Below are 57,253 nucleotides of genomic sequence, written 5' to 3' on the forward strand. Positions count from 1 at the left end.
TCCATCAATCCCCCAAAAGGCAATGCGCGCCGGCATGCCCCGTCAGTATTTTTTCAAAGCGTTGATTGCGATCGGCGTGGCTGAAATCCCACGCGTCTGTATTCCCGCAAAACCGTAAAGTTCCAGTGCGATTCAGGTTTTCCCCTGCGGGGCCGAAATCCTATCAGACAAGCCCGATAAACGCTGCGGCGTTATTCGACACAGGTCGCATAGGTCCATGGGGCAAGGTGTGATTGGATGCTGGCGCGGGTTTACTACAAGAACAAGAAAATGGAGTGAATGGGGTATGAACAGCTTGCGCAATATGTCGATCAGCCGCCGCTTGTGGCTCATCCTGATCGTGGCCGTAATGATGCTGTTGACCTTGGGCCTGTTGATGCTCAAGCAGATCCACAATGACCTGTATCACGCCAAGGCAGAGAAAACCCAACACGTGGTGCAGACCGCCAGCGGTGTCCTCAGCTATTACCACAGCCTCGAAACCGCCGGCACGCTCAGTCGTGACGCGGCGCAGAAACAAGCCCTGACGGCGGTCCGCGGCCTGCGTTACGACCAAAACGATTATTTCTGGATCAACGACCTGACGCCCGTGATGATCATGCATCCGGCCAACCCGAAACTCGATGGGCAGAATCTCTCGGCGATCCGCGACCCGGATGGGTTTGCCGTGTTCAACGAAATGGTCGCGGTGGCCAAATCCAGTGGCGCCGGTATCGTCAACTATCGTTGGCCGAAACCGGGCGCCGATGCCCCGGTGGAAAAAACCTCCTACGTGAAACTGTTCGAGCCTTGGGGCTGGGTCATCGGCTCGGGCGTTTACATCGATGACATGCAGGCCGAGTTCTACGGCCAGGTGTGGAAAGCGACGTCGATTGGCCTGGCCATTGCGCTGATCATGGCGTTGCTGGTGATCCTGATCGCCCGCAGCATCGTCCACCCATTGCAGGAAACGGTGAACGCCATGGCCAACATTGCCAGTGGCGAAAGCGACTTGACCCGCAGCCTCGACACCCATGGCCAGGACGAAGTCACGCAACTGGCCCGGCACTTCAACGCCTTCACCGCCAAGCTGCGCCGAGTGATCGGCGAGCTTCAGGAATCCGCCGGTGCGCTGGGCCAGTCCTCCACTGAGTTGGGCAACGACGCCGCCCAGGCACAACAACGCAGCCAGCAGCAATCCGAGCAAATGGAACTGGTTGCCACGGCCATCAACGAGGTCACCTACGGGGTGCAGGACGTGGCCAAAAATGCCGAGCACGCCGCCAGCGAAATGCGCGACGCCGAGGCGCAGGCGCAACAAGGCCAGGTCAATATCGAAGGCAGCCTGAAGCAGATCGACACCTTGTCCTCCACCATCGACCAGGCGGTGGACGTGATGCGAACCCTGGCGGCTGAAAGCACCCAGATCGGCAGTGTGCTGGAAGTCATCCGCTCAATCGCCGAGCAGACCAACCTGCTGGCCCTCAACGCGGCGATTGAAGCCGCAAGGGCCGGTGAGCAAGGTCGCGGTTTCGCTGTGGTGGCCGACGAAGTTCGCTTGCTGGCCCAGCGTACGCAGAAATCCACGGCAGAAATCCAGTCGATGATCGAGCGTTTGCAAAGCCACTCTGAAGCCGCGGTCAAGGTGATCGGCGACAGCAGCCGGGCCTCGCAGTTGACCATCGAACAGGCTGGCCTGGCCGGTGCAAGCCTGCATGCCATCGGCCAGGCGCTGCGCAACCTCAATGGCCTGAACGCATCCATCGCCAGTGCGACGCTGCAACAGGCCCATGTGGTCGAGGACATCAACCAGAACGTGACTCAGGCGGCCGGGTTGTCCCATAGCACGGCATTGGCGGCCGAGCAGTCGAGTGCGTCGAGCGTTCGCCTCAAGGCGTTGAGCGAACAGTTGAACGGGTTGCTCAAGCAGTTCCGCGTGTAACCCCTCGCTGTTGTGTAGGAGCGAGCCTGCTCGCGATGGTCGTCAACGATAACGCGTGTTTGCTGTTTAAACGCGGCGCTCTCAAGACCATCGCGAGCGAGCTCGCTCCTACAGGATGGAACGGCTTATTCGCACCACAGCCATCCCCACGCCAATCCGGTTACAATCCGCCCCCTCTTCGATTTCCCCAAGGAACCTTCATGTCAGGGCTTGAACTGTTTGCCGCCACCCTCGGCGTCATTGCCGTCTGGTTGACGGTCAAACAGAACCCTTGGTGCTGGCCGATTGGCCTGGTCATGGTGCTGATCTACAGCTGGATTTTTTTTGAGGTGAAGCTGTATTCCGACATGCTGCTGCAAGTTGTCTACGCCGCTTTGCAGCTTTACGGCTGGTGGCAGTGGACGCGCGCAGGCCAGGCGCATCAAGGGCGCGAGGTCAGTCGTCTGGGCACACGGGCAGTGGCGACAGGCCTGGCCCTCGGCACGATCGGCAGTTTGTTGCTGGGCGCCGCCATGGCGCACTGGACCGACGCCGCCCAGCCCTGGCTCGATGCGGCCCTCACGGCGTTCAGCCTGGTGGCGCAATGGTGGATGGCGCAAAAACGCGTGCAGTGCTGGCCGCTCTGGATTGTCCTGGACGTTATTTTTGTCGGCCTGTTCTTGTACAAGGGGATGTACCTGACGGCGGCCCTGTATGGCCTGTTCACCCTGCTGGCCATTCAAGGCTGGCGCACATGGCGCAGCGACCCGCTGCTGTGCCCATGAAGGTTTTGGTGCTGGCAGGCCCGGAATCCAGCGGTAAAAGCTGGCTTTCGAGTGAGATTCACGCCAATTTCGGCGGCATATTGGTCGGCGAGTACGTTCGGCACTTCATCGAACGTGAATGCCGACTAACGTGCTATGAAGACATCTCGCCGATAGCACAAGGCCAGCTTACTTGGGAAGATCAAGCACGCGCCAAGCAGCCGCCGCTGCTGATTCTCGATACGCATCTCCTGAGTAATATTCTCTGGAGTCGCACATTGTTCGGCGATTGCCCGCCGTGGATCGAGCAAGCACTGCTGGCACGGCACTACGATCTGCATTTGCTGCTGAGCCCTGAAACCGTCGCGTGGCATGACGACGGGCAACGTTGCCAACCGCAACTGGCAGAACGCCAGGCGTTTTTCCAGGCCAGTCACCAATGGCTTGAACTGCATTGCCAGCCTTGCCAGGTACTGCAAGGTGACTGGAAACAGCGCAAGGACGCGGCATTCGAGGCGGTGGCACGCTTGCTCAAGGCCTGACAGCGCCCTGAAGAAAATGTCCATTCCTGATACACCAACCTCTGTCGAAAGCCGCGAGACAGAGCGTCCCGAGCACTCTTGCAAGATAGTGTAAATCCTCTGATACAGCCTGCCCTCCCCCCCCTTAGCAAGCAATGCCGCCAACATGGGCGGGCGTTTTTTGCGTAGCGCTGTCTCAGTGGCGTTACAAAATCTTTTTAACCACTTCACCACTCCAAGCCAACCCACTGTTCTTAAAAGAAAAACAAAAAGCGGCACACCTTCTGCTCTCTGCACTTGCAACGCTGATTAGGGCCAGCGTTCCACTTACAGAAGGAATTGCCGCCGTGGGGAAACTTGATAACAGCATCTTTAGCTTCTTGCTGATCGGATGCGCAATGAGCTTAACGGTCTGCCTGCCCGTACAGGCTGACAATGGCATCATCACGATCAAGCGTGACGTCCAGACGCGTAACGCGGTGATTCCACCGCTCGTGCCCGACCCAAGCCCCACCACCGTCAATGCCAACCCGTCGAAACAGATTCTTGCTCAAACGAACGAGTTGAGTGACGGGGATTTTGCCAGCGTTGCCAGCGGTTCAGGCATCACTCAACTGGTCACCCAAGGCACCAACAATCTGGGCGGCAATATCACCAACCAGACCCAGCTCGCCAACATGCCCTCCGGACGTTCGGGAAATTCCGGCAGCGGCATTGCCAACATGGTCAATTCAAACGTCCAGCAAGGCCTGGGCGCTCTGAAAATCCTGACGGGAGACCGTTGAGATGAATCGTACGTTGCTGATTCTCGCCATGTTTTGCAGCGCTTCGTCCTTTGCCCAACCTCCCGTCATCAATAACGCCAACATTGATGACTCGGGCATGCGTTACCAAGGCAACCTCACAGTCAACCAGGCAGCGGGCGATCAGCAGCAACAGGCCAATGCCCGGGCCATCGCCATTGGCCATGGAGCCAGCGCGACCACCCAGATTCGCCAACGCCTGCGCAGCCATGTCGACCCCGCGATCGATGCCCAATCCAGTATCAAGGGCGATTCCTTCAGTCACGGCAACGGCGTACTGGGCGTGAACCAGAGCGCGGGTGCCAGCAACCAGCAAGCCAATGCACTGCGAATCAGCATCGGCAGCCAGCCGCAAAGTATCGATGACAGCGTCCTCATGCAACAGAACGTGGCGCTGCTCAACAACTCCGATCCAACTGCTTCTGCACCAGGCTATCGCCAGGTCACCACAAGTGACCAGGCTTTCACAGGTAGCCGCGGGGTACTTCAGTTGAATCAGAGCGCCGGGGTGGGAAACCGAACGGCCAACACCCTAAGCGTACGGGTCGTGGATTGACCCAAAAAAAAGGTAGTTACAACACTTAACCTAAAAAATAAGTACGGAGAATCACCATGAAACCTTCGATGGCAATCAAGCCTCTGGTTTTCGCAATTGCTGCGGTCATGGCTGTTGCTGTACACGCTGGGCAAACAAACAACGAAGACGATAACGGCCATGGTAATGGCCACAGTAACCACGGCAATGGCCACGGTAACGGCCATGGCAATGGGCACGGTAACGGTCACGGCAATGGCAATGGCAACAACCCACCTGACCCTACAGTGATCAATATCAGCGCGACTGCAAATGCGTACGATAGACAACGCAGTACCGGCAATCGCATCCTTAACGAAGGAACCCGCAACGACGCCAAGATGAGCAGCTCCGCCTCTGGCACCAGCGGCAACGTTGGCGTCAACGTGGCAGCAGGCGCTGGCAACCAGCAGGACAACGCCGCCGCCATTGCGAACGCAGCGTCCGAATCCAGCCTGGATAACAGCTTCGTATTCGGCACTGCCACGGCTACCGCTCAAGTCACGCAATACAGCAACAATAACAAGGTCAACAACTATGGCAGCACTAACTCTGCCGTAATGAGCGCCTCGGGGAGTGGCGGCAGCGGCAACATGGGCATCAACATTGCTGGCGGTGACCTTAACCAGCAGAAAAACACCATGGCCATTGCCAACACCCATGCTCCACTCGGTAACGCAACCGCCACTGCTTCTGCCGACCAGAACGGTCCTGGCTTGATCGTGAACAACAACGCTGATCGGACATACCGCATTGATACGCTGTCATTTACCAAATCGGTCAGTGGCAGTTCCAACTACGATAAGTCCTCCAATCTGAGCGGTTCAAAAAGCGCGTCTTCCAGCTTTGAGGTCGCCAGTGACTCGAGCTTTGACGTGAGCGGTTCCAAGGGCTTTGAGGCAAGCGGCTCGAAGAGCTCTGAATCCTCCGCCTCCTCGAGTGCTTCTTTGAAAGCCTCCCTGGAAGCTTCCCTGGAAGCTGAGGTGGAAGCAACCAAGAGCTCTAGCTGGTCTCATGGCAATCATGAACACAGCAAATCCAAAACCAACGGTGCATCGCTGAACGCTTCGCTTGATGTAGACGTGGACGTAGAAGTCGAAACATCGCACGAGAAATCGAAAGAGTCCTCCTGGGCAAAAGCGTATGACTCGTCGTTCGAAAAATCGGGCAGCAAGTCGTACGAAAAATCAGGCAGCAAATCGTCCGAGTCTGAGTACGAAAAAGCGAAAAGCTACACTGAGAGCAGTTCATTTGACTTGAGTAATACCTACTCCTTCCAAGTGCTGACTCCAACTGGCTGGGCCAACCCTGTGACCAACACTGCAACCCTGAGTGGTTCGGTGAATGGCGGCAGTGGCAACCTGGGCGTCAACGTAGCTGCTGGTGTGGGCAACCAACAAAGCAACTCGCTGGCCATCTCCAACAACTCGTTCTAGTTGTTGACTCTGGAGGCCCCCTCTTTGGGGGCCTTTCAACACAACGGGAAGGGACCCACCATGCGCATTATCGCCTTGGCATTTTTGCTTTGCGTGGCCAGTGTGATCGAGGCTGCACAGATGCCGCTTTCCGTCCTGCCGGGTGGTGCGGTGGTGTTCAAGCCGATCCAGAGCGTACGTGAGCGTAAATTTTCGGACCTTGTGCAACAAAAAACCGACTTCAGTTGCGGCGCTGCTGCGCTGGCGACCATTCTGCGCCAGGCCTATTGGCTGGACGTGAATGAAGAACAGATCATCGAAGGCATGCTCGCGCACTCCGATCAGGATCTAGTCCGCGTGCAGGGCTTCTCGATGCTCGACATGAAACGCTACGTGGAAAGTATTGGCATGCGGGCCCGGGGCTACCGGGTGGCGCACACAACATTGAGCGAGATCAAAATTCCGGTTGTGGTGCTCATGGATGTCCGCGGCTACAAACATTTTGTGGTCATGCAGAGAGTCCATGACGGCTGGGTATACATCGGCGATCCGGTGCTCGGTCATAAACGTTACAAAGTCGACGAGTTTGTCAAAGGCTGGAACGGCATCATCTTTGCCGTCATCGGTCAGGGCTACGACAAGACCAATGCGTTGCTCGACCCACCCGTGCCGCTGACCGCCAGGAACCGCGCCAATACCTTCGGCCCGGTGCAGGACGCAGAACTGATGGATTTCGGATTCATCCAAAGTGACTTCTTCTAATAAAAAGGAGCACGACGCTCCGGGAGCATTCAATGAAGACTCCAATCTGGCTTGCCGTCATCTGCCTGGCCGCCAGCCTGCCGATCCAGGCAGAGACGCTCAAGCCCATTGAACTGAACGATCAGGAACTGTCGGTCTTGCGAGGCCGTTATGTGATGCCGGGTCGAATCATCAGCTTCGGCATCGCGATGTCCAGCACCTGGCAAAATGCCAACGGTGAAGTGATCGGGGCTACGTCCACGATGCAGATTCAACAATCAACCATCACGCCACAATTCTATGTATCGGTGATCGACGAAAAAGGTAATGGCTCAACGGGTTCGCCAGGCACCGGTACCGTCACTGGCGGCAGCGGCCTCAACAGCATCGAAGGCGTCACTCAAGTGGTGCGGGCCGCCGGCGACCGTAACACCGCCTACAATGACGTCGATATCAACGTCACCAAGGGTAGCCAGGCACCCGCCGTGCAACAGCAGGGCGAAGTATTGGCCGCAGGCACAACGATGGTCCGCGGCAATGGCGCAGGTTCGTTGAGCGTGTCCTCGACCGGTTCTGGCGTGCAGTTCAACATCGTGGCCAACAACAACCAGGGCAGTTCCGTACAGCGGCTGGCCCAGGGAGGGCTGATGCAGAACACCACGTTGCTCGGCGGGGGCAACCAGGTCCGCAACCTCACATCCCTTAATGTCGTGCTGCGTGACAACGTACCGTCAGCCGGTTCGGTGAACGGTAATCTGGATCAGCTTAAAGGTCTTCGCACTCTCGGATTCTGATCTACGCTCAGTCTCACCAGATGTAGTCAGAAGGGACGGCTTACCCATGCACCGGTCTTTTACGTTCAGGGCTATCGTTTGTTTGAGTAGCCTGGCTCCGGCAACATTGTTATACGCAGCATCGGACCCCCAGGTCGAAGCACTAAAACAAGAACTCATGGAGTTGAAACAGCGTTACGAAGCACAACAGAACGCGCTGATGGTACTCGAGCAACGCGTTCGCCAAGTCGAAGAAACACCGGCAACACCCGTTCCCAAACGCTTGACCAAATCCCCTGCCGAAACGACCCAGGGAGGTCAGTCTGTAGCCGCCGGCGCGCCAGGAACCACAGGCAGTTCATACGGCCAATCGCTCAAGGATGATTCGCAGCCTGCGCAAAGTGTTTCCAACCTGTATGACGAAGCCAGCGGCTTCTTCGGTGGCGGCAAGTTCAGCGTCGAAACGGGTCTGACCTACACGCATTACGATACCCGGGCGCTTACACTCAACGGCTTCCTGGCACTGGACTCGATTTTTCTCGGCAACATCAACCTTGACCGCATCAAGGCCGACAACTGGACGCTTGACCTGACCGCCCGCTACAACGTGGCTCAACGTTGGCAGTTCGACATCAACGTCCCCGTGGTGTATCGCGAATCAACGTACTCCTCCGGTGGTGCCGGTGGCGCAGGCCCGGTGTCGTCGGACGCATCCGTAACCCGCGACCCGACCATCGGCGATGTAAACGTTGGCCTTGCCTACAAGTTTCTGGACGAATCGGCCAATTGGCCCGACTCGGTCTTTACCCTGCGCATCAAGGCGCCGACCGGTGACGACCCTTACGGCATCAAACTGGTCAGTGACCCGACAAACGATAACCTTGCGGTGCCCGAAGACCTGCCTACCGGCAATGGTGTCTGGGCGATCACCCCGGGTATCTCGCTGGTCAAGACCTTCGACCCGGCCGTGCTGTTCGGCAGCCTGGCCTACACCTACAACATGGAAGACTCGTTCAGCGACATCAGCCCTCAGGTCAACTCCAAGGTGCCTGGCGACGTGAAACTGGGTGATTCCTGGCAGGTGGGCGCCGGTATTGCATTCGCCTTGAACGAGAAGATGAGTATGTCGTTCTCGTTCACCGATCAGTTCGCCCGCAAGAGCAAGATCAAGCCGGATGGTGGTGAGTGGCAATCGATTTCCAACAGCGATTACAACTCGGCCAACTTCAACATCGGCATGACCCTGGCAGCCACCGATAACCTGACGATCGTTCCCAACCTGGCCATCGGCCTGACCGACGACTCGCCAGACTTCTCCTTCAGCCTGAAATTCCCGTACTACTTCTGATCCGGCACCCACAAAAAACCCGCCTGTTTGGCGGTTTTTTTGTGCTGATGACAGCTAGATGGCTCAACGTATCTGGTGCTTGTGCAACAACCGGTAAAAGGTAGGTCTGGATATCCCGAGTACCCTGGCGGCGATGCTCAAATTATCGCTGTGACGGTTAAGGACATCGCACAATGCCTGGCGCTCTGCCCGGTGCTTATAGTCTTCCAGCGTGGCAATCGGCGTGGCGACGGCCTGATGACTGATCAAGCCCAGGTCTCGCGCTTCGATCTGCCGGCCTTCAGCCAGTACCAACCCGCGACGCACCCGGTTGGCCAACTCGCGAACATTGCCTGGCCAGTCCTGCTTGCTCATGGCAAGCAACGCGTCTTCACTGAAGCTGCGCGGGCGGCGCCCGGTTTCATGGCTGTAAAAATGGGAAAAATGGTTGGCCAGCATCAGCAGATCGCCATTGCGTTCACGCAGGGGCGCGGTCACGACCTGCAACACGTTCAAGCGATAATAAAGATCTTCACGAAAGCGTTTTTTCTCGATCGCGGCCTCCAGATCAACATGGGTCGCGGCCAGCACTCGCACATCCACAGGAATCGGCTGACTGCCGCCCACCCGCTCGATGTGTTTTTCCTGGAGGAAGCGCAGCAGATTGGCTTGCAGCTCCAGCGGCAGGTCACCGATCTCATCAAGAAACAGCGTTCCGCCATGTGCGGCTTCGATCCGTCCGATCTTGCGCTGGTGCGCGCCAGTAAAAGCGCCTTTTTCATGGCCAAACAGTTCGGACTGAATCAGGTGTTCGGGGATCGCACCGCAGTTGATCGCGACAAACGGTTTGTCGCGGCGCTGGGACTGGCGGTGCAACGTCCTCGCCACGAGCTCTTTACCGGTGCCGCTTTCACCCCGAATCAACACCGGAGACTCGGTGGGCGCCAGTTTGCTCAGCAGCTTGCGCAGTTCACGGATCGGTTTGCTGTCACCCAGCAGCTCGTGCTCGGGCTGATCAATATGAACCGTACCCTGCCCTCGCAGCCGCGCCATGCCAAAGGCCCGGCCCAAAGTGACCTGAACCCGGGAGACGTCAAATGGCAAGGTATGAAAATCGAAAAACCACTCGCACACAAAATCGCCGACATTTTGCAGTCGCAAGACTTCCTGGTTCAGTACGGCGATCCACTCAGTGCCACTGCGACTGATCAATTCTTTGACGGCATCTGGCCGGTCGAGATGTAAGGGTTGCAAACGCAGCAATCCAACGTCGCAAGTGCGGTCGACGGCGTTTTCCAGCGTACAGCTGTCAACATCCCACCCCACTGAGCGTAATCCCGGTAACAGGCGATGACAGTCGTCGCAGGGGTCCACTACCAACAAACGTCGTAAAGCTGGCACGTCATTCATGACTGTTCCTTGGCGCCAAATTTATGAAAATTTAATAAAAAACAGTCATTTGGCGGACCTGGCTGTAACATTAGCAAGAATTTGACGGAGCCTTGTACCGTTTGACTATAAGACTATTACTTAAGTAGTTATAAGAAACACAGAGCCACCGAGTTCCCTAACGCGCCTTTTCTTTCGCTAAGCTTTCAATCTCAAGCACAATCTTGAGTTATGAAAGAAAGTTAAAATTTCTTTTGATTGTGTGTGACCCAACCCCCTGTTGCGGGCATCAGTACAAGTAACCAGCCGAACGGTCAGCCCAACCGACGGCACATCACTTGATTGGGCATACAGAGAGAAGACCCTATGAACGCCCCGCTCCGTATCAACGAAGCTCTTTTGATTGCCGACCGCGCATTTAAACCTTTCAAGTGCGTGGCCTGGGCGCCACAGGACGGTAACGGTGAACTCACGCTGACCGTTATCGACCGCACCAGCACCAGCATCGGCCGCAAGCAGATCCCGAGCAGCGCCTATACCGACCCTGCGCAACTGGAGCACTTGCTGGAACAGGCCCGCGCCGAATTAAGCGAAGAAGGTTACACGCTGCAGTCCTGGTCAATGCCGCACTAACCTTTTTGCGGATTACTCTAGAGTAATCCGCGCCCCCTTTCGCTAACTGGCTGATTTTTTAGCTGTTTGTACTTATCTGATTGAACTTTCGTAAACCGGCATTCTTTGCAGGCTTGCCATTGGTTCGCAAAGTCATTGTTGTGGCACATTACGACCCTCCGCCTGTTAGTGCCGACAGTTGTGCATCCCGTCATTCAGGGATTGAATGTTTTCCTTACAAAGTCCGACCCCTCAAAACTTTCGGAGCCAGGACGACTCGCAAGGAGATGCGTGCATGTCAATCCAGTCCGCTCTTGCCCTGCCCACCCCACTCCAGAACGCAGGACAACTCGATCCAGCCTTTGCCGGCAACGGCAAAACCCAAGTGTATTTCGCCGGTAGCCTTTGCAGCATGGCCCATGGGGTCGCGATTGATGCGCAAGGCCGTTTGCTGGTAGCAGCGAAGGTCGGAATGTCGGACGGCAGCCATTTCGGACTTGCCCGGTTGCTCAAGGATGGCTCGGCGGACCTTTCGTTCGGCATACAAGGCAGTGTCATCGGGCAATTCGAGGCGGGCTACGAAGCCATGGGCGCCAAGGTTCATGTACTGCGTGACGGAAACATCCTGCTGGCCGGCCTGCACTACGAAAACGCCCATCGCACGCTTCCGGCCCTGGCATTGATTGATCAACAGGGGCGCCTGGTACAGCCATTCGGTGATAACGGGCGCCGCGTTGTGCGTTTGCCGGGCGGTCTTTCCCTGGGCATGCGCGATACCTGGCTGCCTCCCGGTGTGCCTGGCGCAGAAACTTGTGACGTCGCCGTGCAAGAAGACGGTCGAATCCTGCTGTTGGCCAATCATCACTTCGAAATGGCCGATCACGTCGGCCTGCTGATACGACTCGACATCGAAGGCTCGCTGGACAGTTCATTCAATGGACATGGTTTCGTCATTGTCCGGCACTTGCTGATGAATACCTGGCTCAGCAGTTTACGGGTGCAACGCGACGGACGAATCCTGGTCGGCGGTTCAATCAACTTTCCCCACGAAGGCCTGCTGGCCCGTTATCACGCAGACGGTCGTCTGGATGAAAGCTTTTCCCTGGATGGCTTTATGGCTTTCAAGGCGCAAGACTACAGCGCGCAAGTCAGTCAGGTGGTACAGCAGGATAACGGCGACATCCTTTGCTTTGGCAGCAGTCGCGAGCCGATGCGCTGCCTCACGTTTAAAGTTCACAGCAGCGGTCGCCCTGACAACCATTGCAACGCTGGCCAACCCCAACGCCTGGAAATCGACCATAGCGGCTGCCAATGGACATGCGCCCAGGCCCAACCGGACGGCTCCGTGTTGACCGCCGGCGCAACGATTGGCGGCATAGAGGCCGATTTCCTCCTCGCTCGATACCTGCCCGACGGCTTGCTCGATGCAGACTTTGGCGATGGCAACGGTTGGACACGCACCCGCCTCGGTCGTAGCCTGGACACAGCCACGGCGATCGCGGCGCAAGCCGATGGAAACATCGTGGTGGCCGGCTATTCTCTCGATGGCAACTATAAAGCCGTCGTCACACGCTTCCTGGGATAAACACAGCCACTGCGCCTGCGCTTGATCTTCTGTCTCGCTTGCGGCAACTTGCGCGCTTCTTAAACAAGGAGCAACCGATGTCCGGTTCGATGGCCCAGGCGTTCGCGCACAACTTTCTCGGGAACTCACCCCGCTGGTACAAGGCCTGCATTGTCGGCTTCCTGATCCTCAACGCCCTGGTCCTGTGGACCGTCGGCCCGGTCGCGGCCGGATGGCTGCTGGTACTGGAGTTCATTTTCACCCTGGCCATGGCGCTCAAGTGCTATCCGTTGATGCCCGGCGGACTGTTGCTGATTGAAGCCTTGCTGCTGAAGATGACAACGCCCCAGGCCCTGTATGACGAACTGCTGCACAACTTTCCGGTGATCCTGCTGCTGATGTTCATGGTGGCCGGCATTTATTTCATGAAAGACCTGCTGCTGTATCTGTTTTCGCGCCTGCTGCTCGGGGTTCGCTCCAAGACGTTGCTGGCGCTGATGTTCTGCTTCTTGTCGGCATTCCTGTCGGCGTTTCTCGATGCCTTGACCGTGACGGCCGTGATCATCAGCGCAGGCGTGGGGTTTTACTCGGTCTATCACCGGGTCGCCTCCGGCAACGACCCACGCCAGGACAGCGAATACAGTGACGATCAGCAACTCCCCACGCTGCATCATGGCGACCTCGAACAGTTCCGGGCTTTCCTGCGCAGCCTGCTGATGCATGGCGCCGTGGGCACCGCGCTGGGCGGCGTGTGTACTTTGGTGGGCGAACCCCAGAACCTGTTGATCGGCCATGAAATGGGCTGGCACTTCGGGGAGTTCTTTTCCAAGGTCGCACCGGTTTCCCTGCCGGTGTTGGTGGCAGGCCTGGTGACGTGCGTCCTGCTGGAGAAGCTTCGCTGGTTCGGCTATGGCACATTGCTGCCGGACAACGTGCGCAGCGTGCTGGGCAGCTATGCGGCCGAAGACAACGCCGAACGCACCACTCGCCAGCGCGCAGCGTTGATTGTGCAAGGTCTGGCGGCGCTGCTGCTGATTGTCTGCCTGGCGTTTCACCTCGCGGAAGTGGGCCTGATCGGTTTGATGGTGATTGTGCTGATTACCGCGTTCACCGGCATTACCGACGAGCACCGCCTGGGCACCGCGTTCAAGGACGCCATGCCGTTCACCGCCTTGTTGGTGGTGTTCTTTGCCGTGGTAGCGGTGATCCACGATCAGCAGTTGTTCACGCCATTGATCCAGTGGGTACTGGCACTGCCGGCAGATCAGCAACCGGGCATGCTGTTTATTGCCAACGGTTTGCTGTCGGCCATCAGCGATAATGTGTTCGTGGCGACCATCTACATCACTGAAGTGAAACGCGCGTTCCTGGCGGGCGAGATGACCCGCGAGCATTTCGAGACATTGGCCATCGCCATCAACACCGGCACCAACCTGCCGAGCGTGGCGACACCCAATGGCCAGGCGGCGTTTCTGTTTTTGCTGACTTCGGCGATTGCACCGCTGGTGCGTCTGTCGTACGGGCGGATGGTGTGGATGGCCCTGCCGTACACCGTGGTGATGGGTACGTTGGGCTGGTATGCGGTGAGTTACTGGTTGTAATCCCCTCTAAGCCAACTGTAGGAGCAAGCTTGCTCGCGATGGCGGCGACACATTCAACATCATCGTTGACTGTCATTGCCTCATCGCGAGCAAGCTCGCTCCTACAGGGGATACGTGTTATCCGAGGCGATGCCAGACGCGTCCGTCGCGGGTCAGCAATTCGTCACCGGCCTGTGGGCCGTTCTCCCCCGCGGCATAGCTCTGCACGCTGGCATCCTGTTGCCAGGCATCGAGGAAAGGCTGCACGGCGCGCCAGCCATTCTCGATATTGTCGGCACGCTGGAATAACGTCTGATCGCCGGTGAGGCAATCGTAGATCAAGGTTTCGTAACCGGTAGACGGCTGCATCTCGAAGAAGTCTTTATAGGCAAACCCCAGCTCGATGTTGTCCATCTTCAGCGCCTGGCCCGGCCGCTTGGCCAGCAGGTCGAACCACATGCCTTCGTTCGGCTGGATCTGAATACGCAAGTAGGTTGGTTGCAGCTCATCGACCTCGGTGTCGCGGAACTGCGCATACGGCGCCGGTTTGAAACAGATGACGATCTCGGTGTCGCGCACGCTCATACGTTTACCCGTACGAAGGTAAAACGGCACGCCGACCCAGCGCCAGTTATCGATCATGACCTTGAGGGCTACATAGGTTTCGGTATTGCTGTCGGGCGCCACGTTGTTTTCCTCGCGATAGCCCGGCAATGATTTGCCGTCGAGTTCACCGGCCGTGTATTGCCCACGTACTGAGTTGGCCTTGGCCTCCTCGACCGACCAGGGACGAATCGCACCCACCACCTTGGCTTTCTCGCCGCGCACCGCGTCGGCACCGAAAGCGGCTGGCGGCTCCATGGCCACCATCGCCAGCAACTGAAACAGGTGATTGGGCACCATGTCCCGCAACGCGCCGGTGTGTTCGTAAAAACTGCCACGGGTTTCCACACCGACGGTTTCGGAGGCGGTGATCTGCACGTGGTCGATGTAGTGGTTATTCCAGAACGCTTCGAAGAGGCTGTTGGAAAACCGGCTGACCAGAATGTTCTGCACGGTTTCCTTGCCCAGATAGTGGTCGATTCGGTAGATCTGTTTTTCCGTCATCACCTTGAGCAAACAGGCGTTCAAGGCTTCAGCCGTGTGCAAATCGGAGCCGAACGGTTTTTCGACCACCACCCTTCTGAACGCTTCCGGGGTTTCTTCCAGCAAACCGGCGCTGCCCAGGCGGCGCACCACTTCACTGAAGAAACGCGGCGCGGTGGCCAGGTAGAACACCGCATTGCCGGTTCCGCTGTCGGCGATTTTCGCCGCCAGCGCTTGATAGGTGCTGTCGTCCAGGAAGTCGCCCTGAACGTAGCTGATGCCTTTGGCGAGTTTGGCCCACACCGCCGGATCAAGGGCGTGATCGCCCTTGCCGGTCTTGGTGGCCACTTCATTGCGAATAAAGTCTTCGAGTTTTTTCGCGAAGCCTTCGTCGCTGATGGCGTTGTGGTCAACGCCGATGATCCGCAGTCCATCCCCCAGTAAACCGTCACGACTCAGGTTATACAGCGCCGGCATCAGCAGGCGCTTGACCAGATCACCATGGGCACCGAACAGGAACAGTGTGGTCGCCGGAGCGGGTTCAGGCCTGGATTTTCTGCGGACCGGATGGGTCATTTTTTCGGGGTCTCCACATGGCCGCCGAAGCCGAAGCGCTGGGCCGAAAGCACTTTGTCGCCAAAGCTGCCTTGGCCACGGGAACGGTAGCGCGAGAACAGCGAGTTCGACAGTACCGGCACCGGAACCGCTTGCTCCATCGCCGCTTCGATGGTCCATTGACCTTCACCGCTGTCAGCCACGGAGCCAGAAAAACCGTCGAGCTTCGAATCACTGGCCAGGGCGTCAGCCGTCAGGTCGAGCAACCACGACGACACCACGCTGCCACGACGCCAGACTTCGGCGATGTCGGCGACGTTCAGGTCGAAGCGCTGGTCTTGCGGCAACTTTTCGCTGTTTTTGGTCTTGAGGATGTCGAAACCTTCGGCGAAGGCCTGCATCATTCCGTATTCGATGCCGTTGTGGATCATCTTCACGAAATGCCCGGCGCCCGCAGGACCTGCGTGGATGTAGCCACGCTCGGCGCGATCGTCATCGGACTTGCGGTCCTTGGTTCGCGGAATGTCGCCCATGCCCGGGGCCAGGGTGTCGAACAGCGGGTCCAGACGATTGACCGTGTCGGCGTCGCCGCCAATCATCATGCAGTAACCGCGCTCCAGGCCCCAGACGCCGCCGGACGTACCGACGTCTATGTAGTGCAGGCCTTTTTCCGCCAGGGTTTTCGCCCGGCGAATGTCGTCCTTATAGAACGTGTTGCCGCCATCGATGATGGTGTCGCCGGCTTCAAGCAAGGTGCTCAGGGTGTCGATGGTCTCTTCGGTCGGCGCGCCGGCCGGCAGCATGACCCAAATCGCTCGCGGCTTGGTCAGGCCGGCCACCAGGGCCGGCAAGTCGGCCACACCGGTTGCGCCCTCGGCGGCCAGGGTTTCGATGAAGGCGGTATTGCGGTCGTAAACAACGGTCGTGTGTCCGTTGAGCATCAGGCGCCGCGCAATATTGCCGCCCATGCGGCCCAGTCCAATAATCCCGAGTTGCATGTGCTGATGCTCCCTACTACAAATAAATGTGTGTCAAAGGTATAGCCCAACGCGACTAATGAAGCTTAGTCCAGAGCGTCGGGATGAAGTTTCCGGGCATTGTGCCCGATCCAGACTGATAACGTCGGGAATCAAGCCGAAGACACAACGACATTTGAAAATAAAAAAGTTCCCTTCAGGGGAAAAAGAAATCAAAATTGGCGCCGATAGTAGTTCTGCCGCTCATATCGAGGCGGTTCTACAGTTGAGACACGCCATTTGCGAGGTGAGCAATGGGCACAGTACATACCGCACTGCCAGCACAAACCCTTTACGTCACAATCCGTCGTGATGAACTGCGCCAGTTGAAAGACGAACGCGATCAATTGAAGCAAGAGCTGGCGCAGTTGCGACTGGTGCTGCAAGACACTCAAAATCCATCCGCAGTCGTCACTCAACGCGCCCCGCACGCCTGATCACCCCGATTGATCTGGTAGCAGCCGACGCTGCTTTCCCCCTGCCTCTGAGCTGCCATTCAAAGCAGCTCACACAATTTTCACATTTGCTTTCCGATACTTACCTGTTTATGGCTGTTCGTTGCTCGGATGGTCACCGTTTCGTCGTCAGTGATATTTAACGTCCGGCGATGGAAGTGTTTTCTCGGCTGGAGCGCTGAATGACTTTGTTTAAACGCAGCAAGACGACTGCGAAAGGTTTCGACTGGGCCGGGTTACTCTGGTTGTTCGTATTCTTCTGGTACTTCTCCGGAATCACCCAGCTACTGATCCAACTGACAGGCACTTCCGGTTTCACGGGGTTCCGCCAGGCGTTCGTGATGAGCGCCATCTGGCTGGCGCCGATGCTACTGTTCCCCAATAAAACCCGTGTCATGGCCGCCGTGATCGGGGTCGTGCTGTGGGCCTGCTCGATGGCCAGCCTGGGTTATTTCTTCATCTATCAGCAGGAATTCTCCCAGAGCGTGATCTTCATCATGTTCGAGTCGAACGTGTCTGAAGCCGGCGAATACATGACCCAGTACTTTGCCTGGTGGATGGTGTTCGCGTTCCTCGCCCACACCGCATTCGCCTGGTTCCTGTGGACGCGCTTGCGCCCGGTGTACTTGCCACGCGGCAAGGCCTTGTTGGCTGCGACGGCCATTGTAGTCGCGGTGGTCGGCTACCCACTGGTCAAGCAAACCCTGCGCACAGGCAGTCTCGCTGAAGGTTTCGAGAAATTCGAAACCCGCATCGAGCCGGCCGTGCCTTGGCAGATGGCCGTGGCGTATCACCGTTACCTCGACACCCTGGCCAACATGCAGGACATGCTCGACAGCGCCAGCAAGATCCCGCCCCTGCACAACCTCAAGGATGCGATGGCCAACCAGCCCGCGACCCTGGTGCTGGTGATCGGCGAATCCACCAACCGCCAGCGCATGAGCCTGTATGGCTATCCGCGTCAAACCACGCCGGAACTGGACAAGCTCAAGGATCAACTGGACGTTTTCGACAATGTCATCACGCCGCGTCCGTACACCATTGAAGCGCTGCAGCAGGTTCTGACCTTTGCCGACGAGGAAAAGCCAGACCTCTACCTGTCGACGCCGTCGCTGGTCAGCATGATGAAACAGGCCGGGTACAAGACCTTCTGGATCACCAACCAGCAGACCATGACCAAGCGCAACACCATGCTCACGACGTTCTCCGAGCAGGCCGACGAGCAGGTGTACCTGAACAACAACCGCAACCAGAACGCCGCCCAGTACGATGGCGACGTGATCGAGCCCTTCAACAAGGCCCTGGCCGATGCCGCGCCGCGCAAGTTGATTGTTGTGCACCTGCTTGGCACGCACATGAGCTACCAGTACCGCTACCCTTCGTCCTTCGACAAGTTCAAGGACCGCAATGGCGTGCCGGCCGGTGTACGTGACGACCAGGTGCCGACGTACAACAGCTACGACAATGCCGTGCTGTACAACGACTTCGTGGTGTCCAGCCTGATCAAGGACTACGCCAAGACTGATCCGAACGGCTTCCTGCTGTACCTCTCGGACCACGGTGAAGACGTATTCGATTCCGCAGGCCACAGCACCCTCGGGCGCAACGAGAGCAAGCCGACAGCGCCGATGTACACCATTCCGTTCATGACCTGGGCCTCGCCAAAATGGCGTGAGAACCACAATTGGAACGTCGCCGGTGATGTATCGCGCCCTTACAGCAGCTCGCACCTGATTCATACCTGGGCCGACCTTGCAGGCCTGAGCTTCGATGAGCTCGATCGCAGCAAGAGTCTGGTCAGCGACAGCTTCAAGGCGCGACCGTTGCTGATCGGCAACCCTTATGAACGCCAGCAGCGGGCCTTGATCGACTTCAGCCTGATCAAGCCTAAAGTCGCGCCAGCGGTGGTTCAGCAGTAATCCTTTCAGGGGCCGGTTCCGGCCCCTTTTTCATACTGGCTTTGCGGCCATCAGCGTTTGTTCCCATCTCATGTAATCGGCGGATATGACTGCAAGCTACAGGCCGAAATAAAACCGGGGACTTGTCTCCATCGCGAGCAAGCTCGCTCCTACAGGCGCCAGACGCTAATTCAAAGCGCCTTGGTCCAGAACAGCATCCGGCCATGGGCCGGGTCGAACATGCCTGCTGCAAAACCGGCTTTTTCGTAAGCCGCTTGCGCCACGGCGTTGCCTTCCAGCACCTCCAGGGTGAGCTTGCAGCAACCGCGCTGACGGGCGATTTCCTCGACCTTTTGCAACATGCGCTGACTCAAGCCCAACCCGCGAAACTTATTCACCACCGCCACATCGTGCACATTCACCAATGGCCGGCAGGCAAAGGTCGAGAAACCCTCGAAGCAATTGACCAACCCGGCCGGTTCGCCACCGACAAACGCCAACACACTGAAGGCGTGGGGACGTCGAGCAAGCTCTGCTGGTAATTGCTCCAGCACATTGGCAGGCAGGGATTGGCCGCCGCCCATCGGGTCCTCGGCGTAGTGGTTCAATACCAGACCAATCGCTTCGGCATGCACCGGGTTGGTGTAGCTGGCCTGAAGAACAAGAATTTCTGCGAAATCCATTTCCATCCTCGATCACACATAAAGTAGCCCCCGCCGCGTATGTCGCGCCGAGGTGCCGGGCGACCATAGCGCGAGCGCTGTGCTGCCGACAATCAGTTGTGCTGAAAATAATTGACGCTCAAACGCCCCAGATCAGCGTTTCGGTCCAACCCAACTCGGCAAAGTCCTCGGCCCGCAGGTACGACTCACCGGCACAGAAAAACTCGTCGTGTTGCGGATTTTCGCGGGCCGTGGTCAGCAAATGGTGCGACAGCGGCTGATTCATCTTCCCTCCTCCTGATCACGCTTCGGCGAACCGTTGCAGTTGCATCTCCTGCAGCCGACTCAGGGTGCGACGGAACGGAAACTCCAGATACCCGTCGGTGTAAAGCGAGGCCATCGGCACCTGAGCTTCCAGGTACAACGGCACCTTGCGGTCATAGCATTCGTCCACCAGAGCAATGAAGCGTCGCACACCGTCGTCATGCACCGACAATTGCGGCAACTCGCGATCCCCCGCCTCTACCCGCTCGACGCCGTCCTCAGTGCCACGGGCAATACGTCCTGCGCGCTTTTGTGCACTCAGGTTGGGGACGTCGCTCAACAGGACTGCGCTGTAGGTGTCACACAGGGCCATGAAATCCATGGCGGCGAAAGGCTGCTCGCAAAGATCGGAGTAACGGGTCCAGAGCACGCTCGGGCTGGCCTTGATCACATTGAGAGAACGATAACCGACCTTGATCGGGTCGCTGGACACCGATTGGCCGATGGTCAGTGCGGCGAACACCTCATCCAGCGCGCAATCCTGCCCGGGCTCCGCCACCCAGTATCGTTGCGAACCGACGCCAGGGTGCAGCCGGTGGTCTTCCCCGCCGTCCACGGCGATCACCTGCATGTGCTGCTTGATTGCGGTGATTGCGGGCAGGAACCGGTCGCGGTTGAAACCGTCGGCGTACAGTTGATCCGGCGGCAGGTTCGAGGTACAGACCACGACCACACCCTGCTCGAACATGACCTGAAACAGACGCCCGAGAATGATTGCGTCGCCGATGTCATTGACGAACAACTCGTCGAAACACAGCACGCGCACCTCCTCGCTCAACTCCCGGGCCAGTGCCTTGAGCGGGTCGGCGGTGCCGGTCAACTGGAATGAACGCTGGTGCACCCACCCCATGAAATGGTGAAAGTGCTGGCGCCGCGCCGGGACCCGCAAGCTTTGGTAGAACTGGTCCATCAGCCAGGTCTTGCCCCGCCCGACCGGCCCCCACAAGTAAACACCCGTGATCGGCGAGTGACCGGCATGCAAGGCTTCGTGGCATTTCTGCAATGCCCAGACGGCATGTTCCTGAGCCTCGTCCTGGACGAAGCCCTTCTGTTCGATGGCCTGCTGCCAGGCACTGAGGGGAGAGTCGATAGTCATGCGCGGCAGTATGCCATTGCGAAACACCCAAAAGGCAAGACAGGCCCTGTGCCTCCCTCGCCACTGGCTTAGTTTTTATCACTGACAACGCCAATGGTCGGGAGCATCTTGACGGTAAATATTACCGGCATCATATTTAATTCATGTCACCGGCATCTAAATTAAGTCCCATCCTTCTGGAGCCATCCCATGCATTACAAAGTGTTCGGCCGTAAAACAGGATTGCGCGTTTCCGAACTGGCGCTGGGCGCCGGTAACTTCGGCACTGGTTGGGGCCACGGCGCCGAGCGCGACGAAGCCAAACGCATTTTTGATGGTTACCGGGAGGCTGGCGGTAACTTCATCGACACTGCCAACGGCTATCAAGGCGGACAATCGGAAGCCATGCTCAGCGAGTTCATCGTGGCGGATCGGGATAGCCTGGTGATCGCCACCAAATACACCCTCGGGACGACACCGGCAGCGGGTATTTCCCACACCGGCAATAATCGAAAGAACATGGTTCGCGCCGTCGAAGAGAGCCTCAAGCGCCTGAAGACAGACCACATCGATCTGTTCTGGGCGCACATGAGTGACGGCGTAACACCGATGGAAGAGATCCTGCGCGGCTTCGACGATCTGGTACGCGCGGGCAAGATTCATTACGCCGGTTTGTCGAACTTCCCGGCCTGGCGCATCGCACGCGCCGATCTGCTGGCCGAGGTTCGCGGCTTCGCGCCGATTGCCGCCATCCAGGTTGAATACAGCCTCGCCGAACGCACCGCCGAACGCGAGCAATTGCCGATGGCCGAAGCCCTGGGCCTGGCCGCTACGCTGTGGTCGCCACTGGGCGGTGGTTTCCTCACCGGTAAATACCGCAACAGTGAAGGCGATAACCGTGCGACCAAACTCGGCATGCTGATTCATGCCGAAAAAGGAACCCGCGAAACCGCCCTGCTCGACACCTTGCTGGGCGTCGCCGCCGAACTGGATGTCAGCCCGACCCACGTGGCCATCGCCTGGCTGCGGGAAAAGGCCAAGCGTTCGACAACGGCCCTGATTCCAATTCTCGGCTCCCGCACCCGCGAGCAACTCGACGCGACGTTAGGTGCGCTGGACGTGCAGTTGAGTGCTGAACAAGTAGTGCGGCTGGATGCGGTCAGCGACGTGGCTAAAGGCGTGCCGCATGAATCCATCGCCGGTTCGGTGGCGCGATTCAGTGGTGAGGCCATTCTGGATTTGCCTATGATTCCAGTAGCCTGACACCCTTCAAAACTGTAGGAGCGAGCTTGCTCGCGATGAGGTTCTGCCAATCAACAGAGAGGTTGAATGCACAACCGTGATCGCGAGCAAGCTCGCTCCTACAGGGTTTATCGCTTACTGATCGACCTTGTGTTTTGCCTCCATCCCTACCAGATTGATCCCGCGCAGGTCCCCGAGGATCTCCAGCGCCTGCGCCGTGCTCAAGCCACCACACACCGTTGTTCCGGTACCCGGTGCGAATATCACAACGCTGAATCATTTAGCCGTTACGACTTAAGTTGCCTGCGTGGGACTGGGCAAGGCCCATGGCTCGTGTGTGTGTGTTCTGTGCAAACAAACGGCACTTTACGGATGCGATTGTGCAACTTCATGAGCGCCCCACAATGGAATGTGGACACACAACAAAGGCTCTCTTCAAAAAAATTCAATCCATTCGAGAGCAAGGCCGCTTTAACGTACGCTCAGTTTTCCAAGCGTTTTAGCGGATTGTCAGCTTTTCCAGGTCAGGTTCTGACGCGCGTAACCAGAATCGTCCAGCAGCCAACCACCCAAACGCTCCTTGGCCAAGGTCGATTTTTTACCGACCCAGATCACCACACCATCCGGCCTGACGATGACTCCCTCGCCAGCGGACAGCCTGTTATTGCGCGAATCCTCGCTGATAGACGCCGTTTGCAATCTCGGAAACCTGTGCATCACCGGCAACCAGCGCCTTTAGCGCATATCCACGCCTCAGATTCACCTCCACGCGATTGACCCAATCGGTCAACACCGACTCGGTCTGAGACTGCGGGATGATCACCATGTGGGGATACTCACAAGGGAGTTTGGAAAACGATAGCGTCCTGCCCGCCTTGTCACCCAGCGGCGCGCTTGCCCAGACGATCCCCCGGCGTATCATCTCGTCTGCCACGCCCCAGGCATTGAGCAGCTCCAAGGTGACAGGTTCCAAGCCAAAGGCTCGGGAATGGGGGGAGGCAACTGGTCTTTTATCGATGAGATCAACCGCTATTCCCAACTCCGCCAGAGCTGCAGCCACAGCCAACCCGACGGGCCCGCCCCCACGACAAGGACCTGTTCGTTTTTAACGACCATGTTCACTCACCTCTCCAAAGCAGGGGCTGAAAGTGGCGATAATGACGTGCTGGTCGGTGATTCTCGTTTCCATGCTCCGCAGCCCGGCCGTTTGCGCGAGCTGGATCACCTCATGCTCTGATCGATAATCTGCCAGTGTACTCAGCAGCCAGTTGATCAAAGTGGTCAATCCCCAACCCGCTGGCTGATTCTCCACCAGGCAGAAAAGGCCCTGAGGCTTGAGCACGCGACGGATCTCATTGAGGCCAGCAGACTTGTCAGCCCAATGGCCAAACGACAACGAGCACACCACCAGATCCATGCTTTGCGAGGGGAATGGCAAGGCTTCGGCAACGCCATTGACGAACGAGGCGAAGGGACGTCGTTTGGCGCCCTCGTCCACCATGCCTTGAGCCGGGTCGACGCCCTCGAAACGCGCATCGGGCCACTGAACGAACATGCGTTCGATCAGTGCGCCAGTACCACAACCGATGTCCAGAACACGCTCCGGGCTCGAAGTGCACAACGATCGGCTCAACATTCGCAGACATTCGTCATGGGCCTGGCTCAGTTTGGTACCGTACTTCTCTTCATAATACGGCGCAATACGGCGCAATACGGCTGAACGTACGCACAAAACCTGGATTTCCATTCCCTTTTCCGTCAGAAAAAACGCTAGGCATTATTGAGCATCCATACATCAAGAGCTATCCTTTACGAACATTAGTAGCGAAATCCACCCCATAAAAACAAAATAAAATGAGCAGCCGCCACCAATCAAACAACATCCACCTTCTACTAGTGTCCCACCTCAAAACAAACCTCCGAGTCTGGCTACTCTTCCATAGTTTATTCCGACTTAGGGAAACTCTGAAAATCCAACTATTTGGCAAAGTGTCTGTCAGAAGACCCCGTATTTCCAGAATTTATTTTTATATTTGGCTTTGTCAGATCATTCCTACAGACTGGCTCCCTACCCTACCGATTTCTGGCCCATTGCAATATTCTGCTGCTGACTTATTACTTGATTTTCAATTGAAATGGGCAATCATACATCCCACTGCAACGGCCGCATGACGCCGCAAATTAAAAGTCAAAAAATTCAATCGAATCCTTTAATCAAGGACACTTTGCAAACTGCATCAGACATAAAGCTCCGCTGCTTCGCCGCATCAGCACGACAAGTAAAAACGCTTATCCCTTTACCTAGGAGATGGTATACGGTGCAAGCTTCATTACGCCAAAAGTTCTGTGCTTACAGCAGGCTATCGACCCCAGCCTGCCTGGACTGGGGCGACGAAGACTGCCAGGCCATATTGGCCACCTGCCGGCGGAGCATGCGGGACAATGCGCTGCTGGTTGTAGTGGACCTAGTGATTGACCAGGGTGAAAGTGACCAGCCCAATTCCACGGGCGCAATGATGGATCTTTACATGCTGTGCTTGTTCGGTATCGCCGGTGGCAAGGAGCGTAACGAGGTTGAATTCAGAACCCTCATTGAAAACAGCGGCTTTATCGTCAAACAGGTAAAGCGCCTGCCAAGTGGAAACGGCATTATTTTCGCCTACCCGAAATAAATGATCACCATCGCCCCTCGTCACTTTCCAGAGGGGTTCTTAATTTACGGGTCATTTCCCGCCTGCATGATTACAAGGAAAACACATGCCGACGCTGGTCTATTACGTAGCCGCCACCCTGGATGGTTTTATTGCCACTCAACAACACAAATTGGATTGGCTGGAGAACTTTGCGCTGGGGGATGACGCAACGGCCTATGATGATTTTTATCAGACGGTCGGGGCGGTGGTCATGGGGTCGGAGACCTATGACTGGATCATGTCGAACGCTCCCGATGACTGGCCCTATCAGGATGTGCCCGCCTTTGTCATGAGCAACCGGAGTATTTCAGCCCCAGCCAATCTGGATATCACCTTCGTACGCGGTGATGCCAAAGCCATCGCGGCCAGGGCCAGGCAAGCGGCGAAGGGCAAGAATGTCTGGCTGGTCGGTGGCGGCAATACGGCAGCCTGTTTTGCTGACGCAGGGGAATTGCAGCAGCTGTTCATCACCACCATTCCGATCTTTCTCGGCACCGGCGTTCCCGTACTGCCCGTTGACCGTGCGCTTGAAGTCGTTCTCAGAAAACAGCGCACGCTGCAGAGCGGTGCCATGGAATGCGTCCTGGACGTGAAAGCGGATTAACGCCCGCAAGACGATCGTGTATCTAAACTCGCAGCGTAGGCCCCCAAGGAAGAAACAAGTGAAGCGTTTGGTATTGAGTATATGTTTGCTGGCCGTTGTCGCTCTGGCGAGTGTTCACGGAACAGGGATGGTGAAACCCGCCGCCCTGACAGCCGCCGATGCTCGCGATATCGGCTATCTGAATGTACGCAATAACCTGGGCGTCATCGCCGCTGCACCCCACCCCACCGCGTCACCACGCCAGGCCGCTGTCAGGCATTACTTGCAGGAAACGATTGCGGGCATGGGTTACCAGGTGGTTGAGCAACCCTTTCGATTTACCATCGAAAGCATGGTGAACCGGCAGAAAATGCTCTACGCCGAGCTGAACGAGCACCATCGCCAAGCATTCGATGCCGAGCTGGCCCGGGTGGGCGCGGACAGTTTTGAAAAGGAAGTGCGAATTCGCTCCGGCCTGCTGGAAGGCGACAGCGGCCAGGGAGTCAACCTGATAGCCTCACACCGCGTACAGGGAGCGACAGCGACGGTCCTGTTCATGGCGCATTACGACAGCGTCGGCACCGCCCCCGGGGCCAGTGACGATGGCATGGCCGTCGCCTCGATACTCCAGCTGATGCGGGAAACCATCACCCGCAGCGATGCCAAAAACAACGTTGTCTTTCTATTCACCGATGGCGAAGAACTGGGCCTACTGGGAGCGGAGCACTACGTCTCGCAGCTCAGCGGGCCGGAACGTGAAGCCCTCCGTCTGGTAATGAACTTCGAAGCCAGGGGTAACCAGGGCATCCCATTATTGTTCGAGACCTCGCAGAAGGACTACACCCTGATCAAGAACCTGAACGCAGGGGTTCGGGGCATCATATCCTTCTCATTTACCCCCCTGATTTACAAGATGCTGCAAAACGACACGGACTTTACGGCCTTCAGGAAAAAGAACATCGCGGGGTTGAATTTTGCGGTCGTGGAGGGCTTTCAACACTACCACCACATGAGCGACACGGTGGAGAACCTTGCGCCAGAAACCTTGTTTCGCTACCAAAAGACAGTGCGTGAAGTGGGCAACCACTTTATCCAGGGTATCGACCTCTCGTCCCTGAGCGCTGACGAGGACGCAACCTATTTCCCTCTGCCAGGCGGCGAGCTGCTGGTACTCCCCTTACCCGCGATGTATGCGCTGGGCATCGCCTCGTTCGTACTCTGCGGTCTGTGGGCGCAACGCTGCCGCATTCGCCGCCGCCATCAGGGCAAGAATTCCGTGATGCGACCCGTGGCCATTGTCCTGTTCGGCATTACCTGCGCAGCACTTGCATTCTACGTCCCCAGCATTGCGTATCTGCTCGTCATCCCCGGTCTGCTTCTGGCTTGCGCCATGTTGTTGCGAAGCCTCTCCATCTCCTATTCGATCATGCTACTGGGCGCATATGCCTGCGGGATACTCTACGCACCTATCGTCTACCTGATTTCATCAGGCCTTAAAATGCCGGTCATGGGCGGGGGCATTGCACTTCTCCCACTCTGCCTGCTAGCCGTGGGACTGGGCCCAGTGTGGGCGAAGCTACAACTTAACGACATTTAGCTTTGCTGGGGTTCTCGATCGGACTCACGCAAAGCGTCGTAGAGCGTCGTCTTCCCGATTTTGAGTCGTATTACCACTTCACGAACGTTGACCCCCTGTGTCAGCAGTACCCTCGCTATTGGCAATATACGGGTCGATTCGGCCACGCAGCGTTGCCGGAATTGGTTGATAAATTTGGCGGGAACGTCCTGAAACACTGCCGGCGCCAAGCCAATATCGTTGAGGCGCTTGAGCCTGGCGATGGCGACCGATACGCTGTCCAAGCTGGCCTTGCCGGGATCGGACTTGAGATTGCTGAACTAGATGGCAGTAGCTTGGTCGCTGCGCGTGTCGTCGGGGTCGACTTCCTCCTCGCCCAGCAGTCGGTCGAGAGCCACCTGTTCATCTGCACTCAAGTGAAATGGGTGACCGTTTGGGCGATGACGAGAAGTCTAAATGCCGTCGATTGTAGCTTCGCCCACACTGTGCCCACATTGGGTTTCTTACTACTGTTCGACCTTGTGTTTTGCCGCATACAAACACAGCATTTCCATCGCCAGCGTCGCCGCTGCCAGTGACGTGATTTCTGCGTTGTCATACGCCGGCGCCACTTCCACCACGTCCATGCCGACCAGATTGATCCCGCGCAGGCCACCGAGGATGTCCAGCGCCTGCGCCGTGCTCAAGCCGCCACACACCGGCGTTCCGGTACCGGGGGCGAAGGCCGGGTCGAGGCAGTCGATGTCGAATGTCAGGTACACCGGGTTGTCACCCACCCGCGCCCGAATCGCCTCGACAATCGCATCGACGCCACGACGATGCACTTGACGCGCATCCAGCACCTGAAAGCCCTGATGATCATCGTTGGTGGTGCGCAAACCGATCTGCACCGAGCGCGATGGATCAACCAGCCCTTCCTTGGCCGCATGCCAGAACATGGTGCCGTGGTCGATGCGCTTGCCGTCCTCGTCCGGCCAGGTGTCGCTGTGGGCATCAAAGTGAATCAACGACAACGCCCCGTGCTTGCGCGCATGCGCCTTGAGCAGCGGATAAGTGATGAAGTGATCGCCACCAAAGGTCAGCATCGCGCTGCCGGCATTGAGGATGTGCTCGGCGTGGGCCTCGATACTTTCCGGGACCGATTGCGGCGAGCCGTAGTCAAAGTCGCAATCGCCAAAGTCGACCACCGCCAGATGATCGAACGGGTCAAACGTCCACGGCCAGTGGCGCTCCCAGGCAATCGCAGAAGACGCGGCGCGAATGCCACGAGGCCCGAAACGCGCGCCGGGGCGGTTGCTGGTGGCAGTGTCGAACGGCACACCGCTGACTGCCACATCGACACCCCGCAAGTCGCGGCTGTAGCGACGACGCATGAAACTGGTGATGCCGGCGTAAGTGCTTTCGGCAGCCGTGCCGTAGAGGCTGTCGCGGGTGATGGCTTGATCGTTCTGCACAGGGACGTCCATTGAAAATCCTTACTGTTGACGGCTACGGAAGGTGGTCCACAAGCGAGTGCGCTGACGCATGTCCTTGAGGCTCATGCTGCGGTCGGCGTACAGCCGGTCACGCACGTCGGCGGGTGGGTAAATGTCCGGGTCGGTGCGCACCGCCTCATCCACCAGCGGCGTGGCCGCCTGGTTGGCGGTGGCAAAGAACAACGTATTGGTCAGCGCCGCGACGGACTCGGGGCGCAACATGAACTCGATGAACTGGCGCGCGGCCTCGGGGTGCGGCGCATCTTTTGGGATCGCCAGGTTGTCCTGCCAGACGATGGTGCCTTCCTTGGGAATCCGGTAGGCGATCTCGTACGGTTTGTTGGCCTTGCGTGCCTGATCGGCGGCCATGCTGGCGTCGCCGTTGTAGGTCAATGCCAGGCAAAGACTGCCGTTGGCCAGATCATTGATCTGCCGGCCGCTGGCGACGTACAGCACCGAAGGCTGCAACTGATGCAACAACGTCTGGGCAGCGTCGAGATCGTTTTTGTCGGTGCTGTAGGGATCCTTGCCCAAGTAGTGCAGCGCCAGGCCGATGACCTCTTGCGGTGAATCAATGACCGCGATCCCGCAGTCCTTCAGCTTGCTGGCGTATTCCGGTTTGAACAGCAGATCCAGGCTATTGAGCGGCACGTCCGGCAGGCGTTTGCGCACCTCATCGACATTCATCCCAAGTCCCAGGGTGCCCCATGTATAGGGCACGCCGTATTTGTTGCCGGGATCGACCGCCGCCATCTTTTCCAGCAGATCGGGATCGAGATTGGCGTAGCCCTTCAGGCCTTCGTGGGGAATCGCTTTCAGCGCGCCCGCTGCCAGGCCACGGGCCAGAACGCTGGAGGACGGCACCACCACGTCGTAGCCGCTGCCGCCGGTCAGCAGTTTGGTTTCCAGTACCTCCGGCGCATCGAACGTGTCGTAACGCACGTGAATGCCGGTCTCCTGTTCGAAACGCTGCAAGGTCTCAGGGGCGACGTAATCCGCCCAGCTGTAAAGGTTCACAACCTTGTCCTCGGCCTGGACCGAAGCAGCAACGGCAAGCAACAGCGCGGGCAAACACAGCTTGAACATGGGAGCCATGACGAACACCTGACCAGAAGGAAGTGGTGGCAGGATGCGTCGTCCGATACATTGGTCAAATACCAAGTTTGTTAACCTGACTTTATGCAGGAGTAATGTGTGATGCTCGGCCAACTCCACGATCTGGACCTCCAATTGCTGCGCCTGTTTGTCCGCGTGGTGGAGTGCGGTGGATTCAGCGCCGCCCAGGGTGAGCTGGGCCTGAGCCAGTCGAGCATCAGCCAGCAAATGGCCAAGCTGGAGACGCGCCTCGGCTATCGCCTGTGCAGCCGAGGCAAAAGCGGATTCCAGGTCACCGCCAAGGGCGAACAATTGCTCAGCGCCACGCGCGGGTTGTTCGAATCCATCGAAGCGTTCCGTCATCAATCCAACGGAGTGGCCGGGCGCTTGATTGGCGAAGTGCGCCTGGGCTTGTCCGAAGCGCTTGATCAATCGGTGCTGCAACGGGTCGCCGAGGCGATCCGGCGCTTTCGTGAACGGGACGAGTCGGTGCGCATCGAGTTGATCAGCGCGATGCCCGGGGAAATGGAACGCCTGCTGTTGCAACAACGGCTGGACCTGGCCATCGGCTACTTCTCGCAGGTGCAAAACGCGTTCGACTACCGCGAACTGTTCATCGAAACCCAGCACCTCTATTGCGCGCCCGGCCACCCGTTGTTTACCAATGAAGCGCCGGACGACCAGGCGTTGCAGGCCAGCGACCGGGTCGATCACCCCTACCGCTTCCTGCGCAGTGACGAACCGTTCCAGGGCAAGCTGTGCTCGGCGCGCTCGGAACAGGTCGAAGGCACCCTCGCCTTCATTCTTTCCGGCAAGCACGTGGGTTACTTGCCCAGCCACTTCGCCCGCCAATGGGAGGACAAAGGGTTGCTCAGGGCCGTGCGGCGCAGTGACATGAGCTTCGATGTGGCGTTCCATCTGGCCCGCCATCGGGCGCAAGTGCCGGGGGATGCGCAGAAGGCGTTCGAAGAGGATCTGCTGGCGGCGTTTGCCTGATCAGACCTTGGTGTACGCTGAATCAACGCCCGTAATCACCATGCAAAAATGCACAGAGAACCTGCACTTATCCGGGTTGTACAAGGCAAATTTGCACTGCTACGATCCGACATCGCTCGCGCGCGAGCATAAAAAACAACAAAAGCAGGGAGTTAGTGATGACTGCTCAGGTTTCTTCACCGGGGACTCAGTCCATGGATGCCACGCAAAATGAAGTGCTGGCCGAAGTTCGCAACCACATTGGTCACCTGACCCTCAACCGCCCCACCGGCCTCAATGCCCTGACCCTCGACATGGTGCGCAACCTGCACCGGCAACTCGACGCCTGGGCCCAGGACTCGCAGGTGCATGCAGTGGTGCTGCGCGGTGCCGGTGAAAAAGCCTTTTGCGCCGGTGGCGACATCCGCTCGCTGTACGACAGCTTCAAAAGCGGCGATACCCTGCACGAAGATTTCTTCGTCGAGGAATACGCCCTCGACCTCGCGATCCACCATTACCGCAAACCCGTGCTGGCCTTGATGGACGGTTTTGTCCTCGGCGGCGGCATGGGCCTGGTGCAAGGCGCGGATCTGCGCGTAGTCACCGAAAAAAGTCGCCTGGCGATGCCGGAAGTCGGCATCGGCTACTTCCCGGACGTCGGCGGCAGTTACTTCCTGCCGCGCATCCCCGGTGAACTGGGGATTTACCTGGGCGTCAGCGGTGTACAAATCCGCGCGGCCGATGCGCTGTATTGCGGCCTGGCCGACTGGTATCTGGACAGCGCCAAACTGAGCACGCTGGACGAGAAACTCGATAAGCTGGAATGGCGCGACACGCCGCTCAAGGACCTGCAGAGCCTGCTGGCGAAACTCGCCGTCCAGCAATTGCCGGATGCCCCGCTCAGTGCATTGCGCCCGGCCATCGACCACTTCTTCGCCCTGCCCGATGTGCCGAGTATTGTGGAGCAATTACGCCAGGTGACGGTTGCCGACACCCATGAGTGGGCGGTCACCACCGCCGACCTGCTGGAAACCCGTTCACCCCTGGCCATGGGCGTCACCCTGGAAATGCTCCGCCGCGGACGCGAGCTGCCCCTTGAACAGTGCTTCGCCCTTGAGCTGCATCTGGACCGCCAATGGTTTGAACGCGGCGACTTGATCGAAGGCGTACGCGCCTTGCTGATCGACAAAGACAAGAATCCGCGCTGGAACCCACCGACCCTTGCGGCACTGGACGCCGAGCACGTGGCGAGTTTCTTCAGCGGGTTTGACCGGAGCGGGAGCTGAACCATGCACGATATCGAATTGAGCGAAGAGCAAGTCATGATCCGCGACATGGCCCGGGACTTTGCCCGTGGCGAAATCGCCCCCCACGCCCAAGCCTGGGAAAAGGCCGGTTGGATCGACGACGCGCTGGTGGCGAAGATGGGCGAACTGGGCTTGCTGGGCATGGTGGTGCCCGAGGAATGGGGTGGCACTTATGTCGACTACGTTGCCTACGCCCTCGCGGTAGAAGAGATTTCCGCAGGCGACGGCGCGACGGGCGCGTTCATGAGCATCCATAACTCCGTCGGCTGCGGCCCGGTGATGAACTACGGCAGCGAAGAACAGAAACAGACCTGGCTGGCCGATCTGGCCAGCGGCAAGGTCATCGGCTGCTTCTGCCTGACCGAACCCCAGGCTGGGTCCGAAGCCCACAACCTGCGCACCCGCGCCGAACTGCGCGACGGCCAGTGGGTGATCAATGGCGCCAAACAGTTCGTCAGCAACGGCAAGCGGGCAAAACTGGCGATTGTGTTTGCCGTCACCGATCCGGATTTGGGCAAGCGCGGTATCTCGGCCTTTCTCGTGCCGACCGACACGGCCGGTTTTATCGTCGACCGTACCGAACACAAGATGGGCATCCGCGCTTCCGACACCTGCGCCGTCACCCTGAACAACTGCACCATTCCCGAGGCCAACCTGCTTGGCGAGCGCGGTAAAGGTCTGGCGATTGCGCTGTCCAATCTTGAAGGCGGACGCATCGGCATCGCCGCGCAAGCGTTGGGCATCGCACGTGCGGCGTTTGAAGCCGCGCTCGCCTACTCTCGCGACCGCGTGCAGTTTGGCAAACCGATCAATGAACACCAGAGCATCGCCAACCTGCTGGCCGACATGCACATGCAGTTGAATGCCGCACGGCTGATGATCCTACACGCGGCGCGACTGCGCACGGCCGGCAAGCCCTGCCTGTCGGAGGCGTCACAAGCCAAGCTGTTCGCGTCGGAAATGGCTGAAAAGGTCTGCTCGTCCGCGATTCAGATTCATGGCGGATACGGTTATCTGGAAGACTATCCGGTGGAGAAGTACTACCGGGATGCGCGGATCACGCAGATCTATGAAGGGTCGAGCGAGATTCAACGGATGGTGATTGCCCGCGAACTGAAGAACTATCTGGTGTGAAGCTCTAAAAGCATCGCTGGCAAGCCAGCTCCTACAGGTTCCGGGGTGTGCACACTATGTGTAACCGACCGAAAACCTTGTGGGAGCTGGCTTGCCAGCGAAGGGTCGAGCGAGATTCAGCGGATGGTGATCCCGCGCGAACTGAAGAACTATCTGGTGTGAAGCTCTAAAAGCATCGCTGGCAAGCCAGCTCCTACAGTGGATTCGGTCGTACGCACAGGTTGTGTATACCCGAAACCCTGTAGGAGCTGGCTTGCCAGCGATAGCGTCAGCAGCTGCGCCACATTACTGACCGACGAACTCCGCCTCGCGCTTGGCAATAAACGCCGCCATCCCTTCCTTCTGATCCTGCGTCGCAAACGCCGCATGGAACACCCGACGCTCGAAGCGCACGCCTTCGGACAGGCTCACTTCGAAAGCACGGTTGACGCTTTCCTTGACCATCATCGCAATCGGCAACGACTTCTTGGCGATCAACGCTGCGACTTTCAGCGCTTCGTCCAACAGTTCATCACTCGGCACGATCCGCGCGACGATACCGCAACGTTCCGCTTCCACCGCATCGATCAAGCGCCCGCTCAGGCACATTTCCATGGCCTTGGCCTTGCCCACGGCGCGGGTCAGGCGCTGGGTGCCGCCCATGCCCGGCAGCACGCCGAGGTTGATTTCCGGCTGGCCGAATTTGGCGTTGTCGCCGGCCAGAATGAAATCGCACATCAGCGCCAGCTCACAGCCACCGCCCAAGGCGAAACCGTTGACCGCCGCGATGATCGGCTTGCGGCGGTTGGCCACGCGATCGCTGTCGCTGAACAGGTCATCGATGTAGATCTGCGGATAGGTCAGCTCGGCCATTTCCTTGATGTCGGCACCGGCGGCAAAGGCTTTTTTCGAGCCTGTGAGCACGATGCAACCGATGTTCGAATCGGCTTCCAGGCCATCGAGGGCATGGTTCAGTTCGCCGATGATCTGCGCGTTCAATGCGTTCAGGGCTTGCGGACGGTTGAGCGTGATCAGGCCGACGCGGCCGTGGGTTTCCAGCAAAATCGTTTCGTAGTTCACAAGGGACTCCTTCTTATAAGTTGCGCGAAATGACCATGCGCTGAATATCGCTGGTGCCTTCGTAAATCTGGCAGACCCGCACGTCGCGGTAGATCCGCTCCAGCGGGAAGTCGTTCAGGTAACCGTAGCCGCCGAGGGTTTGCAGCGCCGAAGAGCATACCTTCTCGGCCATTTCCGAGGCGAACAGTTTGGCCATAGACGCTTCGACCAGCGCCGGTTTGCCGCTGTCTCTCAAGGCTGCGGCGTAATGCACCATTTGCCGCGCAACGGCAATCTGGGTGGCCATGTCGGCCAGGCGGAACGCTACAGCCTGATGCTCGATGATCGGTTTGCCGAAGCTTTCGCGCTCACGGGCATAGTCGCGAGCCGCTTCAAACGCGGCGCGGGCCATGCCTACCGACTGCGAAGCGATGCCGACTCGACCGCCTTCGAGGTTGGCCAAAGCAATCTTGTAGCCTTCACCCTCCTCGCCCAAACGGTTGGCCACCGGGACTTTTACGTCTTCGAAAAGGATCTGGCAGGTGTCGGAGGCGTGTTGACCGAGTTTGTCTTCGATCCGCGCAACTTTGTAGCCCGGCGAATCGGTCGGCACGATGAACGCGCTGATCCCGCGTTTGCCGGCGCTCGGGTCGGTCACCGCAAACACGATCACCACCCCGGCGTTCTGCCCGGAGGTAATGAACTGCTTGCAGCCGTTGAGCACGTAGTGGTCGCCGTTCAGTTTGGCTCGGGTTTTCAGGCCACTGGCATCAGAACCGGCCTGGGGCTCGGTCAGGGCGAACGCGCCGAGCATCGCACCGCTGGCCAGCGGCTTGAGGAAGCGTTCTTTCTGATCGTCGTTGCCGTAATGCAGGATCGGCACACAACCCACCGAGTTGTGCACGCTCATGATGGTCGAGCAGGCGCCGTCGCCCGCAGCGATTTCTTCCAGGGCCATGGCGTAGGCCAGGTACCCGGTGTCGCAACCGCCCCACTGTTCCGGCACCAGCATGCCGAAGAAACCAAGCTCAGCCATTTCACCGATGGCTTCCTTGGGGAATCGATGCTCACGGTCCCACTCGGCAGCGAACGGTTTCAGGCGTTCCTGGGCAAAGTCCCGGGCCGCGTCGCGAATCTGCTGTTGTTCGTCATTGGGAATCATGACTATTCCTTAACATTATATTGGACTCTGTAGGAGCGAGCATGCTCGCGATGGACGTCAACGATGATGCGGGAAGCCTGATTCCCCACAGTGCTCTCGAGTTTCTCGCGAGCATGCTCGCTCCTACAGAAATCGTGTCAGTACAGGCATTCCACAGCCATGGCCGTGGCTTCACCGCCACCAATGCAAATCGCTGCCACGCCGCGCTTCAAGCCTTTTTGCCGCAGGGCCGAGAGCAAGGTCACGATAATCCGCGCTCCGGAAGTACCGATCGGATGGCCCAGGGCACAAGCACCGCCATGAACGTTGAGTTTTTCATGGGGGATTTCCAGCATGGTCATGGTCACCAGGCTCACCACCGCGAAGGCTTCGTTGACTTCGACCAGATCGACGTCATTCAGCGACCAGCCGGTTTTTTTCATCAGCTTCTTGATCGCACCCACCGGCGCCACCGGAAACAGGCTCGGGGTGTCGGCAAACGCCGCGTGTCCATGAATCACCGCCAGCGGTTTGAGGCCGCGCTTTTGCGCTTCGGAACGACGCATCAGCACCAGAGCCGCCGCACCGTCGGAGATCGAACTGGAGTTGGCCGCCGTCACGGTTCCGCCGTCGCGGAACGCCGGTTTCAGCGAGGCGATCTTGTCGAGCTTGGCCTTCGGCGGCTGCTCGTCGTTGCTGATCGTCACCTGCTCTTTGCCGACCGTCACGGTCAGCGGCACGATCTCGTCCTTGAAGCGGCCGTCCTTGATCGCCTGCTGTGCGCGGGTGGTCGAGGCAATGGCGAAGGTGTCCTGGGCTTCACGAGTGAAGCCATGGGTTTCAGCGCAATCTTCGGCGAAGGTGCCCATCAGGCGACCTTTGTCGTAAGCGTCTTCCAGACCGTCGAGGAACATCGAATCCAGCACCCGACCGTGGCCCATGCGGTAACCGCTGCGAGCGCGGTCCAGCAGGTACGGCGCGTTGGACATGCTTTCCATGCCACCGGCGATCACCACGTCGGCGCTGCCGGCGAGCAGCATGTCGTGGGCCAGGATGGCCGCTTCCATGCCGGAACCGCACATCTTGTTCAGGGTGGTGCAGCGGGTCGATTTATCCAGCCCGCCGCCCAGCGCCGCTTGACGCGCCGGGGCCTGGCCGAGGCCAGCAGGCAACACACAGCCGAACAGCACTTCATCGACCGCATCGCTGGCGACGCCGGCGCGTTCCACTGCGGCCTTGATGGCCGCGGCACCGAGTTGCGGCGCGGTCAGGCTTTTCAGTTCGCCCTGAAAAGCACCCATCGGGGTACGGACGGCGCTGACGATAACAACCGGATCGTTGGATTGAGTCATGACAAATCCTCCTTACTTGGCCGCCATGCGCAAGGCACCGTCGAGACGGATCACCTCGCCGTTGAGCATGCTGTTTTCAATAATATGCTTGACCAGCCCCGCATACTCGCCCGGTTTGCCCAAACGCGGCGGGAATGGCACGCCAGCGGCCAGGGAATCGCGAACTTCCTGGGTCATGCCGGCCATCATCGGCGTTTCGAAAATGCCCGGTGCGATGGTCATCACGCGGATGCCGAAGCGCGCCAGTTCACGGGCGGCAGGCAAGGTCAGGCTGACAATCGCACCTTTGGACGCCGCGTAAGCTGCCTGACCGATCTGGCCGTCGTAAGCCGCCGCAGACGCGGTGTTGATGATCACACCGCGCTCGCCATCGGCGTCCGCTTCGGTTTCGGCAATCGCCGCCGCCGCCAGACGCAGCATGTTGAAACTGCCGATCAGGTTGACGTTGATCACTTGGCTGAAACTGGACAGCGCATGCGGGCCGTTCTTGCCGAGGATCTTTTCGCCGCGCACGATACCGGCGCAGTTGACCAGACCGTTGAGACCACCGAAGGCTTTGACCGTGGCCTGCACCGCGGCTTCGGCAGCCGCTTCGTTGCTGATGTCGGCGACAACACTCTGCGCGCCCAGGCGCTGGGCCTGCGCCGCGACCGCTTCGGCGTTCATGTCCACCAGCATCACCTTCGCGCCGGCTGCGACCAGCACTTCAGCGGTGGCTGCACCGAGGCCGGAAGCCCCGCCGGTGACGATAAAAACCTTGTTCTCGATCTGCATCATTGTTTCCTTGAATTCAAGCTGAAACGTTCTTCACCGCGGCCTCTTGAGCCTTGGCGATTTCCTGATTACGCAAAATAAAGCGCTGCAATTTGCCACTTGGGGTTTTCGGCAATTCACTGACAAATTCGATTTCACGGGGGTACGAATGCGCCGCCAGACGTTTGCGCACGTGTTGGCGCAGTTCTTCGGCGAGCTCCGGTGCGGCGCGGTATTGCGGGCTGAGCACAACGAACGCCTTGACCAGTTCGGTGCGCTCCGGATCAGGTTTGCCGACGACAGCAGCTTCAACCACGGCCGGATGCTCGATCAGCGCGCTCTCGACATCAAACGGCCCTACGCGATAGCCGGAAGTGGTGATCACGTCGTCGCTGCGGCCGACGAAGCTGATGCTGCCATCCGGGTTCCACTCGACGGTGTCGCCGCTCAAGTAATAGTCACCAACGAAGGCCTTGGTCGGCCCGCCTTCGTAGCCGGCGAACCAGCACATCGGCGACTGGGTGCGGTCGATGGCCAGAATGCCCGGCTGGCCGACGCCCAGTTCCTGGTACTGGTCATCCAGCACCACAATCCGGTGACCGGGCGAGGCAAAACCGGCGGCACCCATGTGAATCGGATGCTCCAGGCCGTGGTGGTTGCACAGCACCATGCCCAGTTCGGTCTGGCCGTAGTGGTCGTGAATGACCACGCCGAGGTTGTCGGCGAACCAGCGAATCACTTCCGGGTTCAACGGTTCGCCAGCGCTGCTGACGATGCGCAGCTTGCCCTTGATCGATTTGGCGAACTCATCGCCACCGGCAATCAGCAAACGATAGGCCGTCGGCGAACCGGTGAGGTTGGTGATCCCGTATTTGTTGATCACCCGGCAAGTGCTTTCGAGGGTGAACGGGCCATCGTAAAAGGTGATCGGATGCCCCATGGCCATGGGCCCTGTGACACCAAAATAAATGCCGTAGGCCCAACCCGGATCGGCAACGTTCCAGAAGGCGTCTGCAGGGCGCAAATCGACGGCGTCGCGGGTGTAGGCCTCAAAGGCGACGATGGCTTTGAGTGGCACCGACAGCGCTTTCGACGGACCGGTGGTGCCCGAGGTGTACATCAGCAGGAACGGGTCTTCGCCAGTCAGTAGCACCGGTTCACAAGCAGCGGGGAAATTGGCCAGCTCGGCCCAGAAACTGAAATCACCGCGCACGATGCCCTGCCCTTTGGCGCCAGCGACGGTGACGATGGTCGGGCAATCAGCGACTTCGGCGAGTTTCGAGCGGTAGACCGCGTCGGTGACCACCACTTTCGCGCCAGAGCTGCTCAGACGGTGCTCAATGGCTTTGGGGCCAAACGCGGTAAACAGCGGTTGATACACCGCGCCGATGCGCCAGGTGGCGAACACGGTGATCAGCAGTTCGATATTACGTGGCAGGAGACCGGCAACCTTGTCGCCTTTTTTCACGCCTTGCGCGAGCAGGAAATTGGCGAATCGCGCAGCCTTTTCTTGCAGGTCGGTGAAGGTGTACGTCGCGCTGGTGCCGTCGCGGCCTTCCCAGAACAGGGCGATTCGACCCGGCAAGGCATGGCGATCGCAACATTCGACACAGGCGTTGAGGGCCGTCAGATCACCGGCAAGTGCGGCATCGACGGTGTGCTGATAATTGAACTGAGAAGTAGCAGACAAGTAATCGCGCATTGCCAGAATCCCTCTGTTTTCTTATTAGGTTGGGGAACCGTAATCAACAGGGAAATACTCGCTCTGCGCGGAGTGTCGGGCAATGGTCAAAGTTATCAAGTTGCCTGACTGGTTTGGCCAAAACCCGCAAGGCGTCAGGAAACGAAGCGCACGCCAGGTTTGGCGCGCTCGTCGACGCTCAGCTCAAACACGTCCGGACGCGCGTAATGCAGGCTGCGATCTTTAAAAAAAGATCAAAAGATCGCCGCCTGCGGCAGTGCCTACTTGGCCGCCATCAGCCGATTGACTTCACTGCGCACCATGTTGGCGAATTCCGGAGGCGACATGCCGTCCAGCTCGGACCGCACCCACTCGGCCCATTTGCCTTTGCGCTTGGCCCGCTCGCCAAACAACCGAGCGGCTTCGCCCTTGGCTTTGCCCAAATTGTTTTGCCACAGTTCGAACAGACGGGACTTCTCGTCTTCCAGCGCTGCACGCTCGGCAAGGGGTTTGTCGGCCAGATTGAAGCTCATGGGAATTTCCTGCTGCGTAAAATTGGCGACATCTTACACTGTAGGACGAAACGTCCTGCGCCGGCTTTCAGCAAAATTGCGTCCCCGAGGCTATCTGGCTGCAACTTTTCCAGCGGCGGCAGACTCCACTGTCCACTTACCTGCAAGGAGTACGTCAATGGCCCGGAAAACCAGCACGCCCGCCGCCGAAGAACAAATCAAGGATCTGGCCTTCAGTGAGCTTTCGGCACTGATCGAAGAGTCGGAAAAACTGCTCAGGAGCAGTGCCTCACTGGTCGGTGAGGACGCGGAAACCCTGCGCGAGCAAATCGCCCTGAAACTCCAGCAAGCCAGGGATTCGGTCACCCGCGTTCGCGACCGCACTTTGCCGGCGGTCGAAGCCACGGAAACCTACATTGGCGGGCATCCATGGCAAACCGTGGCCATTTCTGCCGGGTTTGGGCTGGTGGTTGGCTTATTGCTCGGCCGTCGCTAAGCCCATCATTTGCAGCACCGAAGCCCCTGCAGGAGCGAGCCTGCTCGCGATGGACCCAAGAACGCCGCGCTTACCCAGTAAGCACGCGTTTTCGTTGACGTCCATCGCGAGCAGGCTCGCTCCTGCAGTTTCAAGATTCAGACCCCGGCCAATTCCCGCAGATTCGCCAATGTCTGCGCATCAAGCACAATGCCTCCCGCCCGGGATTTAGCACGCTGATGATGACGCCGATCCCCCGGCAGCCGCTTCAGACCCACGCTGTGCATTTGCCGCACCAGTTCCTGGCTGCGCTCGGCAAAACTCTGCCCCGCTGCCTTGCTCGGGTCGATCACGATCAGCAACTGACCGGTCCACGGCGTTTTCGCGCCGGGGTGATTCTTCCAATCGAACTCGAAGGAGAAATTGCCCCCGGTCAGCGCTGCCGCCAACAACTCGACCATCATCGACAACGCCGAACCCTTGTGCCCGCCGAACGGCAGTAACGCGCCGCCCTCAAGTATCGCTTTAGGGTCGGTGGTCGGTTGACCGAGGCTGTCCACGCCCATGCCCTCCGGCAAACGTTCGCCCTTGCGCGCAGCAATCTGTACATCGCCATGGGCGATGGCGCTGGTGGCCAGGTCGAAGACAATCGGCGCACCGTCAGCGCGTGGCGCGGCGAAGGCGATCGGGTTGGTGCCGAACAACGGGCGATCGGCACCGTGGGGCACCACGCACGTCATGCTGTTGACCACGCTCAAGGCCACCAGGCCTTCATCCGCGAAGGGCTCGACGTCCGGCCACAGCGCGGCGAAATGGTGCGAATTACGAATCGCCAGCACTGCAATCCCGGCGCTGCGGGCCTTTTCAATCAGTAACGGACGCGCGGCCGCCAACGCCGGTTGCGCGAAACCGTTACCGGCATCGACCCGGACAAAACCCGACGCCACGTCCTCGACCACCGGTACCGCCTGGCCATTGACCCAGCCGCTTTGCAGCGTCGACACATATCCCGGAATCCGGAACACGCCATGGCTGTGAGCACCGTCGCGCTCGGCGCCTGCACAGTTCAATGCCAGGGTTTTGGCGACCTCGACAGACGTGCCATGGCGGACAAATATTTGTTGGAGCAGCAGAACGAGTGAGTCGAAATCGAGATGTGTTTCGGCCGAACTGACTGCCGTTTCAGGCGATGCGGTCATCAGAAGCTCCAGTGTTTTTTATTGTTAAGCACGTTGACTCGCCGATTAATCGCTTTCTTGTGGGCTCGCTGTCAAGTCTTCAGAACATCTTCGGATGAGCAATATGTACCGCACTCGAACAATGCCCTGCCCCTACTGTTTTCCTCATTCAGCAAGCTGCGGTTGATCGACGCTTGCATTCACGGAGGAAACACCATGACTGATCCATCAAAGCCTTATTTTTTTGACGAGGCCACCAATGCTTCGAGGCAAAAGCAACCCGGTGAGCGGGAAAAAGAACGGGGTTTGAACAAAGACGACCTGAACTGGTTGCAGGCGGTTTATCTGCCAACGCATGCAACCCGCACCGCCAATGTAAAACCCATGGCCGTTCACCAGTTCCGGTTGGACTTGCCTGGTGGGACTGCCACCCCGCTCGCCGGTGCCTTCGCGATGAGCCAGTCCGCCGGGGGTGATGTTGTGCTTTACACACCCTGGAAAGGCCTGAGCAAATTCGCCGACATGGGCGACCTCAAGACCCATCTGAAAACCTGGCTATCGGAGGAAACCGGAAAACGTGAATTGCTGCGTTTCCTGTCTGTTCAACAACGACACGCCGTGCTTGCAGGCAATACGCCGGACATTTCCACCGAAATCATTGAAGGAGCCGTCTTCGAACACCAGCAAACCGCGCTCAACCTCAATCAGGCACAAAACGTCAACGCAATGCTGGACGAACTGCGCAAGACGCCCACCCTGCAATCGATGCTGGACGAGGCGCTCAAGATCGCACTTTTCCAACCGTTCCCCCTGCTGGACCAGCGCCATACTCGCCTGACCTGTTCACGTCCATCCACCCACACCGAAGATACCGACGAGAAACCAACGGTCACCACTTTTTCGCTGAGCGAAGCCTTGTTGCAGCGATATTTGAATACCCCTTGGCCGACAGACGAAACCAGGGTCTTTTCCAATCCCTCGCATGGCGTCAGTAGCGAGGCGGACCAACAGGTTTGGGAAAGCACGCTCATCGACATTGCGGGGGGGTTGCGATTCTGGCTGCAAAACCTGCTCGAACTATTCTGGCAATCCGAAATAAGCAGCGACTTGTCACGCGAAGCGTTTTTTGCCGAGTGCCTGCGTGACGCCTATCACCTCGACCTCCTGCTCAAACGTCAGGAAGGGACGTTGACTTCAGACGAATATTTGCGGCTGATGAACGTCAGTCTGCCACCTGACGCGATCAAGCCGCTGCGCATCGAAAAAGCGCAGGTCTCTGCGCCGTTCAGGCACTCAGTTGAACTGGCTTCCACGCTGATGATCGGCGATAGCGGCACCCCCGGATTCCTTTACACCCAATCCAGGGGTATTGAAGCGACAACCGACTTGGCCGCCCTGCAGAACGTTGTGCTGCAGATGCTGAAGAGTGAAGGCCACGAAGACAACTTGTTCAATTTCATGTCACTGGAAGAGCGCGGCACTTTTCTCTCGCTGGAATCAGATAAGCGCACCGTTACCGGTGTAACGGTCCCCCAACCGATATTCGCGCACGTGATGGCTGACATCCTCAGCAAGCAACGGGACAACCTTCACTACGCCTTGGTGTGCTTTTATCGGAGCAAGGGCCAACATGACCTCCATGCCTTGATGGGAAAGGCACTGGACGTACGCGGCTACATCGATGATCGATTGCTGGCAGTCGACGGTGACGACCGCTGGAAGATTCAGCCGCTTCATCGTTGGGCCGCGCAACCCGCCACGGTGCGTGCAGAGTCTGCGAAAAAACACCTGGAATTGCTTACCACCGTCGACCAGGCCTTGGCGTTAAAGCTGAAAAACCACCCAGCCATTCCCACCGACACCCGCACCGTCGCCCACGCGCAAGGGCTCGTCGACGCGTCGATAAAAAGCCTGCAAGCGGACTTCACCCACCTGTATGCACTGGGACTGAAAAGCGAGCTTGACCTACGAACGGCCGACCGCACCTTGGGGTCGACGGAACAAGCCATCATCAAAGCGGTACTGGATAATCCGGTTCGGTTGCAGCGAGCGGCACTGAACAATGTGATACCCGATGTGTTTTCCCTGGCACTCAAGCCGGGCGGCTCTGAAAACCTGTTGAAACTGGCCAGTTGTTTTGTGTTGACCGAACGAGGCGGCAAGGACCCGGCTAAATCAGGTAAAGCGATTTTGTGGACCCCCGCCCTGGGGTTTGAAGCATTCGCGTCATTGGCGCCTTTGCTGGCATCGCTTGAACAACGCCTGCTGGACCAAGACCAGCGCATCGCTTTGCTGGAGAACCTGGCGCGTAGCGAACGGGCATTTGGGCGTGCCTATACGCTGGCGCCACTGCAACAGGTGACGGAAAACTTTCTGGATCATGTGCAAAAACCCTTTGTTCAACTCGACCAGGCAAGCGTCACGGATGCGCTCGCCACCACGGCGACCGCAGCGCCCCAGGCCGGCCTGCTGAATCTGTTGGCACTGCGACAACCACAGACCGGGTTGCACCGCGCAACGCAAATCGCCAAGGCCCTGAGCACTCGACAAAATTTTCCGGCATGGCTCGCCAAAGCGTCCATTGAAGATCAGGTGCTGCATGCTGAGTTGCTTCAACAATACTTCAACCACGTCAAGGATGATCAAGACTGCCTGAGCGCCATCCGCCCACTCGCCCGTACCGCGCATCATGAGCTTCAGAAACAGCTAACGGCCGACACGTTCACTCTTGATCCGGACAAGGTCGAGATAAAAATCACGGCGCCCCAGCCGTCGATACAAACCCTCACGGAGTTCGCACTGAGTCATTTCGACGATCTGGATGCGGCCCGCTTCACCGTCAAATCACTCGACAGCCCCCCTATTCCCAAAGGAATGGACGCCGCCTATATCAAGAAACTCATACGTAACCTGAACCTTGGACAGCGCCATCAGGCCGTACTGAACGACGCTTTTGCGACTACCCACACCGACGCCGCTGAACGCCGGCATCGATTTGCCTCGCAGTTGCCCTGGCAAATGATGCATTACGCCCACACGGAAAAACTTCGTGAGCGCTTGAGCGCAAGCGGTTTCGACCTGGTCAAGCAAATCATGGACATGCCAGATGCCACCGCACGGGCGGCGGTCAGCGAAGCGAAGGCGATTATCCGGCCACTCGAGCTGGGCGGCATCAAGAAAGACCAGGTCATCCAGGTGCCAGGTGTTTATCTGATCGGAACCCGGGGCAACGACGCGGGCCCACAAGTCCTCGTCGCCCCTTACAGTCCCCGGCATGGCATCAAGGAGTTCGCGGATGAGTCTTCCCTGATGACCGAACTGAAGACGCCCGGCCTGCTGCGCAACTGGTGCATCAACCGATTGCCGGCGCTGGAAAAGACGCTCTGCAAAGCGCATCTATCCCTCAGCAGCGAGACGCACGGTGCAATCACGCTGGCCTCCAACCCCGTCAAGGGCAACGCGATCGTGCAGCTGTTCAAAGACAATGCGGCGCTGCTCGCGCAACTACTTGGTTGTCAGTCGGACAGCGATTCCCGGGGTGAGTGGGCTACCGCCAAACGCGTGTTGAGCGAAGATGTGCATGAAGCTTTTTCGTTTTGCATGGGCAAACTCATGTACCCGATTACGGTGTGGCGAAGCTTTCGTGAAATCAAACAGTCGGCTGAAGACTTGCAACTGCATCACTGGTCAGCCGCAGTCACCGAACTGATCGGCGGACTGGCGCAGCTCGCCTCGTTACGTGGATCGATGAAGTCGCCGCAAATACCCTCTCCCACCGTGAACACACCGACAATCGAAACAACCGACGCGCCATTCAAATGGAAAGACATTGACGTCACCGCTCCCGAGCGAACCCGGTTGCAGGGACTGGAGGCAAGTGACATTGACCTGAGTTCATTAACGCTGGACTCGAAACTCGGGCTCTACACCCATCCGACGTCCAAAAAAACCTATGGCCCGGTTGAAGGTAAAGTATTCCCGGTCGAAAAAAAAGGAACCCGATGGCGCATCGGCGCTGGAAAAAAACTGGGCCCTTATCTGCGCCAGCAGAATTCGAAACAGTGGGTCCTCGACTCGGTACCGTTACCATTACCGGAACTGCCCATTGCCCCTACCCAGGGCATGTTGAAACGAATCGAAACAGCCATATCGGTGTGGGCCGGCATGAATGTCGACGCCCACGGCATGGTACAGATTCGTGAACGGTTTCCGGTCAAGGCACGCATAATTCAAGAAAGTCTGGATCATGCAACTGCCTATGTCTGGAACGCCTTCCGCAACCTGGAAGTACTGAAAAACACAGATGATGCGATCACGCCTGTTCATCAAGTCATCATGGACTTTGCAAGTTTACCGGCAGTGCAGCCGGCGCACGTGACCATGATTGAAAATGTAATTGGCAAGATTTTTACGGCACTTCTGGATCCGACACTCCGGTCACCCGATACCAAACGCTTTGCGGTAGGACGGCTCCTCGAAGATGCAGAGGGCACCTTCGGCTTCGTCGTGCCCACGGACCCCATACGAAAAATCTACCTGGCAGAAAAGTTCTTCTTGCCTGGCTTGGACTACTACCGAAACTACATAACCGAACCAGCCTTTCCGATCCGTGCTCATGCCCGTGCCGCGACGTTGATTCATGAGTTGTCCCACATCGTTTGCAATACCGAGGACATTGCTTATCTCGATTCCGGCCGGCCTTTTCAAGAGCTGATCGAAACAACGAGCGAGACGGCCCGCAAGCTTAAGCTGGCGTTAACCGATCTACAGGGCAAGGGATTGTCGATCAGAACGCCACTGCCCGCGTTGTTCACTGAGTACAACGGCGACCTCGGTGTATGGGAAGACTTTGGGCAAACCAGCTATATGGAAACCGATCGACCTTGTAATCAGGTGTTGAGGTTGACTGGCCAATTAACCTTGGCCGAGGCCCGTACCGCTTTCAGGAGAGACCCTTTAATCAGATTGGCCGTGCAACTGGGGAATGCCGATAGCGTCGCCTTGTTGATCACGCAATTAGGACGGCAACTGCATGTCAGCACCCCTTGATGCTTAAAATAGTTGCAAGTTTGATGGGTAATTGCCATGACGGTTGTTCTCGCCGACTGCCTCCAAGGTTAGAATGCGGGAAATCAGGATGAGCCAATGACCGAACACACGCTCTCGGAAGCCGAATACGACGCCATCACCGATGCCGCTGCGCATTGGTGCATGCGTTTGCACGCCAATGACTGCACCGGGCAAGAACGCCTGGCGTTCGAGCAATGGCGTGATGCGCACCCGCTGCATGCGTTCGAGTACGAAGCCATGCTGGAAATCTGGGAGGTCGCAGGCGATCTGCCTTCTCCCGCTCCCGTCGTGCCGATCGTGCGCCCCAAACCGAAAACGCCATGGCGCACCTTCGGCATGGCGGCGGCGGTATGTGCCCTGGCATTGCCACTGGCGGCTTACAGCGGCTGGCATCTGGGTTGGGTACCGAATTCGTACCAGCATTTCGAAGCGAGCGGCAACGTCCGTCACGTCACCCTGAACGATGGCACTGAAGTGGAACTGAACCTGGGCAGTGAGCTGACGTACAGCAACTACAAGGATCACCGGCAGGTCACGCTGAAGAAAGGCGAAGCGTTCTTCAGCGTCAGCCATGACACCCGTCACCCCTTCGTGGTCAAGGCTGCCGAAGGCCGCATCCGGGTGACGGGCACCCAATTCAACGTCTGGATGTATGAAGACAAGGTCAAGGTCAACCTGATCGAGGGTTCAGTGCTGGTCACCAGCAACGACGACCTACCCGGCGACGGTCTGCGCCTTGGGCCTTCGATGCAGGCGAATTATGGTCCGGGCGACTTCATTCCCCGCATCAGCCAAACCTATGACAACGACACATCACTGGCCTGGCGCCAGGGCAAACTGGTGCTCGATGACATGGCGTTGAGCGATGCGCTGCCCTTGATCAATCGCTATCTGGACCAGCCATTGGTCGTTGCCGACCACAACACTGGCTCGATCCGTATTGGCGGCATCTACAACATCAAAGACATCAATGGCCTGGTGAAATCCCTGCCACGGGTTTTGCCGGTCTATCTGACGCGTAACCAGAGCGGCAATCTGGTGGTCAATTCGATTCCGCAAAAGCCTTCAAAAAGCTGAAAAGGCCGCAACCCTTTCGGGAGGCGGCCTTCTTTATGCCCTTCAAACGCTCACGCCATTACTGAGCCGCCACTTTGGCAGCCTTGTCTAGAGCCTGCCGGATGGACTGCACCTGATACTGCGGATCGGACGTGATCTGCTGTTCGGTGAACGGCAAAACACTCAACTGTTTCTGCGAAAAGGCCAACGTCTGGTCCCGGGCGTACTTCGATGCCGGATCACTGGACAACGAGAAGGCAAGAAGCCCTTTGGCTTGCGGTCCGTTGTCATCGAACGTCACCACTTGCAGATAGCTTGTGCCGCTGACCACTTCCCGTTTGCCGTCGGTTCGCGGCACGCTTTGGATAGCGTTGTAGACACCCAACGTTCCCGGCCCACCATGAATCGGCGTCTGCTGTCCGCCACTGCTGACCACCTGAATATCGCCCCAGCGGCTGTTTGGCTTAAGCCCCGACTCACTCACTTGCTGTGCCGAAGCCAGCATCGCCGAACGTAACGCCGCCGCCACCTCAGGCCGCTCGACCGCAAGGCCACGGGGGGTGTGTTGCGGGGCTTTCGGATCGAACGCCACACGCCAGACATCCGGGGATTGTTCCAGCGCTTCCATTAGATTCTGGAAGTGCACGAAACCCAGGCCGCTATTCAGGTTCGCATGGCGATCCCAGGTCTTGAGGCTGGTGCACAACGGCCCAAGGTCTTTTGCATCAGCACCGAGAGCGGTCGCGCAGAACTGCAAGACGTCCGGCATGACCTGTCCGGCCTGATAGACCTGATCCTCCATCACCATGCGCTGCAGGTCCGCCGCGCCAATCTTGCCGGACTTGGCCAGTGTAGCCAGGCGATCCAGCGCAAATCGCGAACGCAGCCCCAGCGGCTGGCTGTCCTGGCTGATCAACGGCGAATAGCCCGTCAGCGGCTGCGCCGGGTTGGCCATCCACGCCGAGTCGTTGGAATGCTGGACAAAGTCCTTGCGCAGCAATTGCGGCAACTGGCTGGACGCATAAATCCCTTGTTGCGCCGCCTGCGGATCGATGTCCCAGGCGCAGGCGCTGTTGGAACCGTCCAGGATGATCATCTGCAAGCCGATTCGCGGATCGCTGCATTTCGCGAGTTTGTCGGTGCCTACGTTCGGCACCACCGACAGGTTCATGTACAGCGTCTGGCCCTGATCGTCCGCCGCCAGAGTGTTGACCCACGGGATGCCTTGAATGGTATGCACCGAGGCCTGGAAATCCTTAAGCGTTTCGGCACGATTCATCGCGTACCACTGCTGCAGCACACGGTCGTTTTCCAGATTGGCATCGCGCAGACTGAAGGCGTACTGATGGTCCCAGTCGAGCTTGCCGGGCCATTGCACGATCGGGCCGAACTTCGAGCTGTAGACGTCATGGGCAATCGCCTTGACCTGCCCGTCCGCCTGTTTGACGTTGACGGTCACGGTCTGCTTGTCCAGCGGCAAGGACTCGCCATCCAGCAGGTAACGGGTCGGATCCTTGGGATCCAGTTGCAAGCGATACAAGGTGAAATGCTTGGACGAGTCCACTGTGTGGGTCCAGGCCAGGTGGCGATTGAAACCGATGTTGATCACCGGCAGACCGGGTAAGGCGGCCCCCATCACGTCCAGTTTGCCGGGGATGGTCAGGTGCATCTGATAGAAACGCATCCCGCCGACCCACGGAAAATGCGGATTGGCCAACAGCATGCCGCGCCCGTTGAAGGAACTGTCGCTGCCGACCGCCACGGCATTGCTGCCCCGGTCCAGCGCGAAACGCTGCATACGTGTGGTCGCGACCTGGAACGCGGCGTGATCATTCGATGCCTGGGTAACCGACTTGGGTGGCGTAGCACCGGCCAGGGCTTCGGCGAACTGCCCGACACCGCCCTCGACCAGCAGACGGCGCGTCAACTTGACCAGATCCATCGCCGTGATATCCCGCACCCAGTCGCCCTGGCATTGCACCGGCAACGTCTGGGCGCGACGCTCCGCCAGGGCACGGTTGTAACCCGCCACATAACCTTCGATCAGTTCGCGCACCTCAGGCGTTTGTGCCTGCCAGAAACCCGCGACAGCCTGCGGAGTGTTCAGCCAGGTGAAGAACAGATCGCTGGTCAGGTTTTCACGTTCTTCGACGGTGAACTGATCCGGCCCGAAATACCGTGAGCGCTCGCCGTTGACCGTGGTGATTTCATTGGCCAGCAGGCAAAGGTTGTCCTGGGCGTAGGCATAACCGATGCCGTAGCCGAGCCCGCGTTCGTTGTCGGCACGAATGTGCGGCACGCCGAAACCGGTCCTGCGGATATCGGCCGTTACCTCCTCGGGCTGGTTGCGCGCGCTTGCTGCAAGGCTCAACCCCAGTAACACACCCGCCAGGCTCAACCTGGTTAACTGGCTGGAAATAATCACGCTCGCTCCTGATCGAAAAAAACGATGGCCACAGCGCTGCGTACGGACAGGCACTGCACCTCCCTGTAGGGACGAAGCACACACAAAAAATTTAGGGTTTACGGCGTATTGGCGCGGGGGCTTACAGCCTGATCACATGGCTTCGACAAAATTTCTACATTTAAAGCTTCATGATTCGGGCTGCTCAAACGTCTAGTTATACGAGAGCGCCTATTTTTTCCTGATCAGGCTCTGAAAAGGAGTTTTGCAATGTACAACTCGCAACTGCCAGCGGACGGTAGCAACGCGCCAAAGGGAACTTCCTTGGGAGTCGGCGTATTCGAGCCACGCACCGAACGCCACGGTAACGATCGGATCAGGGTTCTGCTCAAGAGCTTTGGTCTGCGAACCAGTCTGATTCGTCTCAAAGTCATCGATGCCCTGCTCTCGGCCGCCGACAACGACCGCAGCCTGGGCGTGCGGGGCGTGCACAGCCATTTGCTGGAGCTGGATATCCCGCTGTCCTTTCTAAGCGTGCGCGAAGTGTTGAAGCGCCTGTGCAGCGAAGGTGTGATTGTCCTCAACCCGGACAAAAGCTACAGCCTGCACCCACAGGCTGCCGCTATGCTCCATCTCGAATAAGCAAGCCAGGGCCCTGGATTTCAGGGCTTGACCTTGCGGCGCATCATGCCATTGATGACCACCACGACCACCGCCACGCCGATGGCGATGTACTGGAACATTTTTTCGCTGATCGCGCCGGTGTTCTGCAACCACGAAAGGCCAAACATGATCCCCAGCACGACGAGGGAGATCAGAATCGAATATTTCAAACGTTGCGACTGAGTCATTGCGGTTTCCTGAAACTGAAAATGTGTCCGACTTGGCGGGGCCTCATGTTACAGACGATGAAGCGTTTTGGCTTCGTTGCGGCGATAACCGTGAGATTTTTCACCCCTTGCGCGCCAGCACAGGCGCTCGAGCGACAACCTGACAACGTTGTAATGTTCCCCTCATCCGGCTGACAGCATTGATCCACGATGATCGAGCTGTAGCACTTTGAAACACTCATCGAATGCCTGACCGGGGAAAACGGTCAGAATGCGTTTTTTTGCCCGTTAGCCGAGACGAATGCCCATGCGAACCCACCTACGCCTGATCGCCCTGAGCGCCCTGTTTGTTTCCTCCCTGGCCCAGGCCGCCGACCTGATCCCGATCGAAGTCCACCGCGACGCCAATTGCGGTTGCTGCAAAAAATGGATCAGCCACCTGGAAGCCAACGGTTTCAAGGTCGAGGATCACGTTGAAACCGACATGAGCTCATTCAAGCAACAACACGGCGTACCGCCGCGCCTGGCCTCGTGCCACACCGGGTTAATCAACGGCAAGTTTGTCGAGGGCCACGTGCCTGCCGATCAAGTGTTGGCCCTGAGCAAACGCGACGATCTGTTGGGCGTCGCCGCACCCGGCATGCCGATGGGTTCGCCCGGGATGGAAATGGACGGTATGAGCGATGCCTATCAGGTCATCGGCCTGAAAAAGGATGGCACTGACGTGGTGGTCGCGGACTACCCGGCGCATTGATTTCCGGGGCGTACATCGGGCTGTTTTTTGCGGCGTTCGGCGCGGCGACGTTGCTGCCCTTGCAGTCCGAAGCCGTGCTGGTGGGTTTGCTGGCCAGCGACCGGTACGAGATCTGGCTGTTGCTGGGGGTGGCGACGCTGGGCAACGTCCTCGGTTCGCTGCTTAACTGGTGGCTGGGACGCGGTATCGAGCGGTTTCGCGATCGGCGCTGGTTTCCAGTCAGCCCGGAGCGTCTGGAAAAAGCCCGGATTTACTACCAGCGCGGAGGGCATTGGTCATTGCTGCTCAGTTGGCTGCCGGTGATTGGCGATCCGCTGACCCTGGTGGCTGGCGTGATGCGCGAACCGCTGGGGCGATTTCTGCTGATCGTTACCCTCGCCAAAGGGGCCCGTTATGGTGTGCTGGCACTGGCGACGCTGGGCTGGATGGGTTGAACCAATAAGGGTGGCTGTTGCCTGTTTAATGTCGCCTCAATCAAGCCGATCCAGCATCGGCGGATGCCTGATGGAGTTCCCCATGTCGCTGCCGTTCCCCCGCTGGCTATCCGGCCTGCTGCTGACCACCGCCCTGCCCCTCACTGCCCACGCCGAAGGCCCCGTGTATGGTCCCGAGCTGCAAGGTTTCGAGTATCCCTACACGCTCAAGCATTTCGCCTTCGAGTCCCAGGGCAAATCCCTGCAAATGGGTTACATGGACGTCGCCGCGCAAGGCAAGGCCAACGGTCGCAGCGTGGTGCTGATGCACGGCAAGAATTTCTGCGGCGCCACCTGGGAGCGTTCGATCAAAGCCCTGAGCGACGCCGGTTACCGGGTCATCGCACCGGACCAGATCGGGTTCTGCACGTCCAGCAAACCGGACAACTACCAATACACCTTCCAGCAACTGGCCAGTAACACCCAGCAGTTGCTCAAAGCCCTCGGCATCCAGAAAGCCACGCTGCTCGGCCACTCCACCGGCGGCATGCTCGCCACCCGTTATGCCCTGCAATACCCCGAGCAAGTCGAGCAACTGGCGATGGTCAACCCGATTGGCCTGGAAGACTGGAAAGCCCTCGGTGTGCCCTATCGCACGGTGGACCAATGGTACGAGCGCGAACTCAAGCTCAGCGCCGACGGCATTCGCACCTACGAGCGCAACACCTATTACGGCGGCCGCTGGAACCCGGAGTTCGATCGTTGGGTGGACATGCTCGCCGGCCTCAACAAAGGCCCGGGGCATACCCAGGTCGCGTGGAATTCGGCGCTGGTCTACGACATGATTTTCACCCAGCCGGTGTTTTACGAATTCCCCAACCTGAAAATGCCGACCCTGTTGTTGATCGGTACGTCCGACACCACGGCCATCGGCAGCGACATCGCGTCACCCGAGGTCAAGGCGAAAATCGGCCAGTACGACGTACTCGGCAAACAGGTGGCGAAGCTGATTCCTCACTCGACGCTGATCGAGTTCCCCGGTATGGGCCATGCGCCGCAAATGGAAGAACCGGAAAAATTCCATCAGGCGCTGCTGGCCTGGCTGGATAAATCCAATCCTGTCGGCAAATGAGGCAGGTTGATGGGGGTGTGGTGAGGCGAAGACCTGACGCCTACACAGCCCAATCGTCGGCCTGAAGCTTCACCAGGTGTTGTGCACGCGGAAACTCTCCCGGCCGCGCCATCAGCGTGTACTGCACCTTGTCACCGACCAGAAAGCACTGGCCGGCGGTTGTGATCCCGGCCGCTAACCTGATCGCCACGCAGGCGCAGAAATCGTCCTCAGGCTTGACCATTGCAAAACACGTCGACGCAGAGTCAATCCTGACGTCCCTGATCGCACTGATCGTCCCCAGACCGCATCTTGTTATTGTTGGCGCGCTCATCCCTGCTTCCTACCCTTGTCGTCCGCTTGACTGCACCGGGCCAATGAAACGCGCAAGTTGCCGGCATCGCAACTGTCAAACATGACAGTTCGTGGATTCATGCGCATTGCACACGCTGCCGTTCGTCTAATTCAGCCCGCTGCCGGCAACCACAACCTGAACCGCGCCCCACCCAACGGCGAGGTTTCAACCGTCAGTGTCCCACCCTGGGCTTCCAACGCCCGGCGACTGATCGCCAGCCCCAGACCGAACCCGCCCGTGGCGCGGTCGCGGCTGCGGTCAAGGCGGTAGAACGGTTCGAAAATGCGCTCGCGCTCGTCTTCGGGGATGCCTATGCCGTCATCGTCCACCCAGATTTCACACCCACCGGCGTACACCTGCACACCAATCTGGATGCGTTCTTCGCAATAGCGCATGGCGTTGCGCAACAGGTTTTGCAGGGCGCGTGCCGTCAGGCGCGGGTCGAGGCTGAAGCGTTCGAGTTGGCCGTGCAGCAGCACGTCGATGACGATGTCCGGTGATTGCTCGTCATCGACGCTGCCCAAAATGCTGTCGATGAATTCATCCAGCGACACATCGACCTGCTCCGGCATTTGCGCCGGGTTTTGCAGACGACTGTAAGAGAGCAATTCCAGTACCAGTTCGTCGAGCTCACGAATGTGCGCCACCAGGCTCTGCAAACGCTCGCGGCTGGCTGTCGGCAAGTCGTCGGACAGGGCCAGCGCCAGACCGAAGTCCAGGCGAGTCAGCGGCGTGCGCAGTTCATGGGACACCGCGTTGAGCAGGTCCCGCTGCTGGTTGAGCAGGTTCTCGATGTCGCCGGCCATGGTGTCGAAGACATTGGCCAGGCTGCCGATGTTGGAGCTCGGAGCGATTTGCGTGCGCTCGCTCAGGTGGCCCTTGCCGAAGCGCTCGGCGGTGCCTTTCAGGCGCTCCAGATCGCGCCAGTGCGGGCGCAACCAAAGCAGCAGACAGGCGAGCATGGTCGCGCCAATCAGCACGTTGATGCTCCAGTACAACAGGTTGACGTCCATCGGGTCCGGCGGCACGACCATTTGCACCACCGTCCGATCATTCAGCGGCGCCACCGCCAACGTACGCCAGCCCCAGTCGCCGACGCGCACGACATTCTCGCCGCGCTGCAAGCGCTGCTGCTCATCAAGGGATAAACCGGGGTCGTCGTTGCCGCTGAGGACGATGTGCAGCGGATCGAATTCTTTGTCCATCTGCGCGGCCAAAGCGGGCCACTGATCGGCGGGCACGGCATGAAACTGCTTGACGATCAACGTCTGCAAGCCGCGAGAGTAATCAAGGTTGTAGGTGACGAAGCGTTCCTGGAAGACCCTGACCACCAGGTCCGGCACCAGATAGATTGCCGCGCTGTACGAGACGATAGTCACGACATACAAGCGAAAGAGGATTCTGAACATCCGCTCAGCATTCCCACTCGGAACGGCTGAACAGGTAGCCCTTGCCCCACACCGTCTTGATCTTGCGCGCCTCGCCAGCGTGGTCATCGAATTTGCGGCGCAACTTGGAAATAGCCACATCCACCGAACGGTCGGTGCCGTTGAATTCGATGCCGCGCAGGCGTTGCAGGATCTGGTCGCGGCTCAGCACTTCACCGGCATGCCGGGCCAGCACCACCAACAGGTTGTACTCGCCGCTGGACAGCTCGACCAACTGTTCGCGCCAGGTCACCGTGCGCTCGGACAGGTCGATGCACAGGTTGCCCATCAAAATGCGGTCGTTGGCGGTCAGCGGTTCACTGAGGCTGCTGCGCCGCAACAACGTTCGCACCCGGGCCAGCAACACGCGCGGTTCACACGGTTTGGTGACGTAGTCGTCGGCGCCCATTTCCAGGCCCAGCACCTGATCGTGGCTGTCGTCGCGGGCCGTGAGCATCAGGATCGGCAAGGTTGCCGAATCGGCGCGCAACAAGCGGCAGACTTGCAGGCCGTCGAGGCCGGGCAGCATCAGGTCGAGAATCACCAGGTCCGGCGGACTCGTCCTTGCACGTTCGCGCACGTGGTCACCGCGACCGATCACGCTGACGGAGTAGCCATTGCGTTCCAGGTAGCTGGCAATCAGTTCGGCGAGGGCGGTGTCGTCTTCGACCAGGAGGATGTTGGGCATGGGTGTTTCCAGAAAGTGCAGTGGCGTCTGTTCCGGCCCTATCGCTGGCAAGCCAGCTCCTACAGGTCGTGAGCTGAAAATCCCTGTAGGAGCTGGCTTGCCAGCGATAGCGACCTCACAGACGCAATAAATTTCAAGAAGTGCAGGATATACGCCCTCACCCACCCCTGAGTAAAACCCTTACACAATTTCACACAGCACCAACAAAGCTTCACCGCTACCCTCGCTGTCGCCCAGTAGGATGCTGGGGTCTTTATTGGGGTATTTCATGTCAAAAAATCTGCTTGCCAGGCTCAGTCTGATCGCACTGGCGTTGGCGCTGGGCGCCTGTGACAAGTCCTCGAGTGCCGATGAACCGGAACCGCTGGCCACCGTGCGCATCGAGACCCTCGAAGCCCATCCGCTGACCATCAGCAGCGAACTGAGCGGGCGGATTGCCGCGCCACGTATCGCCGAAGTGCGCGCACGCGTCGCGGGTGTCGTGTTGCAGCGCACGTTCCGTGAAGGCAGCGACGTGAAAAAAGGCGACGTGCTATTCCGTATCGACCCGGCGCCGTTCAAGGCTGACCTGGACAGCGCCGAAGCCGTCTTGCGCAAGGCCGAGGCCAATGCGTTCCAGGCCCGGTTGCAGGAACAGCGCTACGCCCAGTTGATCGACGACAAGGCCATCAGCGGTCAGGAGTATGACAACGCCCGCGCCAACGCCCGGCAAACCGCCGCCGAAGTCGCCGCCAGTAAAGCCGCCGTGGAGCGGGCGAAACTGAACCTCGGCTACGCCACCGTCACCGCACCGATTTCAGGGCGTGTCGGCCGTGCACTGGTCACCGAAGGCGCACTGGTCGGGCAGAACGAAACCACACCGCTGGCGCTGATTCAGCAACTGAACCCGATCCATGCCGACCTGACCCAATCCACTCGCGAACTCAACGACCTGCGCCGGGCCTTCCGTTCCGGACAGTTGCAGCAGGTCGGCCAGGGTCAGGCCAAAGCCACGTTGATTCAGGATGACGGCACCCTTTACCCGCTGCCGGGCAAACTGCTGTTCAGCGACATTTCCGTCGACCCGGGCACGGGGCAGATCATTCTGCGCAGCGAGTTCCCCAACCCCGACCTCGACTTGCTGCCCGGCAGCTTCGTGCGGGTACGCCTGGAACAAGCGGTCAACCAGCAAGGTCTCAGCGTGCCGCAACGGGCCGTTCAGCGTGACAGCGCCGGCATCGCCCAGGTGCTGACGCTCGACACCGAACAGCGGGTCGCGCAGCAACCGGTCGAGTTGGGCGCTGTGCAGGACGATCGCTGGATCGTCACCGGCGGCCTCAAGCCAGGCGACCGCATTGTCGTTGAAGGCCTGCAACACGCCCGCCCCGGCGAAAAAGTGCAGATCGACGACACCCCTCTTCCACTTGCCCAGGTTTCTGGTCAGTAAGCAGGACGCTTGTTTATGCCGCAGTTCTTTATCGACCGCCCGGTGTTCGCCTGGGTGGTTGCCTTGTTCATCCTGTTGGCCGGTGCACTGGCCATCCCGCAATTGCCGGTGGCGCAATACCCCGACGTCGCGCCGCCGCAGATCGAAATCTACGCCGTGTACCCGGGCGCTTCGGCGCAGACCGTGGACGAGAGCGTGGTCAGCCTGATCGAGGAAGAACTCAACGGCGCCGATCACCTGCTGTATTTCGAATCCCAGAGCAGCCTCGGCAGCGCCACCATCAAGGCCACGTTTCAACCGGGTACCAACCCGGAACTGGCGCAGGTCGATGTGCAGAACCGCCTCAAAGCCGTGGAGTCGCGCCTGCCGCAAGCAGTGATTCAACAAGGCTTGCAGGTGGAGAAAGTGTCCTCGGGTTTCCTGCTGTTGATCGCCCTCACGTCCAGCGACGGCAAGCTCGACGACGTCGCGCTCA

Annotated in this window: 52 protein-coding genes and 3 pseudogenes (2 of these 55 cut by a window edge); 30 read left to right on the forward strand and 25 right to left on the reverse strand. The window is 58.6% G+C overall.

Annotated elements, in window-relative coordinates; genetic code table 11:
• Positions 1–5 carry the 5' end (the start) of an undecaprenyl-diphosphate phosphatase gene (locus QYH43_RS17430; protein WP_095056103.1) on the reverse strand. The gene continues 826 nt to the left of window position 1, outside the view, so 5 of the gene's 831 nt are visible here — the first part of the coding sequence; it begins with the start codon at positions 3–5; its stop codon lies off the left edge, out of view.
• A 281-nt stretch (positions 6–286) separates the two neighbouring features.
• Between QYH43_RS17430 and QYH43_RS17435 the strand changes: the two genes are divergently transcribed.
• From QYH43_RS17435 to QYH43_RS17475, 9 genes are all read left to right on the forward strand, one after another.
• Positions 287–1,921 (forward strand): methyl-accepting chemotaxis protein, encoded by a 1,635-nt coding sequence (locus tag QYH43_RS17435; RefSeq protein ID WP_301157606.1) that lies wholly within the window; start codon positions 287–289, stop codon positions 1,919–1,921.
• A gap of 200 nt (positions 1,922–2,121) precedes the next feature.
• A complete protein-coding gene (gene pnuC / locus QYH43_RS17440) occupies positions 2,122–2,685 on the forward strand; it encodes a nicotinamide riboside transporter PnuC (RefSeq protein WP_301157608.1) in 564 nt (187 codons plus the stop codon).
• Complete coding sequence (locus QYH43_RS17445) at positions 2,682–3,206, forward strand: AAA family ATPase (RefSeq protein ID WP_301157677.1); 525 nt, start codon at positions 2,682–2,684, stop codon at positions 3,204–3,206. The genes pnuC and QYH43_RS17445 overlap by 4 nt, the downstream gene beginning before the upstream one ends.
• Positions 3,207–3,532: 326 nt before the next feature.
• Entirely contained in the window at positions 3,533–3,970 is a 438-nt protein-coding gene (locus tag QYH43_RS17450; RefSeq protein WP_301157678.1) for a hypothetical protein, read from the forward strand.
• Between the two features lies 1 nt (position 3,971).
• Positions 3,972–4,544 carry an adhesin gene (locus tag QYH43_RS17455; protein ID WP_301157609.1) on the forward strand — a complete coding sequence of 191 codons (573 nt, stop codon included), beginning with the start codon at positions 3,972–3,974 and terminating at the stop codon, positions 4,542–4,544.
• 56 nt (positions 4,545–4,600) lie between these two features.
• On the forward strand, positions 4,601–5,998 hold the full coding sequence (locus tag QYH43_RS17460; RefSeq protein WP_301157611.1) for a heme utilization protein: 1,398 nt from the start codon (positions 4,601–4,603) through the stop codon (positions 5,996–5,998).
• 60 nt (positions 5,999–6,058) lie between these two features.
• Positions 6,059–6,739 (forward strand): C39 family peptidase, encoded by a 681-nt coding sequence (locus QYH43_RS17465; protein ID WP_095056096.1) that lies wholly within the window; start codon positions 6,059–6,061, stop codon positions 6,737–6,739.
• Between the two features lie 32 nt (positions 6,740–6,771).
• The gene (locus tag QYH43_RS17470; protein WP_301157612.1) at positions 6,772–7,512 is read left to right on the forward strand and encodes a hypothetical protein; all 741 of its coding nucleotides are present in this window, start codon (positions 6,772–6,774) and stop codon (positions 7,510–7,512) included.
• 46 nt (positions 7,513–7,558) lie between these two features.
• Positions 7,559–8,839 (forward strand): hypothetical protein, encoded by a 1,281-nt coding sequence (locus QYH43_RS17475; RefSeq protein ID WP_095056094.1) that lies wholly within the window; start codon positions 7,559–7,561, stop codon positions 8,837–8,839.
• A gap of 63 nt (positions 8,840–8,902) precedes the next feature.
• On the opposite strand, the gene QYH43_RS17480 is transcribed toward QYH43_RS17475, so the two are convergent.
• The gene (locus QYH43_RS17480) at positions 8,903–10,228 is read right to left on the reverse strand and encodes a sigma-54 dependent transcriptional regulator (RefSeq protein WP_095056093.1); all 1,326 of its coding nucleotides are present in this window, start codon (positions 10,226–10,228) and stop codon (positions 8,903–8,905) included.
• A 345-nt stretch (positions 10,229–10,573) separates the two neighbouring features.
• Between QYH43_RS17480 and QYH43_RS17485 the strand changes: the two genes are divergently transcribed.
• From QYH43_RS17485 to nhaB, 3 genes are all read left to right on the forward strand, one after another.
• Positions 10,574–10,840, forward strand: a complete 267-nt coding sequence (locus QYH43_RS17485; RefSeq protein WP_095056092.1) for a hypothetical protein — start codon at positions 10,574–10,576, stop codon at positions 10,838–10,840.
• Positions 10,841–11,114: 274 nt separating this feature from the next.
• Positions 11,115–12,404, forward strand: a complete 1,290-nt coding sequence (locus QYH43_RS17490; protein ID WP_301157615.1) for a hypothetical protein — start codon at positions 11,115–11,117, stop codon at positions 12,402–12,404.
• Positions 12,405–12,481: 77 nt separating this feature from the next.
• The gene (gene nhaB, locus QYH43_RS17495; protein WP_095056090.1) at positions 12,482–13,984 is read left to right on the forward strand and encodes a sodium/proton antiporter NhaB; all 1,503 of its coding nucleotides are present in this window, start codon (positions 12,482–12,484) and stop codon (positions 13,982–13,984) included.
• 117 nt (positions 13,985–14,101) lie between these two features.
• On the opposite strand, the gene zwf is transcribed toward nhaB, so the two are convergent.
• Both zwf and gnd read right to left on the reverse strand, forming a co-directional pair.
• Complete coding sequence (gene zwf, locus QYH43_RS17500) at positions 14,102–15,625, reverse strand: glucose-6-phosphate dehydrogenase (protein WP_301157617.1); 1,524 nt, start codon at positions 15,623–15,625, stop codon at positions 14,102–14,104.
• The gene (gnd, locus tag QYH43_RS17505) at positions 15,622–16,602 is read right to left on the reverse strand and encodes a phosphogluconate dehydrogenase (NAD(+)-dependent, decarboxylating) (RefSeq protein ID WP_301157619.1); all 981 of its coding nucleotides are present in this window, start codon (positions 16,600–16,602) and stop codon (positions 15,622–15,624) included. Before gnd ends, zwf begins: the two co-directional genes overlap by 4 nt.
• Positions 16,603–16,874: 272 nt before the next feature.
• On the opposite strand from gnd, the gene QYH43_RS17510 reads away from it, so the two are divergent.
• On the forward strand, positions 16,875–17,057 hold the full coding sequence (locus QYH43_RS17510) for a DUF6026 family protein (RefSeq protein ID WP_095056087.1): 183 nt from the start codon (positions 16,875–16,877) through the stop codon (positions 17,055–17,057).
• A gap of 200 nt (positions 17,058–17,257) precedes the next feature.
• Positions 17,258–18,994 carry a phosphoethanolamine transferase CptA gene (locus QYH43_RS17515; RefSeq protein WP_095056086.1) on the forward strand — a complete coding sequence of 579 codons (1,737 nt, stop codon included), beginning with the start codon at positions 17,258–17,260 and terminating at the stop codon, positions 18,992–18,994.
• 170 nt (positions 18,995–19,164) lie between these two features.
• Here QYH43_RS17515 and QYH43_RS17520 read toward each other — a convergent pair whose 3' ends face one another.
• From QYH43_RS17520 to zapE, 3 genes and pseudogenes are all read right to left on the reverse strand, one after another.
• The gene (locus QYH43_RS17520) at positions 19,165–19,656 is read right to left on the reverse strand and encodes a GNAT family N-acetyltransferase (RefSeq protein WP_095056085.1); all 492 of its coding nucleotides are present in this window, start codon (positions 19,654–19,656) and stop codon (positions 19,165–19,167) included.
• Positions 19,657–19,774: 118 nt separating this feature from the next.
• Positions 19,775–19,888, reverse strand: a pseudogene (locus QYH43_RS17525) (damage-inducible protein DinB); the annotation flags it as partial.
• A gap of 48 nt (positions 19,889–19,936) precedes the next feature.
• Positions 19,937–21,055, reverse strand: a complete 1,119-nt coding sequence (gene zapE / locus QYH43_RS17530; protein ID WP_301157622.1) for a cell division protein ZapE — start codon at positions 21,053–21,055, stop codon at positions 19,937–19,939.
• 189 nt (positions 21,056–21,244) lie between these two features.
• Between zapE and QYH43_RS17535 the strand changes: the two genes are divergently transcribed.
• Positions 21,245–22,297 carry an aldo/keto reductase gene (locus tag QYH43_RS17535; protein ID WP_095056084.1) on the forward strand — a complete coding sequence of 351 codons (1,053 nt, stop codon included), beginning with the start codon at positions 21,245–21,247 and terminating at the stop codon, positions 22,295–22,297.
• A gap of 141 nt (positions 22,298–22,438) precedes the next feature.
• Here QYH43_RS17535 and QYH43_RS17540 read toward each other — a convergent pair.
• The 3 genes and pseudogenes from QYH43_RS17540 to QYH43_RS17550 form a co-directional block, all read right to left on the reverse strand.
• Positions 22,439–22,537: pseudogene (locus QYH43_RS17540) on the reverse strand (arginase family protein); the annotation flags it as partial.
• Between the two features lie 400 nt (positions 22,538–22,937).
• Positions 22,938–23,348: pseudogene (locus QYH43_RS17545) on the reverse strand (FAD-dependent monooxygenase); the annotation flags it as partial.
• 33 nt (positions 23,349–23,381) lie between these two features.
• Positions 23,382–24,023, reverse strand: a complete 642-nt coding sequence (locus QYH43_RS17550) for a class I SAM-dependent methyltransferase (protein WP_301157625.1) — start codon at positions 24,021–24,023, stop codon at positions 23,382–23,384.
• A 421-nt stretch (positions 24,024–24,444) separates the two neighbouring features.
• On the opposite strand from QYH43_RS17550, the gene QYH43_RS17555 reads away from it, so the two are divergent.
• The 3 genes from QYH43_RS17555 (at position 24,445) to QYH43_RS17565 (ending at position 27,149) form a co-directional block, all read left to right on the forward strand.
• A complete protein-coding gene (locus QYH43_RS17555; RefSeq protein WP_301157626.1) occupies positions 24,445–24,948 on the forward strand; it encodes a methyltransferase in 504 nt (167 codons plus the stop codon).
• Positions 24,949–25,033: 85 nt separating this feature from the next.
• Positions 25,034–25,573 (forward strand): dihydrofolate reductase family protein, encoded by a 540-nt coding sequence (locus QYH43_RS17560; RefSeq protein ID WP_301157628.1) that lies wholly within the window; start codon positions 25,034–25,036, stop codon positions 25,571–25,573.
• Between the two features lie 58 nt (positions 25,574–25,631).
• Positions 25,632–27,149 carry a M28 family metallopeptidase gene (locus tag QYH43_RS17565; RefSeq protein ID WP_301157630.1) on the forward strand — a complete coding sequence of 506 codons (1,518 nt, stop codon included), beginning with the start codon at positions 25,632–25,634 and terminating at the stop codon, positions 27,147–27,149.
• Here the strand turns inward: QYH43_RS17565 and QYH43_RS17570 are convergent.
• From QYH43_RS17570 to QYH43_RS17580, 3 genes are all read right to left on the reverse strand, one after another.
• A complete protein-coding gene (locus tag QYH43_RS17570; RefSeq protein ID WP_301157632.1) occupies positions 27,146–27,412 on the reverse strand; it encodes a hypothetical protein in 267 nt (88 codons plus the stop codon). The genes QYH43_RS17565 and QYH43_RS17570 overlap by 4 nt on opposite strands.
• 222 nt (positions 27,413–27,634) lie before the next feature.
• Positions 27,635–28,594, reverse strand: a complete 960-nt coding sequence (gene speB / locus QYH43_RS17575) for an agmatinase (protein ID WP_301157634.1) — start codon at positions 28,592–28,594, stop codon at positions 27,635–27,637.
• Positions 28,595–28,603: 9 nt separating this feature from the next.
• A complete protein-coding gene (locus QYH43_RS17580; RefSeq protein ID WP_095152736.1) occupies positions 28,604–29,698 on the reverse strand; it encodes a polyamine ABC transporter substrate-binding protein in 1,095 nt (364 codons plus the stop codon).
• A 102-nt stretch (positions 29,699–29,800) separates the two neighbouring features.
• Here QYH43_RS17580 and QYH43_RS17585 point away from each other — a divergent pair, with 102 nt between their 5' ends.
• From QYH43_RS17585 to QYH43_RS17595, 3 genes are all read left to right on the forward strand, one after another.
• A complete protein-coding gene (locus QYH43_RS17585; protein ID WP_095056081.1) occupies positions 29,801–30,694 on the forward strand; it encodes a LysR family transcriptional regulator in 894 nt (297 codons plus the stop codon).
• A gap of 158 nt (positions 30,695–30,852) precedes the next feature.
• Complete coding sequence (locus QYH43_RS17590; RefSeq protein ID WP_301157635.1) at positions 30,853–31,959, forward strand: enoyl-CoA hydratase/isomerase family protein; 1,107 nt, start codon at positions 30,853–30,855, stop codon at positions 31,957–31,959.
• Between the two features lie 3 nt (positions 31,960–31,962).
• On the forward strand, positions 31,963–33,114 hold the full coding sequence (locus tag QYH43_RS17595; protein ID WP_095056079.1) for an acyl-CoA dehydrogenase family protein: 1,152 nt from the start codon (positions 31,963–31,965) through the stop codon (positions 33,112–33,114).
• 285 nt (positions 33,115–33,399) lie between these two features.
• Here QYH43_RS17595 and QYH43_RS17600 read toward each other — a convergent pair whose 3' ends face one another.
• The 6 genes from QYH43_RS17600 to QYH43_RS17625 form a co-directional block, all read right to left on the reverse strand.
• Positions 33,400–34,173 (reverse strand): enoyl-CoA hydratase, encoded by a 774-nt coding sequence (locus tag QYH43_RS17600; RefSeq protein ID WP_301157637.1) that lies wholly within the window; start codon positions 34,171–34,173, stop codon positions 33,400–33,402.
• 13 nt (positions 34,174–34,186) lie between these two features.
• Positions 34,187–35,314, reverse strand: coding sequence for an acyl-CoA dehydrogenase (locus tag QYH43_RS17605; protein ID WP_301157638.1), 1,128 nt, complete (start codon positions 35,312–35,314; stop codon positions 34,187–34,189).
• Between the two features lie 137 nt (positions 35,315–35,451).
• Positions 35,452–36,645, reverse strand: a complete 1,194-nt coding sequence (locus tag QYH43_RS17610; RefSeq protein ID WP_301157640.1) for an acetyl-CoA C-acyltransferase — start codon at positions 36,643–36,645, stop codon at positions 35,452–35,454.
• Positions 36,646–36,657: 12 nt separating this feature from the next.
• Positions 36,658–37,419, reverse strand: a complete 762-nt coding sequence (locus QYH43_RS17615; RefSeq protein ID WP_095056075.1) for an SDR family NAD(P)-dependent oxidoreductase — start codon at positions 37,417–37,419, stop codon at positions 36,658–36,660.
• Positions 37,420–37,435: 16 nt separating this feature from the next.
• Positions 37,436–39,100 (reverse strand): AMP-binding protein, encoded by a 1,665-nt coding sequence (locus QYH43_RS17620; protein ID WP_301157642.1) that lies wholly within the window; start codon positions 39,098–39,100, stop codon positions 37,436–37,438.
• Positions 39,101–39,360: 260 nt separating this feature from the next.
• The gene (locus tag QYH43_RS17625) at positions 39,361–39,612 is read right to left on the reverse strand and encodes a hypothetical protein (protein WP_007937833.1); all 252 of its coding nucleotides are present in this window, start codon (positions 39,610–39,612) and stop codon (positions 39,361–39,363) included.
• 157 nt (positions 39,613–39,769) lie between these two features.
• Here QYH43_RS17625 and QYH43_RS17630 point away from each other — a divergent pair, with 157 nt between their 5' ends.
• Complete coding sequence (locus tag QYH43_RS17630; RefSeq protein ID WP_301157651.1) at positions 39,770–40,087, forward strand: YqjD family protein; 318 nt, start codon at positions 39,770–39,772, stop codon at positions 40,085–40,087.
• Between the two features lie 137 nt (positions 40,088–40,224).
• Here QYH43_RS17630 and QYH43_RS17635 read toward each other — a convergent pair whose 3' ends face one another.
• Positions 40,225–41,265 (reverse strand): Ldh family oxidoreductase, encoded by a 1,041-nt coding sequence (locus tag QYH43_RS17635; protein WP_301157653.1) that lies wholly within the window; start codon positions 41,263–41,265, stop codon positions 40,225–40,227.
• Between the two features lie 195 nt (positions 41,266–41,460).
• On the opposite strand from QYH43_RS17635, the gene QYH43_RS17640 reads away from it, so the two are divergent.
• Positions 41,461–46,293 (forward strand): DUF6543 domain-containing protein, encoded by a 4,833-nt coding sequence (locus tag QYH43_RS17640; protein ID WP_301157655.1) that lies wholly within the window; start codon positions 41,461–41,463, stop codon positions 46,291–46,293.
• Between the two features lie 96 nt (positions 46,294–46,389).
• The gene (locus QYH43_RS17645; protein ID WP_301157657.1) at positions 46,390–47,391 is read left to right on the forward strand and encodes a FecR family protein; all 1,002 of its coding nucleotides are present in this window, start codon (positions 46,390–46,392) and stop codon (positions 47,389–47,391) included.
• 58 nt (positions 47,392–47,449) lie between these two features.
• On the opposite strand, the gene QYH43_RS17650 is transcribed toward QYH43_RS17645, so the two are convergent.
• On the reverse strand, positions 47,450–49,795 hold the full coding sequence (locus tag QYH43_RS17650) for an acylase (protein ID WP_301157659.1): 2,346 nt from the start codon (positions 49,793–49,795) through the stop codon (positions 47,450–47,452).
• 249 nt (positions 49,796–50,044) lie between these two features.
• Between QYH43_RS17650 and QYH43_RS17655 the strand changes: the two genes are divergently transcribed.
• A complete protein-coding gene (locus tag QYH43_RS17655) occupies positions 50,045–50,416 on the forward strand; it encodes a fe2+ zn2+ uptake regulation protein (protein ID WP_095056067.1) in 372 nt (123 codons plus the stop codon).
• A 20-nt stretch (positions 50,417–50,436) separates the two neighbouring features.
• Here QYH43_RS17655 and QYH43_RS17660 read toward each other — a convergent pair whose 3' ends face one another.
• On the reverse strand, positions 50,437–50,625 hold the full coding sequence (locus tag QYH43_RS17660; RefSeq protein WP_095056066.1) for a hypothetical protein: 189 nt from the start codon (positions 50,623–50,625) through the stop codon (positions 50,437–50,439).
• A 286-nt stretch (positions 50,626–50,911) separates the two neighbouring features.
• Between QYH43_RS17660 and QYH43_RS17665 the strand changes: the two genes are divergently transcribed.
• The 3 genes from QYH43_RS17665 (at position 50,912) to QYH43_RS17675 (ending at position 52,903) form a co-directional block, all read left to right on the forward strand.
• Complete coding sequence (locus tag QYH43_RS17665) at positions 50,912–51,358, forward strand: DUF411 domain-containing protein (protein ID WP_301157660.1); 447 nt, start codon at positions 50,912–50,914, stop codon at positions 51,356–51,358.
• Positions 51,358–51,792, forward strand: a complete 435-nt coding sequence (locus QYH43_RS17670) for a YqaA family protein (RefSeq protein ID WP_301157679.1) — start codon at positions 51,358–51,360, stop codon at positions 51,790–51,792. Before QYH43_RS17665 ends, QYH43_RS17670 begins: the two co-directional genes overlap by 1 nt.
• A gap of 82 nt (positions 51,793–51,874) precedes the next feature.
• On the forward strand, positions 51,875–52,903 hold the full coding sequence (locus QYH43_RS17675) for an alpha/beta hydrolase (RefSeq protein WP_301157661.1): 1,029 nt from the start codon (positions 51,875–51,877) through the stop codon (positions 52,901–52,903).
• Between the two features lie 40 nt (positions 52,904–52,943).
• Here QYH43_RS17675 and QYH43_RS17680 read toward each other — a convergent pair whose 3' ends face one another.
• From QYH43_RS17680 to QYH43_RS17690, 3 genes are all read right to left on the reverse strand, one after another.
• Positions 52,944–53,126, reverse strand: coding sequence for a hypothetical protein (locus tag QYH43_RS17680; RefSeq protein ID WP_301157662.1), 183 nt, complete (start codon positions 53,124–53,126; stop codon positions 52,944–52,946).
• A gap of 221 nt (positions 53,127–53,347) precedes the next feature.
• A complete protein-coding gene (locus tag QYH43_RS17685; protein ID WP_301157663.1) occupies positions 53,348–54,646 on the reverse strand; it encodes an ATP-binding protein in 1,299 nt (432 codons plus the stop codon).
• A gap of 4 nt (positions 54,647–54,650) precedes the next feature.
• Positions 54,651–55,352, reverse strand: a complete 702-nt coding sequence (locus tag QYH43_RS17690; protein WP_095152741.1) for a response regulator transcription factor — start codon at positions 55,350–55,352, stop codon at positions 54,651–54,653.
• Between the two features lie 268 nt (positions 55,353–55,620).
• Here QYH43_RS17690 and QYH43_RS17695 point away from each other — a divergent pair, with 268 nt between their 5' ends.
• A complete protein-coding gene (locus QYH43_RS17695; protein WP_301157664.1) occupies positions 55,621–56,778 on the forward strand; it encodes an efflux RND transporter periplasmic adaptor subunit in 1,158 nt (385 codons plus the stop codon).
• Between the two features lie 15 nt (positions 56,779–56,793).
• A protein-coding gene (locus tag QYH43_RS17700) for an efflux RND transporter permease subunit (protein WP_301157665.1) crosses the window boundary here: on the forward strand, positions 56,794–57,253 show its 5' end (the start). Its footprint extends 2,627 nt past the window's final position; 460 of the gene's 3,087 nt are visible here — the first part of the coding sequence; the start codon lies at positions 56,794–56,796; the stop codon falls past the right edge of the window.

The organism is Pseudomonas sp. C32 (assembly GCF_030417915.1).
Classification (GTDB): domain Bacteria; phylum Pseudomonadota; class Gammaproteobacteria; order Pseudomonadales; family Pseudomonadaceae; genus Aquipseudomonas.

Bases quoted from the DNA above. Each gene is read 5' to 3' on its own strand.
- QYH43_RS17435 (WP_301157606.1), top strand. From the start codon at position 287: ATGAACAGCTTGCGCAATATGTCGATCAGCCGCCGCTTGTGGCTCATC.
- pnuC (WP_301157608.1), top strand. From the start codon at position 2,122: ATGTCAGGGCTTGAACTGTTTGCCGCCACCCTCGGCGTCATTGCCGTC.
- QYH43_RS17445 (WP_301157677.1), top strand. From the start codon at position 2,682: ATGAAGGTTTTGGTGCTGGCAGGCCCGGAATCCAGCGGTAAAAGCTGG.
- QYH43_RS17455 (WP_301157609.1), top strand. From the start codon at position 3,972: ATGAATCGTACGTTGCTGATTCTCGCCATGTTTTGCAGCGCTTCGTCC.
- QYH43_RS17460 (WP_301157611.1), top strand. From the start codon at position 4,601: ATGAAACCTTCGATGGCAATCAAGCCTCTGGTTTTCGCAATTGCTGCG.
- QYH43_RS17465 (WP_095056096.1), top strand. From the start codon at position 6,059: ATGCGCATTATCGCCTTGGCATTTTTGCTTTGCGTGGCCAGTGTGATC.
- QYH43_RS17470 (WP_301157612.1), top strand. From the start codon at position 6,772: ATGAAGACTCCAATCTGGCTTGCCGTCATCTGCCTGGCCGCCAGCCTG.
- QYH43_RS17475 (WP_095056094.1), top strand. From the start codon at position 7,559: ATGCACCGGTCTTTTACGTTCAGGGCTATCGTTTGTTTGAGTAGCCTG.
- QYH43_RS17480 (WP_095056093.1), bottom strand. From the start codon at position 10,228: ATGAATGACGTGCCAGCTTTACGACGTTTGTTGGTAGTGGACCCCTGC.
- QYH43_RS17485 (WP_095056092.1), top strand. From the start codon at position 10,574: ATGAACGCCCCGCTCCGTATCAACGAAGCTCTTTTGATTGCCGACCGC.
- QYH43_RS17490 (WP_301157615.1), top strand. From the start codon at position 11,115: ATGTCAATCCAGTCCGCTCTTGCCCTGCCCACCCCACTCCAGAACGCA.
- nhaB (WP_095056090.1), top strand. From the start codon at position 12,482: ATGTCCGGTTCGATGGCCCAGGCGTTCGCGCACAACTTTCTCGGGAAC.
- zwf (WP_301157617.1), bottom strand. From the start codon at position 15,625: ATGACCCATCCGGTCCGCAGAAAATCCAGGCCTGAACCCGCTCCGGCG.
- gnd (WP_301157619.1), bottom strand. From the start codon at position 16,602: ATGCAACTCGGGATTATTGGACTGGGCCGCATGGGCGGCAATATTGCG.
- QYH43_RS17510 (WP_095056087.1), top strand. From the start codon at position 16,875: ATGGGCACAGTACATACCGCACTGCCAGCACAAACCCTTTACGTCACA.
- QYH43_RS17515 (WP_095056086.1), top strand. From the start codon at position 17,258: ATGACTTTGTTTAAACGCAGCAAGACGACTGCGAAAGGTTTCGACTGG.
- QYH43_RS17520 (WP_095056085.1), bottom strand. From the start codon at position 19,656: ATGGATTTCGCAGAAATTCTTGTTCTTCAGGCCAGCTACACCAACCCG.
- zapE (WP_301157622.1), bottom strand. From the start codon at position 21,055: ATGACTATCGACTCTCCCCTCAGTGCCTGGCAGCAGGCCATCGAACAG.
- QYH43_RS17535 (WP_095056084.1), top strand. From the start codon at position 21,245: ATGCATTACAAAGTGTTCGGCCGTAAAACAGGATTGCGCGTTTCCGAA.
- QYH43_RS17550 (WP_301157625.1), bottom strand. From the start codon at position 24,023: ATGGAAATCCAGGTTTTGTGCGTACGTTCAGCCGTATTGCGCCGTATT.
- QYH43_RS17555 (WP_301157626.1), top strand. From the start codon at position 24,445: ATGACGCCGCAAATTAAAAGTCAAAAAATTCAATCGAATCCTTTAATC.
- QYH43_RS17560 (WP_301157628.1), top strand. From the start codon at position 25,034: ATGCCGACGCTGGTCTATTACGTAGCCGCCACCCTGGATGGTTTTATT.
- speB (WP_301157634.1), bottom strand. From the start codon at position 28,594: ATGGACGTCCCTGTGCAGAACGATCAAGCCATCACCCGCGACAGCCTC.
- QYH43_RS17580 (WP_095152736.1), bottom strand. From the start codon at position 29,698: ATGGCTCCCATGTTCAAGCTGTGTTTGCCCGCGCTGTTGCTTGCCGTT.
- QYH43_RS17585 (WP_095056081.1), top strand. From the start codon at position 29,801: ATGCTCGGCCAACTCCACGATCTGGACCTCCAATTGCTGCGCCTGTTT.
- QYH43_RS17590 (WP_301157635.1), top strand. From the start codon at position 30,853: ATGACTGCTCAGGTTTCTTCACCGGGGACTCAGTCCATGGATGCCACG.
- QYH43_RS17595 (WP_095056079.1), top strand. From the start codon at position 31,963: ATGCACGATATCGAATTGAGCGAAGAGCAAGTCATGATCCGCGACATG.
- QYH43_RS17605 (WP_301157638.1), bottom strand. From the start codon at position 35,314: ATGATTCCCAATGACGAACAACAGCAGATTCGCGACGCGGCCCGGGAC.
- QYH43_RS17610 (WP_301157640.1), bottom strand. From the start codon at position 36,645: ATGACTCAATCCAACGATCCGGTTGTTATCGTCAGCGCCGTCCGTACC.
- QYH43_RS17615 (WP_095056075.1), bottom strand. From the start codon at position 37,419: ATGCAGATCGAGAACAAGGTTTTTATCGTCACCGGCGGGGCTTCCGGC.
- QYH43_RS17620 (WP_301157642.1), bottom strand. From the start codon at position 39,100: ATGCGCGATTACTTGTCTGCTACTTCTCAGTTCAATTATCAGCACACC.
- QYH43_RS17625 (WP_007937833.1), bottom strand. From the start codon at position 39,612: ATGAGCTTCAATCTGGCCGACAAACCCCTTGCCGAGCGTGCAGCGCTG.
- QYH43_RS17630 (WP_301157651.1), top strand. From the start codon at position 39,770: ATGGCCCGGAAAACCAGCACGCCCGCCGCCGAAGAACAAATCAAGGAT.
- QYH43_RS17635 (WP_301157653.1), bottom strand. From the start codon at position 41,265: ATGACCGCATCGCCTGAAACGGCAGTCAGTTCGGCCGAAACACATCTC.
- QYH43_RS17640 (WP_301157655.1), top strand. From the start codon at position 41,461: ATGACTGATCCATCAAAGCCTTATTTTTTTGACGAGGCCACCAATGCT.
- QYH43_RS17645 (WP_301157657.1), top strand. From the start codon at position 46,390: ATGACCGAACACACGCTCTCGGAAGCCGAATACGACGCCATCACCGAT.
- QYH43_RS17655 (WP_095056067.1), top strand. From the start codon at position 50,045: ATGTACAACTCGCAACTGCCAGCGGACGGTAGCAACGCGCCAAAGGGA.
- QYH43_RS17660 (WP_095056066.1), bottom strand. From the start codon at position 50,625: ATGACTCAGTCGCAACGTTTGAAATATTCGATTCTGATCTCCCTCGTC.
- QYH43_RS17665 (WP_301157660.1), top strand. From the start codon at position 50,912: ATGCGAACCCACCTACGCCTGATCGCCCTGAGCGCCCTGTTTGTTTCC.
- QYH43_RS17675 (WP_301157661.1), top strand. From the start codon at position 51,875: ATGTCGCTGCCGTTCCCCCGCTGGCTATCCGGCCTGCTGCTGACCACC.
- QYH43_RS17680 (WP_301157662.1), bottom strand. From the start codon at position 53,126: ATGGTCAAGCCTGAGGACGATTTCTGCGCCTGCGTGGCGATCAGGTTA.
- QYH43_RS17685 (WP_301157663.1), bottom strand. From the start codon at position 54,646: ATGTTCAGAATCCTCTTTCGCTTGTATGTCGTGACTATCGTCTCGTAC.
- QYH43_RS17690 (WP_095152741.1), bottom strand. From the start codon at position 55,352: ATGCCCAACATCCTCCTGGTCGAAGACGACACCGCCCTCGCCGAACTG.
- QYH43_RS17695 (WP_301157664.1), top strand. From the start codon at position 55,621: ATGTCAAAAAATCTGCTTGCCAGGCTCAGTCTGATCGCACTGGCGTTG.